We start from the raw sequence: 57671 nt of genomic DNA, 5'->3' as shown, positions 1-57671 counted from the left end.
GCTGCGTCGCGCCAGGCGTGGCAGGCGCGGCCGCAATTCCTGCGGATGGCATGGCAGGCCAGCGAGCCCGACGCCGGCTGGTCCTTCGACCATGAGCCAGCGCGGGCCGCAGACGATCCGCCGCACAGGCGCTTCCGTGACCCCGAGCACAAGGTCGCGATATAGCCGTTCCGGCCCCCACCAGGCCCAGAGCGAGGCGAGATCCGGCGAGATCATCGCCCCGTCCTGGCGCGCGTAGCTATGCCATCGCTGGATGCATTGCCAGGCAATCGAGGTCAGCAGCGGCATTCCGCAGGTGACATCGGATCCGAAGTTGACACCGACGCTTCCCGTTGCCTCCGCGCAGGCGGCGAAGTGGCTCATGACGAGAAGGTCCGCCTTCTCGTGCATCGCCTGGCGGAGATACGCGACCGCGCCGGGCCGGTCGACCTTGAGCGTCCTGCCGGTCCCGAGGTCCCGGTACTCGATCCGGGGCGCGCAGCCGAGGCTTTTGTGCAGTGAGCCGCGATTATTGTCCTGGACGCAGCCGACGACGTTGAAGCCGCGGCTGCGCAGGCCGAGGGCAAACTCGGCAAGGAGATCATCCACGAGCTCAGCCGGATCGTGTACCACGACACCCGGCCGGATCCACGGCAACCGCGCCGCTTCCAAGGCCGTTGTCGCGGGGTCTGCCACCCGCGCGGCACCAGGACCCGGACGCGCGTATCCGGCAATGACATTGGTCATCGCGCGGGTGCTGACACTGAGGTGACCGGTCGGCACGAACGGCCCGTGCCGGCGAACGGCCCGGTTGGCAACGGAAAGAGGGTGGGCAGGTTCATCGTTGCGCTCCCTGATGCTCGCCACCGCAGCAGATGATACCGGAAATGCAAGCGACGTACCATGCTTCAGCCTGGCCCGGACGTTGCAAGATGCTGCCTGCTTCGATGCATGAGCGCGCATAGGCGTGGACGATCAGCAAGGAGAGCAGCGAGATGTGCCCGTACTGCCAGGTCGCAGGCCCATGAGCGCGACAGAGACCGGCCCGCGAAGATGTGGCTGCCGGCGCATCCCCGGTCGGGGGCAGAGCGGCTGCGCTTTCCGCGGTGCCAAGATGGCGCTGCAGCCGATTGCCGATGTGGCGCATCTGGTGCATGGACCGGCTTCCTGCGAGGCAGGGTCCTGGCAGTTTCGTCCAACCTTTTCCTCTGGCCCGCGAATGCATCGCGTCAGCTTCACGACCGGGTTTACCGAGCGGGACACCATTGCCGGCGGCGAGCGGAAGCTGGCACGGGCGATCGATGCGCTCATTGCCCGGCACGATCCGCCGGCCGTCTTCGTCTATCAGACCTGCCTGCCGGCGATGATCGGCGATGACATCGTGCCGGTGTGCCGGGACGCGACGCGTCGGTGGGGCCGGCCGGTGATTCCGGTCGATGTTCCCGGCTTTGCCGGCAGCCGGCCCTATGGCGTGCATCGGGCCGCCGAAATCCTGATGGAGCATGTCATCGGCACGGCCGAGCCCGATCGCTGCATGGAGGCCGACATTGTCCTGATCGGAGAGTTCAATCTGGCGGATGAGCTGGCGCAGATTCGCCCCTTGCTCGCGCAGTTGGGAATTCGTGTGCTGGCGAGCCTGACCGGTGACGGCCGGCTGCATGACATCGCCATGGCGCATCGGGCGCGGGCGGCGGTGCTGCTGTGTTCGCAGGGGCTGGCGCATCTGGCGGAACGGATGCACGCCGATTTCGGCATTCCCTGCATCGACGGCAGCTTCCACGGCACCGGCAACATCGCTGCCACCTTGCGGCAGCTGTCGCACCTGCTGGTGGAACGCGGTGTCCCCCGTGACCTGCCGCATCGGGCGGAAGCACTGATCGCGCGGGAAGAACGTCGCATTGCCGAAGTGCTGGGCCGGTACCGCATCCGCCTGGCAGGCAGGCGGGCGATGCTACTGTGCGGCGGCGCGAAGACGTGGTCGGTGGCATGCATGCTCAAGGAGATCGGCATGGTGGTCAGTGGCACCGCGATCGGCAAAACCAGCGAGGATGACCGGAGAAAGGTCACCGAACTGGTCGGCACGGCGACACCCCGGTTCGACGGATGGCAGGCCGAGGACATGGATGCCTTGTTGCGGCGGGGGGAAGCCGACATCGTGCTCGGCGGCGCCAACAGCCAGTTCGTTGCCATGAAGGCCGGCATTCCATGGTTGGAGATCAATCATGAGCGCAGCCTGCCCCTGGCGGGCTATGGCGGCATGCTGGCCCTGCTTGCGGCCATCGACCGGTCGGTGAACAATCCCGTCTGGATCCAGGTTCGAAGCGCAGCTCCCTGGGACGCTGCCGGGTAATCCTGTCGCCCCGCTAGGCCCCCTGATCGATCCCCGCATCGCGATGGTTGTCGGGGCGGGAATCCCCCACTTGGAATGAAAGGGGGGGTATGCCATAGTGGCGCGATATCCGAATGGGAATAGCGACACCCCTTCTTTTCCATGACTGCCAGCCCCGGTCCGGTTCGCCGCCCTGCCTGGCTGCCGGCGAAAGCGGTTCCGGGCGGGGTGCCTGCGCTCCGCCGCAGCAGGATGGCAAGGAAGAGCGTCGTTTTCCGGTCGGTGGCTGTCAGCCGGGCAGGACGCGCACCGGCTCGCCCAGGGCCTGCACCAGCCGGCGGCGCAAGGCGCCGAGCGTGTGGCCGGCCATGGCGCAGCCGATGCAGGTACCTGTCAGTCGGACGCGGACCCGGTCGCCGGCGATCTCGACCAGTTCGATGTCGCCACCATCCCGCTGCACGTCCGGCCGGGCCGCGGCGATGACCTCGGCGACGATTTGCCGGCGCCGTTCCTCGACGGACGGTGTCGTGGAAAGGGGAGCCGGGGAAAGGGGGGGTGTCATCGGCTCAGGCCAGTTCATCGATCGAGGTGATCAGTTGGCGTCTCTCCCGCGGCAACGGCGGGTCGTCGTCGTTTGGCTGCCAGCCTTCCTCGGCCATGGCGTCGAACCGGTCAGGGGAGCGGGTGCGGGCCTTGGCGCGATCAACCCAGGCCAGGCCACCATGGACCAAAGCGAGGCTGACCTCGTTCAGCAGGTCCTCGATGTCGTGGCCGGTGTCGACGATCACCGGCTGAATCTGCGCGCTCATCAGGCGACGGATCGAGGAAGCCCCGATCGAGGCGGCATAGACGGCGGCACAGCCATCGAGGAAGGCGAGCTTGACCGCGACCTTGTCGGCGACGGTGCCTTCCAGCCCCGTGCGCCCCTCGGTGCCGACCTGTTCGGCCGGGACGAATTCACCGACGCCGACCAGGTCGGCATAGCCGGGGGCGACATCGTAGATCACCAGCCGCACCGCGGCGCCGAAATGCAGATCGACATGGCGGCGGTCGGTGGAAGCAAAAGCAATCCTGAGCATCTGAGTCCTTTCGGGTCAATGCGTCCCGGCGGCCGGGGCAACGACCTCCTGGTCCCGCGCTGTTCCCTGCCAATAGATGGAGCGATAGGGGGCGACCGCACGCTGGCGCATCGCAAGCAGGTTGGCGCTGTCGAACAGCGCCTGGCGGCTGCCCCGGTAGCCCACCAGGCACCGGGTGTGGCCGCCATAGACGTCGTTCAACGGAAAGCCGGCGCGCAGCAACTGCACGTTGAGATGGGCGGCGGTTTCCACGGCATGCGCATTGGCAACCAGGAGTTCCGCCTTTCCCGCACGTGCCTCCCGCTCCAGGTCCTCGAGATCACCCACCACCACCCGGCCGATGGGCAGGTCGGCGAGGCTGCGGCTGCGCGCGGCGGCGACGGCCGCCACCACCTCCGCGCCGGCGCCGCCGAAGAAGCGGAGGAAGACCTCCAGCAGGTCACCGTCGGCGGCAACGGCGATGCGGGCGCCGCCGAGCTGGAAGTGGCAATCCACCATGGCATCGAGCAACTGCGCGCGCTGGCGTCCGATCCGCTCCGGCACCGCCCGCCGGGAGAGCTGGCTGAGCGTCTGGGTGAAGGCGTCGCAGGCTTCGACGCCGGTGAGGCCGGGGAAGCGATGGTCGGGGACGCCGGTGCGTGCATGCAGCAGATCGGCCGCACGCGTCAGCGAACGGCCGATCACCAGGGTCGCCAGCGATTCCCCCATGGTGGCGATCGCGGCGCGCGGCGTGCCACCATAGGTAAGGGTGGCGAAGCCGGCATCGATCATGTGCCCGTCCAGGGAATCCCCGATGTCGGGCAACACGATCGGCTGCAGGCCGAACGCCTCGATCCATTCCTTGATCGCCTCGATATCGCCGGGGCTGAGCATGGAGGATGCCAGCACGTTGACCTGTCGCGGCCGGCGCACCGTCGGCGGGGATTGGGGCACCAGCGTCGCGATGATCGCCTCGACCGCTGCGGCGAAGCCGGTTTCCAGGCAACCCAGCGTGTCGCTGGCGCTGACCGGCACCACGGCAATGGGATCGTGCTGCGGGTGGGTGCTGCGGAAAAGCCGGACGGTACGCGGAATGTCGGCGCCTTGCGTTTCCGACAACGCCGTGGTGATGAGGCCGATCACCTCCGGTGCATTGCGCTCGGCGATGGTGTGCAGGGCCTCCACCACATTGCCATCGGCGCCGATCACCGTGGTGACCTGGTCCATGGCCGTGGTCTGCAGGGCGATCGGCTCCTGGAAGTGCCGCATGAAGAATAGCTTGTTGAAAGAGGTGCAGCCGCGCGCGCCATGTTCCAGCGGCATCGCGCGGGCAAGACCAAGAAACGCCAGCGAGGCCCCGACCGGCTGGCTGACCTTCAGCGGGCTCACGGCCAGGGGCTTGCCGGAGAGAACGACGTCCGCCATGGCTGCCTCCTTATGCCGCCACCTGCGCCCAGGGCGCGGGTGTGCGGGCATGCTGCCAGACCGGGCTGTGCAGCGTCACCGCCAGGTTGCGCGCCAGCTCGACCGCCCCGGTGTAGCCGGCATAGCCGATGCTGCGCACGTGATCGACATCGAGGAAGGGAAGGCGCGCCTTCAGCGTCGGGTAGATGTAGCGGTCGCCGGCGATCAGGATATCCGCTCGCTGCTCGTGGAAGCAGCGCAGCAGGGCGGTCTGGTCGTTGTCGTCGATCATGCGGGCATCCTCACCCATCAGCGCGCGGATGCGGGCCTTGTCCTCTTCGGTCGATTTCTCGGTGCCGGTGGCGACCACCTTCATGCCGAGATCCTGCATCGCCGAAACCAGCGACCAGGATTTGTAGCCGCCGGCGAAGATCAGGACACGGCGTCCCTGCAGCTTCGGCCGCAGGAATCCGAGTGCCGCTTCCGCCACGGCTTCCTCGCGTGCGATAACCGCCTCGGTCCGCCGGATCAGGTCCGGATCGCCGAGCAGCTCTGCCATCCCGCGCAAGGCCTGCGACGTGGCGGCGGTGCCGTAGAAGCTGCCTTCGAGGAACGGCGTGCCGTAACGTTCCTGCAGGGTCCGGGCAACCTTGATCATGGCCTTCGAGCAGACCACCATGCTGGCTTCCGCCCGGTGCATGGTCTGCACCTCGCGGAAGCGGGCGTCACCCGTGAAGCTGCACAGGATCCGCAGACCGAGTTCGTCGAACAGCGGCGCCACGTTCCAGAATTCGCCGCCGATGTTCCATTCGCCGATCAGGTTGATGTCGTGGGTCGCGATGCCGTCACGCCGGGCCTGCGGGGGCACTGGATCGGGTTCCCGCGTGCCGATCACCTGCTGCAGCATGGCGTCGCCGGCGATGCGGTTGCCCAGGTTCTTGTTGCCGTAGAAACCGGCACAGTCCACCGCGACGACCGGCACGCCCCAGCGCGCCTGCGCTGCCTTCGTCACCGCGGCGACATCGTCGCCGTGCAGGGAGGGAACGCAGGTGGCGTAGACGAAGACCGCGGCCGGCCGGTACGTATCGATGGCTTGCTTGATGGCGTGGAACAGGCGCTTCTCTCCGCGCCCCATGATCACATCCATCTCGGAGAGATCGGTGGTCATGCCGATGCGGTACAGCGTCGCGCCGCTCGAACGCGATCCACGTCCGTCCCACGAGCTTCCGGCACAGCCGATCGGCCCGTGGACGATATGCGCAACATCGGCGATCGGCAGCAATGCGTTGCGGGCGCCATCGAAGCAGCACCCGCCCTGGGTTGCGCCCGGCTTGGGCCGCGCACAGCCGGATTTGGGCCCCTTATTGTGCGTGCAACTGGCATCCTGACGCAGCGCGGCGATCTCATCCGGCCTCATGCCACTCTCCTGGGCTTCACCGGGGGCCAACGCAAGGGATGTGCCAGACCAGTCGAGACGATCAGGGCAGGGATCACCGTGGCGATCCTGCAAGACGTGCCCTGGCAAAACGTACATCCCGGTGCATTGTCGCAGACAATGTTCCTCGGCGAACAGCATCTCAGGCCGCAGTCGGCCCATAGGGCAGGTCATGCCCGCGGTGGCGCATGCGACAGTGAATGGCACGCCGCATGCTTGCCGAGCCTTCTCGAACTCAACGCTCTCGAACTCACCAGAGGATGGGCTGCTGTCGCCATCGACGGCGGCAGCCGCGGAACATCCCGTCAGAATCGGAGTATCCACCATTGCCACTCGACGCTCATGAGATTGCGCGTGCACGGTCGACAGCGGACGGGCACGTGCGGCCGCGCAAATCCACGGGAGCGGTAAGCGGGATGACAGACGACAGCATCGCCATCGAGATCGATGACTTCAAAGACGAATTCACCGGCTGCTCGACAGGCGAATGCCGGGTCAGTGTGCTGCCGATCCTGTTCCAGATCAGCCAGATCATCACCGAGACCGAGGATCTCGAACGTGCGCTCACGTTGATTCTCGGCGTGATGGAAGACCGCATGAAGATCGTCCGCGGCATGGTCAGCCTGTATGACCGCGAGGCCGAGACGATCTTCATCCATGCCAGCTTCGGGCTGACCGAGGAGCAGAAGCAGCGCGGCATCTATTCTCTCGGCGAAGGCATTACCGGCCGGGTCGTGGAATCGGGAAAAGCGGTCGTCGTGCCGCATATCGGCAAGGAGCCGGGATTCCTCGATCGCACCCGCAGCCGGATGGAAACCGCAGCGCTGGACCGGACCTTCTTCTGCGTGCCGATCCTGCATGCCAAGAAGGTGCTGGGCACCATCAGCGCCGAGCGCGTCTACGCCAGCCGGCGCCTGCTGCGCCAGGACGTGGAACTTCTGGCCACCATCGCCTCGATGATCGCGCCGGCGGTCGAGTTGTATTTGCTTGAGAACAACGACAAGGTTCGCCTCGAAAGCGAGAACCGCCGGCTGCGCACCGCCCTGAAGGAGCGCTTCCATCCTTCCAACATCATCGGCAATTCAAAGCCGATGATGGGTGTCTATGAACTGATCGAGAAGGTCGCCACCACCAAGGCAACGGTGCTGATCCTGGGTGAGAGCGGTGTGGGAAAGGAGCTCGTCGCCAACGCCATCCATTACAAAGGCGATTCGGCGGATGGCCCGTTCGTGAAGTTCAACTGCGCGGCCCTGCCAGAGAGCATCGTCGAAAGCGAGCTGTTCGGGCATGAGAAGGGATCCTTCACCGGAGCGGCCGGGCAGCGCAAGGGACGGTTCGAACTGGCCGATGGCGGTTCCATCTTCCTCGACGAGGTGGGCGAGCTCAGCCTGCCGATCCAGGCGAAGCTGCTGCGCGTGCTGCAGGAAAAGACGTTTGAACGGGTTGGTGGCAACCAGCCGATCAAGGTGAATCTGCGCGTGATCGCCGCCACCAATCGCAACCTGCCGGAAATGGTACAGCAGGGCCGGTTCCGCGAGGATCTCTATTACCGGCTGAATGTCTTTCCGATCACCATTCCGCCGCTGCGCGAGCGCGGCAGTGACGTGATCACGCTGGCCGACCATTTCGTTGCCCGGATCGCCCGGCAGAGCGGCAAGGACGTCAAGCGTATCTCCACGCCCGCGCTCAACATGCTGATGAGCTATCACTGGCCCGGGAATGTGCGGGAACTGGAAAACGTGATCGAGCGCTCGGTCATCCTGGCCAGCGGCGGTGTCATCCATGGCTACGATCTGCCGCCTTCGCTGCAGACGTCACAGGAAACCGGCACATCGTTTGGCTGCGGCCTGGACGCCAAGATCCAGGCGGTCGAGTACGAGATGATCGTGGAGGCACTGAAGGCGCACAAGGGCAACATGAGCAAGGCAGCGGAGGAACTCGGCCTCACCCGGCGCATGCTGGGCCTGCGCATGGAGAAGTACAAGCTCAGCTATAAGTCATTCCGCAAGGGATGACGCCGGGGGCTTCGTAACGGCCCCGCCGGAACGGACTATGTCTCCAACGCATAATGGCCAGGAAAGCGCCTTTCCTGGCCAGGTGCGTCGAAACTGGAAAAGTGATGGCCGCAGGCTACCCTGATGGCGCTCAGAGTGCCTGATCGTCGAGCGGGACTGCCCGTCCGTTGGCATCGCGAAGCGCCCGGCGCAGCCACAGGGGCGGACGTCCTGCCAGTAACGTCTGCAGGCGATCGAGCACGCTGTCGATGTCATGGAGGCGTTCAGTCTTCACCGGAAAGATGTCGGCATCCTGGCAGCGGACGGCGGCAAGGTCGCTGATGCCACGGGTGACCAGGATCGAGCAGCCGCTCAGCGCCTTGATGCGTGCCGTCAGAAGGTCGCCACTGGCGGAATCGGCGGCAAGATCCGCTGCCATCTGGCAGGCGCCGCCATTGCGCCCGAAGCCCGGCTTCGGGGTGACAACCGGTGGCGTATCGTTCGCGCTTTCACCGGGAGCCGGATCCTTGCGCAGCAGCGTGGCGACGTTCACCGCATCAACGAAGGCTGACCCGTCCCGGGTCACCTCATAAAAAACGATCTGCCGTGCATCGGCAAACCCGGCATCGATGTTGATCAGGCTGTTGGTCGTCACGGCAACCTTGAGGTGGGTGGCGGCTTGGGTCATCGGCGTCTCCTTGGGGGTCACCACTTGAGATCGGGGGGCGTCGGTTCATGCACGAAGCGACTGCGGAAGGACACCGGCAGCGTGCCATCCTCGCCGAGGCGCGCGCGCCAGCGCGGCAACTCGGCGACCGCAATGGTGGCGTCGGTCAGCGCCTCGGCCGGGATGATGTACAGCACGTCGCGGATGACGACGAACACGTCGATCGGGAAACGGGCCGTATTGCGGTAGGGAGGGGCTATGTCGAGATGGCAGACCTCGCCGTCAAGGCGGGCCCGCACGGTGTCGCAGTCGAGACGGAGATGGCGGTTGAGCTGAAGCGGATCGCGGAACTGGTAAGGCGAAATGCCTTCATCACTGAACCTCTTGATTTCATTGATGATATCGCCGTAATAGCTCAGCAGCATCGCCTCGACATAGGCGGGGCTGTAGGGGCCGCGTGCCGCACCGAACCAGTAGGCCACTGCCGATTCCAGGAGTCGCACGCCGGTGAAGGTGATGTTCAGCGCCAGCAAGGTGTCGGCGACGGGACCGATCAGCCGCAGCAGGCCGCCATCCGCCACCACCTCACCCCGGGGGTTCAGCGCGACCTGGCGGATGATGCGCAGGATGCGGAAAATCTCGCTGACGATACGTTCATCGCCCCTGCTGCGCGGCAATGCCTTGTAGATGTCCCAGGTGGTGCGGCCCTCGTGGGCCGGCTCATGAGCCGTCACGGCCGCCTGCAGCAGAAGAAATGTCGTGCAGGCGCTGGCGACCTGACCAAGCTCGCGTGGGCGTGGTGTGTCCTCGGCGGTCGGCAGGGCGCGTTTGCGCGTGAAGAATTCGATCTGCCGGTGTTCGGGCAGGCTCAGGGGCGTGGCCGACCGGATGGCAAGGTCGGCGAACAGCTCCGGCAATAAGTCCATCGTCGGACCCCGCAGATCGGAAGGACAAGGCTGGCAGGCGAAGGCGGCCGGGCACCGGATCCCTACGGTCCCGGCCATTCCGCTAGAGGATCACCATGTGTTCAGCAGCCACTCCTTGTTCTTGTTGTACTCCATGTGGGCGAAGAGAGCGTTGGCGATCGTTTCGCCAAGCAGCATGGCACCGCGATAGCCGACCGTCGGATGACGATACAGGCCGGCCCGGTCGAAGGTGGGGAAGCCGACACGGACCATCGGAATGTTGTTGTCGATGGCGACGTAGCGGCCCTTCGAATGGCCCATGATCAGGTCGGGCTTGATCTCGCCGCTGGTGACCCGGCGCTCCAGTTCCCAGAGGTCGGCGTTGCACACCACCTCCATGTCCCAGTCCACCCGCTTCTTGAGGTCAAGCAGCCGCGGGTCCTTCTTGTAGGCGGAATTGTCGTCGCCGAGCAGCAGCAGCACCGGCTTCAGCTCGACCTCGAGGCAGAACTCGGCCAGCCCCATCACCAGGTCGGGATGACCGTAGATTGCCACCTTCTTGTCGGCGAAGAACATGTGCGCCAGGTCCTGCAGCGCATCGATCGCGATACCGCGCTCGTGCACCAGCGATTCCGGAATCTCCTTGCCCGTCAGGCGGGAGATGTTGCGCAGCAGCTCGTCGGTGTTGCGGATGCCGTACGGCGTCGGCGTCAGGACGCTGGGGACGCCGAACTCCTTGGACAGGTACTCGGCCGCACCGGCGCCTTCGTAGCGCGCCAGCGCGATCGAACCGGCCGCATTCGGCAGCCCCTGCAGATCCTCGACCGTGGTGCGGCCATGGGTGTGGATCGACTTGTCCGGCAGCATCGGCGAGTCGAAATCCTCGATGTCGAGCAGCACCGTGGCATCGACACCCATCTCGTGCAGATAATGCTTCAGCAGTACCGTGTCGCCCGGGTTTACCCAGCCGGTGAACACGTTCAGCTTCCCATTGGGCTCGGTCTTCCTGGTCGCCAGCGTCTTGACGAGCGACTGGACGCACTCGTTGTAGCCGCCGACCTGGCTGGCCTTGAAGCTGGGGGTGTGCACGGCCACGAGATGGATCTCGCGGCCAGGGAATTCGGTCGCGAGGTCCTGCCGGCACAGATTGAGGGTGCCTTCGATGTCGTCGCCGATCACCTCGGTCGAGCAGGTGGTGATGACCGGGATCACCCGCAGATGCGGATAGCGCTTCGCCAGCACCATCACGCCTTCACGGATGCGACCATTGCCGCCGAACACCGCCGAGTCCTCGTGCAGCGAGGTCGATGCGATGTCGAAGTTCTCCTTGAAATGCTGGGCGAACAGCAGGCGGACGAACATGCTGCAGCCCTGGCCGCCATGCACCAGCGGGATGGCATCCTTCACGCCAATGCCCGCGAACTGGGCGCCGGCCGGCTGGCAATCGTACATGGGGTTGATGACCCCGGCACGCTTCTTGTTGGTAATCTCGCAACCCATCGGGAATGCCCCTCAGCTATGGCGCCGGATCAGTAGAGGTTGTGGTTCAACTCGCGATTCTTCGAGCCGGTGATGGCGATTTCCTCAAGCTTTGCCTTGAGGCCGGCGATCAGCTCGCGGACTTCATCCGGCGGCGTCTCGTTGAACCACGGGAAGCGCGTGCGGAAATCGGCGACCATGATCTTGGCGTCGGCGTAGAACAACCGGTCCATCGGGGTTTCCAGCCGGGGCGGTTGACCGGCCAGCAGGTCGGTGGCAGTCGCCAGGATGCCATCGATATTCTCCTGCCGGTCCCAGGTGCGGGAGAAGAATTGCCAGAGGCAACGCTCCTGGACGTAGCCGAACAGTTCGTCGAGCTTGCTGCTCATTCCGCAGCCTCCTTCAGGGCAACACGACCGCCGCCGCGGATGTCTTCGGCGGCCAGCGACAGCAGAGGGTTGTGGACAGCGTTGTACATGTCGCGGGCGAGGTTTACGAAGCCCTCGAAGCCCATGTACGGACCGTTGTGGTAGGCGTGGCCGTTGACGTAGGGGATATGCAGCTTCTTCACCAGTTCGCCGACGCGCGGGCCGGTGAAGATGACGTCCGGCTTGATCAGGTCGATGATCTCGAAGAACTCGAGCTCGTTGCCGTCGTCGATGTAGTAGGTGCCATCCTGGCCGCGGGCGATCACCTTCTCGAAGTCCTCTTCGTGGCCAAACTTCGAGGACATCGCGACGACGCGCACGCCGAGGTCGTCCTCGACCGACTTGGTCCAGTGCCACAGCCGCGGGCCACCGGTCCAGATCGCCATCTTGGTGCCCTTCAGGCGCTCCTTGTACCAGTCAAGCTGCGGCTTCCACTTGGCGTATTCCTCGGCGATCAGCTCCTCGCCCTTTTCCTCGATGCCGAAGAAGGCGCATACCTTGCGGATGCCTTCGGCCATGTAGTTGAAGCCCCAGCTGTCGATGTCCAGCCGCGGGATGCCGTAGCGCTTCTTCAGCTCGTTGGCGATGTATCCGGCTGAGCGGGCGCAGTTCACGACGTTGAGCTGGGCGCGATGCATGCCGCGCAGGTCGTCGTAATTGGCGTTGCCGGTGAAGTGCGCGATCACCTGGATGCCAAGCCGGTCCCAGTACTGCTGCAGCAACTGGGTGTCGCCCTGGATATTGTAGTCGCCGATGAAGTTGATGGTGTAGGGGCTTTTGATCTCCGGCTCCACCGTGCCGACCTTGTGGTCGATCCAGCCGATGTTGAGCACGTGGTGGCCCTTCGACTGGCTGACCCCGGCGAAGCCCGGGCACTCGACGATGAAGATGTCAACGTCGGGGCGCTTGTCGGTGACACGCTTGACGGTGGCGGGGATGTCGTCACCGATCAGCGCGGTCGGGCAGGTGGTGTAGACGATCATGCGCTTGATGTGCGGCATCTCGTCGAAAGCCTCGTGCATGGCTTTTTCGAGGCGCTTCTCGCCGCCGAAGACGATGTGGCTTTCCTTCATATCGGTCGACCACACGTATTTCAGCTGGAAGTGCTTGCCGTCGTCGGATGGGTACCGCTTGGTGTGCCAGGTATCATAGGCGCAGCCGATCGGGCCGTGGATCATCTGGATGGTGTCCTTGAGGACACCGCCGATGACCAGCTTGGCGCCGCAGAAGGCGCAGCCGCGTTCGGACAGCGTGCCGGGGATGGTCGCCGCGTTGGCAAGTGGCAGGAACTCGCGGGTGCTCTCGCCGGGCGCCTTGAGATAGATGTGCTTCTCGCGCTCGGGGATGTCCTGGTCGCACTTGAGCAGTACCATAGGCATGAGGTGGTCTCCTTGCTCAGGTCGGGTTGCTGGCGTCGCCACGCCGGCCTGAAAGGCGGCGCGATCGCATCCACGAGGGCAACAGCAGGAAGCGTGCCAGAGCCGCGGAGAGGGCGGAGAAACGGAAAACCAGCGCTTCGGACCGAAGAGATGTACCTTCCGGTGCAAAGTACACGTCATATGTTCCTGGAGGGCCCGAAGGCGCCGCCCCGGCGAGTGTTCGCCCTTGAACAGCGTACGCAGCGAAAGTTCGGAAAAGTGCGGTTGCAGGGGGAAGGGGGGGAATGGCATGAGCGTTGCGTCGTCGCGCTCATCTGTATCGAGAAAGAGAGTTCCAGATGACCGTCAGTGACACCGTTCCCGATCATCCCGTTATCGTGGATGCGCCGCGGCCGGGAAGCGTGCGCGTCGCCGTCGCCACCAAGGATGGCATCTCCGTCAATCTGCATTTTGGCCATGTCCGTGCATTCGAGGTCTACGAGGTGGACGCCGACGGCGTGCGGCACCTTGGCCAGCGCAGCATCGAGCCGTACTGCAAGGAGGATGACGACCGTGCCACCCGCATGAAGGGGGTGTTGCAGGTCATCGGCGACTGCCAGGGCGTGCTGGTGGCCCGGATCGGCCCAGTACCGAAGGAGATGCTGGCAGCGGCCGGCCTGGATGCACCGGACGACTATGCCTTCCAGGCCGTGGAGGAAGCGGTCACGGCCTTCGCCGCACAGTGGCGCAGCCGCGGCAGCGCTCCGGCCGTGGCGGCGGAGAGCGATGGCCCCGGCTCGCCCTTACGCCTGCTGCACGCGATGCTGCGCGTCAGCGACCTGGAGCGCTCGCTCGATTTCTATACGCGCCTGCTCGGCATGCAGGTGATCGAGCAGCGGGACCATAAGCGCAATCAGTTCACCCAGGTCTATCTCGGCTATGGTCCGGGCGAGGCCGATATCGGTCTGGAACTGGTGTTCAACTGGACCCGGGAAGAGCCCTACCAGCAGGGTGATGCCTTCGGCCATCTTGCCATCGCGGTTTCCGGCATCACCGCGCTGTGTGACCGCCTGGCTGCCGAAGGGGTCCAGATGCCCAGGCCGCCGCGGCGCCAGCGCCATGGCGAGCGCATCGTCGCCTTCATCGTGGATCCAGATGGGTACCAGATCGAACTCGTGCAGCAGGCGGTGCCGATGACTGAATCGCCATAGACGTACATTGTCGGGAGCATTTGTTCATGGTCGTGCATTTCGGCGGGCAGGGGGGAACCAAAATCGTACGGCGCCCGAATACCTGCAGGCCGGCCGCGAGTGGCACGGGCTTTGCTGACACTGCCCCAGGCGAGTGGACCTCCGGTTAGACGCGCCCACTGTCGAACAATCCCCTCAGGAAAGAAGCAGGAGATCAGAGCATGCCACGTCAGATTGCTTTCTACGGCAAGGGCGGCATCGGAAAGTCGACCACGTCCCAGAACACGCTTGCTGCCCTTGTGGAGCTCGACCAGAAGATCCTCATCGTCGGCTGCGACCCGAAGGCGGACAGCACGCGCCTCATCCTGAACACCAAGATGCAGGACACCGTGCTGAGCCTGGCCGCCGAGGCGGGGTCGGTCGAGGACCTCGAACTCGAGGACGTGCTGAAGATCGGTTATAAGGGCATCAAGTGCGCCGAATCCGGCGGTCCCGAGCCGGGCGTCGGCTGCGCCGGCCGCGGCGTCATCACCGCCATCAACTTCCTCGAGGAAAACGGCGCCTACGACGACGTTGACTACGTTTCCTATGACGTGCTCGGCGACGTGGTCTGCGGCGGCTTCGCCATGCCGATCCGCGAGAATAAGGCGCAGGAAATCTACATCGTCATGTCCGGCGAGATGATGGCGCTGTTCGCCGCCAACAACATCGCCAAGGGCATCCTGAAATACGCGCATTCCGGTGGCGTGCGCCTCGGCGGCCTGATCTGCAACGAGCGCAAGACCGACCGCGAATACGACCTGGCCGACGCGCTGGCGAAGAAGATCAACACCAAGCTGATCCACTTCGTGCCGCGCTCCAACACGGTGCAGCACGCCGAGCTGCGCAAGCAGACCGTGATCCAGTACTCGCCGGATTCGGCCCAGGCGCAGGAATATCGCGCGCTTGCCCGCAAGATCCATGAGAACTCCGGGAAGGGTACCGTCCCGACCCCGATCACCATGGAAGAGCTCGAGGACATGCTGCTCGAGTTCGGCATCATGAAGACCGAGGAGCAGGAACTCGCTGAACTGCAGGCGAAGGAAGCGGCAGCGGCCCTGGCGACTGCGTGAGTAGGGCAACCCGGTGACGTCCTGGCACCGGGCCAATCCGTGATGACGGAATGACGGCATGGGTTGCCGACGGATGTGAGCCGCGGCAACCCATGAACAAGGCGCGGTGAAGGCCGGTACTGCTCCCTTCGAGAAGGGAGCAGTACCGGCCTTCGCTTGTCTGGGATGACGCGACGCGGCTCCGCTCGGTCAATAATGACGATTTGCCATGGTGGAATTCCTCTGTCGGTTTCCTGGCGGGCTGCATCGCAAAATGCAACCAGGAGCCACAATCATGGATTGAAGTTTCTGTTTTATCACTGCCGGGGGTGGCGCTTGGCCGCCAGGGTGAGTACGGGTCTGCCCATGCCAGGGATGTGTTTGCCGGCTTCATTCCGACACCGCCGATGACTAGGCTGTCATCGGCGATGGCCGGCGTGGCGCCATTGTCATGGCATGTGCCGATACTCGATGGAGCTTACTCCCATGGGACCAGCAACCGATCCGGTCATTTCCGATTCCGCCTTACCGTCCAGTGCGGACGTCGTGGTGATCGGCGGCGGGATTATCGGCACCTCGGCTGCCTTCGATCTGGCCCGGCGCGGCGTGCGCGTCGTGCTTTGCGAAAAGGGGCAGATCGCCGGCGAGCAGTCGAGCCGTAACTGGGGGTGGGTCCGCAAGCAGGGCCGCGATTCACGCGAACTGCCGTTGATCGTGGAGAGCCTGCGGCTGTGGCAAGGCATGAACGAAGCGGTAGGCGCCGATACCGGGTTTCGTACGACCGGCATCCTCTATGCCTTGTCGAGTGATGCCGACATCGCGCGATGGGAAGCCTGGCTCGAACGCGTGCGGCCTTATCAGCTCGATTCCCGGCTGGTCAGCGGCGACGAACTGACCCGGTTGATGCCGGGCGCGACGCGGGGGTTCAAGGCAGGGCTGTTCACGGCCAGTGACGGCCGCGCCGAGCCGCAGCAGGCGGCGCCGGCCATCGCACGAGCGGCGCAACGCGCCGGTGCCACTGTCCTGACCGGCTGCGCCGTGCGTGGACTGGAGACCACCGGCGGGCGGGTCAGCGGCGTGGTCACGGAACGAGGCCATATCGCCTGCAACGGCGTGGTGCTGGCGACCGGCGCATGGTCGCGGTTGTTCTGCAAGGATCACGACATTCGCCTGCCGCAACTGCGCGTGCGGTCATCGGTGTTGCGTACCGGACCGGTGGAGGGCGGGCCGGAGGCCGCCGCCTGGTTGCCGGACGTGGCATACCGCAAGCGGCTCGATGGTGGCTACACGGTGGCGGGCGCAGTCGCCAGCGTGGCCGACATCCTGCCCGACAGCTTCGTCTTCTTCCGCGAGTTCCTGCCGGCGTTGCGCCAGAACTGGCGGAAGATGCCGTTGCGGTTCGGGCGACGCTTCTTCGAGGAACTGTCATGGGCCGGGCCCACCCCGCTTGACCAGGCCTCGCGCTACGAGCGGGTCCGTGTGCTCGATCCCGCGCCGCAGCAGCAGGTCAATGCCGGCGCGCTGGCGGCGCTGGCGACGGTGTATCCGGTCTTCGCCAAGGCGAAGGTGGCGCAGCAATGGGCCGGGCTGATCGACGTGACGCCGGATGTGGTGCCCGTCATTTCGCCGGTCGAGCGTCTGCCCGGTCTCGTGGTGGCGACCGGATTCTCCGGGCATGGCTTCGGCATTGGACCGGGGGCGGGCAGGCTCGCGGCTGACCTCGTCACCGGGGCGCCCCCGGTGGTGGATCCGCATCCGTTCCGCCTGACGCGGTTCAGCGATGGATCGGAGATTCGGATCGAGGCTGGTATCTGACATGGTCTGGCTGCGACGGGATGTCCCGTCGCAGCCACTGCATCACCATGCCGGCAAGGTTGCCCCCTTCCAGGTTTCCAGGATGGTGCGGCGAACCGACTCGGTCTGGTAGGCGACGACCAGCGTGCGCACGCGGGGATCGTTCTCACGGCCCTGGCGAACGGCGATTACGTTCCGATAGGGATTGCCCTCCACCGCCTCCGAGGCGATGCGGTCACGTGCCAGGTCGAGGCCGGACTTGATCGCCCAGTCGGTGTTGACCACCCCGGCGTCGAGATCGTCGATGGAACGGCCGATGATGCCGGCGTCCAGTTCAATGATCTTCAGCTTCTTCGGATTTTCGACGATGTCGGTGACCTTGGGCAGGATGCCGACGCCATCGCGCAACCGGATGACTCCCTGGGCCTGCAGCAGCAGCAGGGCGCGCCCCCCGTTGCTGGGGTCGTTCGGCACGCCGATGCGCCCGCCAGCCGGCAGATCGGCGGCGGCGCGCACCTTGTGCGAATAGAGGCCGATCGGGGCCACCACGGTGTATCCAACCGGCACCAGATGATAGCCGCGGGTGCGGCTCTGGTTCTCCAGATACGGCACATGCTGGAAGGCGTTGGCATCGAGGTCGCCGCGCTCCAGGGCTTCGTTCGGCAGAGTGTAATCCGAGAACGGCACGACCTTGATGTCGAGGCCGCGCTTCTTCGCTTCGGCGGCGACGGCGGCGAAGATGACTTCGCCGTCACCTGCCATGACGCCGACGCGAAGCGGGTCGGCGGCGATGGCGGGGCGATTGGCCAGCGCCAACGCGGCGATGGACAGGGCCAGCAGCGTGCGGCGGGAGGTGCGCGGGAAGGAGGAGTTCATGGAGCCAGCAATCTCGTATGTGTGGTGCATTGCCGGAACAAGGCAGGCGGGAAGGCCGGAAGCCGTCCCGTCCACTTCGTGCCGATCAACGAAAAAGCGATCATCATTCGTATAAATATGCTATCCACGATACGCGGCGCGTGTCAATGCGCCGGGCAGGTCCGCCGCTCCTCCCTGGCTGGTCGGCGGGGCAGTCTATATAACACCATAAAATAGTAAATTTCGATAATCACAGTTGACTGATGGCAAAACTGGTCCGTAACGTCGGCGGCGCAGGCACCGGCGATGGCCGCCGTCGCCGGCTGCGTCCGGCCGCTCCTTGCCCGGCTCTCTTGCCTTGCCCCACGTCTTTTGGATTGCCGCGTCATGAGCTCCACGGCCAGCGTTTCCGATACCTTGACCCCTTTGCCGCCTGCCGGCACCGCACCGACCCGCTATCGTGTCGTGCGCAAGCGCCATCCCTGGCGCGTGGTCGGTACCATCCTGGCCGGCCTGCTGATTGCCATCATGGCGGAGTCGGTGCTGACCAATCCCCGCTGGGGATGGGACACCTTCGCGCATTGGTTCCTTTCGCCTCCGGTGCTGGCCGGGCTTGGTCGCACCCTGGCGCTGACCGTGGTGGCCTCGGCGCTCGGCTTCGTGCTTGGCACCGCGCTGGCGCTCGCGCGCGTGTCGGGATCCCCGCTGCTGGCCGGACTTGCCTGGTTCTACACGTGGCTGCTGCGCTCGATACCCCTGATCGTGCTGCTGCTGGTGCTGTACAACTTCGCGTACCTCTATCAGTCGATCCGCATCGGCGTCCCCTTCACCGACGTCGTGTTCTTCGAATATCCGACCATGCAACTGCTCAACCAGACGGCGGTGGCGGTGCTTGGCCTGAGCCTCAACCAGGCGGCGTTCTCATCAGAGATCATCCGGGGGGGCATTCTCGCCGTCGACCAGGGGCAACTGGAAGCGGCCGCGGCCCTGGGCATGCCGCGCCGGCGGCAGGTCTGGCGCATCGTGCTGCCGCAGGCGATGCGCGCCATCCTGCCCGCAGGCTTCAACGAGATCATCGGCCTCGCCAAAGGCACATCCATGGTCTACGTGCTGGCCTTGCCGGAACTTTTTTACACCGTGCAGGTGGTCTACCAGCGGAACATGGAGGTGATCCCGCTGCTGATGGTCGCCACCGTCTGGTACATCATCATCCTGACCGTCCTGTCGGTCCTGCAGTTCCATATCGAACGGCACTTTGCCCGCGGCGCCGTGCGGACGTTGTCGCCGACCTGGTACCAGCGCCTCTACCGGCGCGTGCGGCCGCCCTCTGTGGCCGTTCCGCCCGTCCCGGCCCCCGTTCCGCCGGCCGCTGCGGTCCCTTTCCCTGCCAGGGGCTCGTGGCAGCGTGGGCCCGGCGCCGAAGTGCGCATCGAGGGGGTCTGCAAGCAGTACTCTGGTCATCCCGTACTGCAGGACATCGACCTGCATGTGCGTCCAGGGGAGGTGCTGGCGATCCTGGGGCCTTCCGGGTCGGGGAAGTCGACCCTGCTGCGCACGATCAATGCCCTGGAGAAAGTGGACCGTGGCCTGGTGTCGGTGGACGGGGAGTTCATCGGCTATCGGCGGTGTGGCGATACACTCTATGAACTGAAGGAGAAGGACATCCTCCGCCGCCGCATCGAAGTCGGCATGGTGTTCCAGAACTTCAACCTCTTCCCCCACCTGACCGCACTCGACAACGTTGCCGAGGCACCGGTGGCGGTGCGTGGCCTGACGCGCGCGCAGGCGCGGGCACAGGCGCGCGAATTGCTGGCCCGGGTCGGCCTGGGCGATCGCGAAGCGGCCTATCCGCGCCAGCTTTCAGGCGGCCAGCAGCAACGCGTCGCCATCGCGCGGGCGCTCGCGCTCAATCCGAAAGTGCTGCTGTTCGACGAGCCGACCTCCGCGCTCGATCCCGAACTGGTGGGCGAAGTGCTCGACGTCATCAAGGAACTCGCACGGTCGGGCAGCACGCTGGTGATCGTCACGCATGAGATCGGCTTCGCGCGCGAGGTCGCCGACCGGGTCGTGTTCATGGATGCGGGGCGGATCGTCGAATCCGGCCCGCCCGCGCAGGTGCTCAACGCACCGACACAGGCACGCACGCGCGAATTTCTGGCAAAGGTCCTGTGAAGCAAGGGATTCTTGCCGCTTTTCTCCTCACCACACTCATCAGGATAGCTCAGCATGAGATTTCTGCGTCTTGCCGCAGTGGCGGCGCTTGCCATCGGCATCGGTGCCGCCGCGCAGGCCGCGCCGGTCGACCTCAGCCCCGAGCAACCCGGCCGTCCACATACCGGTCCCAACCGGCAGGCGATCGCCCTGCTGCCGAAGAATTTTTCCTTCGCGACCCCCGGTGCCCTCACCATCGCCACGGCCCCGAGCAGCCCGCCCTTGTCCACCTATTCGACCGATACCCGCACGGTGGTTGGCTCCGAGCCGGATTTCGCCTCGCTGCTGGCCGAGGCGCTCGGACTCAAACTGGTGCTGCTGCCGGTGTCCTGGGCCGAATGGCCTCTCGGGTTGCAGTCCGGAAAGTTCGATGCGGTGATCTCCAACATCACCGTCACCGAGGAACGCAAGCTGAAGTTCGACTTCTCCACCTACCGCAAGGATGATCTCGGCTTTCACGTCGCCACGTCGAGCAAGATCACCTCGATCCGTGAGCCAAAGGATGTGGCCGGGCTGCGCATCATCGTCAGCTCGGGCACCAACCAGGAAAAGATCCTGCTGGAATGGGACCGGCAGAATGTCGCGAAGGGACTGAAGCCGGTCGAGATCCAGTACTACAACGATCAGGCGCTGCGTGACCTGGCGCTGCAGTCGGGACGTGCCGACGCCCTGCTTGGACCCAATGCCCATGGCGCCTATCGGGCTGCGCTCGACGGCCGCATCCGCCCGGTCGGGATCGTCAATGGCGGATGGCCGTTGACGGCGGAGATCGCGGTGGCCACACGCAAGGACAGCGGACTGGCTGATGCCTTCACCGCAGCCATCAACGGCCTGATCGCCGATGGAAGCTACGCCAAGGTGCTGCAGCGCTGGAACCTCGAAGCCGAAGGAGTCGAGCGCTCCCGCACCAATCCTCCCGGCTTGCCGCGCAGTTGAGGCAGTTGAGAATGCGCCGACGGAGGGCTGCCCGGCTCTCTGTCCGGCCTGACAGGCAGCCACGCCCGGCTCACCGGCGCAGTGATGCAGTTTCCCGGTGTGATGACGAAGTCTGTGGTGATTGTCGATCGGTGCTTTGCAGTGGCTGCGTGAATATCGTAATGTAACAATGTAGTCTCGTTGTTTTGGTTTCCGTCACATCAGGAGCGCAGGCAGTCCTGCCGTCGCGGCAGTGAGGCAGGTGATGTGACTGCGGCTCCGTATCTGCGATCCCTGAAAGGCTTCCCCATGACAGCATCGGCATCACGCCACGCGGACCATCCCATCGATCCCCTGTTTCTCGAGCGTTGGTCAACGCGCGCCTTCACCGGTGAGGAAATCTCCGAAACGGAGCTGCTGACATTGTTCGAAGCGGCACGCTGGGCGCCGTCGGCCTACAACGCACAACCCTGGCGCTTTCTCTATGCGCGCCGGAATACCCAGGCCTGGGACCGTTTCTTCGGCCTGCTGAACCCGTTCAACCAGAGCTGGGCGGACCGTGCCGCGGCACTGGTGGTGCTGGTCTCCGATCCGCAGTTCCAGCCGCCGGGTGCGGATCAGCCGGTGCTGCTGCGCAGCCATTCGCTTGATGCCGGCGCGGCCTGGGGAAATCTCGCCTTGCAGGCCGCACGCGGCGGTTGGCAGGCCCACGGGCTGGGGGGGTTCGATATCGAACGGGCCATCACCGAGCTGAACGTGCCCACGGGCTACCACGTCGAGCTTGCCATCGCCATCGGGCGGCCTGGCCCCCGGCCGGATCTGCCCGAGGCGTTGTTGGCGCGCGAGCTGCCGAGCGGTCGGCGCCCGATCGAGACTTTTGCCTTCGAAGGTGGTTTCGTGTCGGCCTGATTGGTGTTGCCCCGGCGCCGCGAGGAATGCAGCGGCGCCGGGGCCGATATCAGCGGCGAGTGTGGCCGTCGTCTCTGCGCGGTTGGAAATCCGCGATGATCTGGTGCGTCGGGATCAGTCCAGGCTACCGGACCAGGAAAGTCGGCAGTGACGGCATCGCGGGAGGGAATCATCGACCGCCACGAAGGTCCCGCTGCTGTCTGTGGTTCGACGTGGAAAGAAGGCTCTCTCGCGCTTTCGGTGCAACCTGGGGAGATGTGTCTGGGTAGATTCCATATTTGGGAAGCATCTTTGGCGTTCTAGCTTCACACGTTGCCCTTTTCCCTCTCGTTGAACCCGCCGGACTTTCGATCCGCTTGGTGCTGCTCACCTGTGCCGAGCAGCACCAGTACGAGGGATTTCTATGTCGCGTCGTCACTGATCGGGCCATTCGTGGCCTCGCCGAAAGCGACGTGTCGATCGGGGAAAGGCTCATCCGCGAAGATCACCCGCAAAATTTGCAACAGATCCAACGGACAGTCAGTCCGCCGCAGCCGGTACAGACGTTGCCTGGTACACGCGGCCGCGGCCCTTCAGGCGCAGGAAGGGATTTTCGACCAGCACCCAGCTTGCTGTCCCCAGCAGCGCCGCGAGTGCACTGGAAATGGCGAACAATACCCAGGGCGAGATGTCGTGCGTTTGCGCGATGAGCAAGTTCTGCACAGGCCAAGCATAAAGATAGAGCCCATAAGACAGGTCGATCCGGTTGTCGATGCCGCTCAGCAGATTGGGGCGGGCATGAAAGCTAACCCAGAACAATACATAGCCGCCGAACACGGCGAGCCCCGGCTCAGCGAGGCGAGAGCTGAACAGCAGGCAGCACGTCGTGACCGCGGCAAGCCCCGCCAAACGTCCATCATACAAGATCTTATCACGGAACAGATAGAACAGGCCGCCGCAGCAAAATAACGCAAAAAGGCGGATCGAGTGATGAACCTCTCCTGCTACCATCTCAACCGCGCCCGGCAAGCCGATGCGCAGGTGCGGTACCGCCACCCAAATCACCATTAGCAGCAGCGTCATACCGAGATAGACGTGGCGATGGCGAATGATACCCAGAATGCCGAGTGCCATGGTGGCGAGATAAAAACGGAATTCGTAGATGACCGTCCACATCGAGCCGTTCAGCGCCGGATAGGGCAGGTCGACAAATGCACCCTGCAACTGCGGCTCCCCCAGCAGTAACATGCGGGCGAACTGCCTGAGACCAGGCCGACCAAGCAGCGAGGCGAGATCGCCACCGGCGAGCGGTCCGACTACAAGCAGCGAGATCAGGAATGCCACGATAAAGCCTGGATAGATCCGCAGCACGCGCTTGAGAAGATACTGCCCGGTGGTGCGTGACGTCTCCCAACTGGCTGTGATCAGATAGCCGCTGATGAGAAAGAACCCGTCAACGGCGAGCTCACCGATCGAGATTGTCCCGAAGAGGCGTGTCAGGATCTCCCTTGAGCGATTACCGTCGAGAAGTTCGGGAGAGTGCGAGAGGATCACGAGGATCGCGAACAGAACCCGAAGAAATCCAAATTTGTTCTGAGATCGGCCGGAGACCGCGGACCTGTTCATCGGATGCCTCATCCATGATTAAAGAGGTGGCCGGCTTTGTCGAGACACCGTTCGGACAAGTGACGTCGCGAATGTGGTGGCAGTTTGCGAGAGAGCCATGTGGAAATCCGAGTGGCGACGGTCTGGATCAAGTGGCGTATCGAATTTGATGACGAGCCAGGCGGAACCTCCCGAAAAGCCGATACGTCAGGACAAGCAATACCAGGGGGGCTCCAATCAGCCCGAGTGGCCTACGGTCGCCAGACGGACGTGAGCGGCTGAAGCATGACGGGGATGGTCGAAACGCCCGATACGGACAGCCTTGGGTTGGTCCCGGTGCGGCAGGTGAAGCCGCGCGAGCGCGGCGTCCCATCGGAAGCGAAGCGGATCAGTCTCATCTCGGCGTGTCTGGCGCGCGGGGTGCGGCAGACACGCAGCCTGCACGCATTGCCGGAGATCCTTTGCCTGCAAAGGATCTCGACAGGCAATTTCCAGGCGGTCACGACGGCACTGCGTTTACGACCGGTCTGTGCGGACCCAGGTCTGAATGGAACCAAAACCCGTGCGGTAGATTGCCACCTTGTCGAGCGCAAAAGAAAGCAGTCCTCCCAGGTCTCTCAGACGCAGCGTGCCACGGCCAAAGCGAAAGTAGGCCAGGACGAGTATGGCCGCGAGCAGGGCCATTCCAGCGGCCGGCACAATGGCGGACCACCACCTGGCCCAGAACAAGCCAAGGACCAGCCCCGCGCAGGCCAGCGCAGCAGTGGCGGAGACCAGGAGAACGAGTGGCGGGATCATAAGGTCAAGCGATAGCACGAAGAGACCCAGATCACGCCGACGCGCCGCCCGCCACAGACGGATCGGTCCTTCCTGCATCGCTGTGCGCAGTGCTCCCAGCTCCCAGCGCTGCCGCTGGGTGCGCATGCCCTGCACCGAACTCGGAAACGCGCTCTCGACCACCGCCGAGCGACAGAACAGCGGCGGATAGCCAAGCTCGGTCAGGTCCAGGCTGAGGGACAGATCCTCGACCACGTTCCCGGTCGCGAGATCAATCTCTTTCAGCGCTGTCCAGGGGATGGCCATGCCGGTTCCCATGAGGCGCACAGGCCAGCCACAGCGCGCAAGACCGAGCGACCTCACGTAGGTATTCAGGTGCCAGGCAAACTCTGCCACCCGCTGTGATGCCGAAGTCGGATCCTCTCCGATCATACTGTCGACTGACTGGACAGGGCGGTTGGTTCCCGCGCAGATCGTTGCAAGCATCGCTACCGTTCCCGGCCTGACGCGGCAATCTGCGTCGATGATCACGACGATGTCGGGCGGGGTGAGCGCGAGATGGGCAACGCCAAAAGCCAGCGCAAATCCCTTACCCCGTTGTCCGGGGTCGTGGCGTTCGATGACCTCTGCCCCCTCGGCGCGCGCGATCGCGGCGGTATCGTCCGTGCAGTTGTCGGCGACCACGAGCACCCGGGCGGAGGCCGGGCAACTGACCCGCAGGTCCGACAAAAGCGGGACGATCCTCCGTCCCTCGTCATGCGCTGGGACAAGGACAGCAATCCGAGGAGCGTGAGGGGAAATCTCGGCTGGCGCCAGTGGCTCTTCTCCCGCCATAGAGGCGGCAATAACCTCAAGCGCAAGCAATAGAATCATTGTAAGAAGCAAAAAACCGGCGACCAGCAAGACTGTTGAAAGCGCTGTCGTCATGCATGCCTCTCCAGCAAAAGAGCCTCGAGCTTCGCTGCCTCGCGCTCCATGGTGTGACGCTCGAACACCCGGCGGTGTGCGGCTTCGCCCATCTCGGCGAGGCGAGCCGGATCGGAGTTCAGAAGCTCCCGCATGGCGTCGACCAGCGCGTCCACGTCGCCCGCGGGAACAAGCCAACCGGTCACCCCCGGGATAACGAGCTCTGGGATTCCGGCGATAAAGGTAGAGATGACCGGACGGCGTAGCGCCATGGCCTCCATGATGGCGACCGGAAGCCCCTCCGCCACACTCGGGAGCACCATGGCGCAGGCACGCGCGAGCTCGGCGATTACCTGCTTGCCTGAGATCCAGCCGGTGATGGTCAGATGCGGCATAAGGCCCAGCTCGGCTGCATGGCGTTCGATATGCGGCCTGAGCGGCCCGTCCCCGGCCAGAATGAGACGAAATCGGAACCCTTCCTCCAGGAGCTTGTGTGCTGCAGCAAGGAGAATGAGATGCCCCTTCTGTGGAGCGAGGCGCCCGATACAGACGATACTCGGCACATCGGTTTCACGCCGCACTGGTGGGGCACGGAACTCCGCGGTGAGTCCGCAGTGGACCAATTTCAGCTTTGGCCAATCAGAAATCTCTGCCCAGCGCATGAGCTGGCTGCGGCCAAAGCTGCTGACCGCGACCACGAAGGCAGCATGGCGGATCTTCACCCCCAGCGCTATTGCTTCCGGTTTGTCGAACTCGTCGGGTCCGTGCACAGTGAAGCTGTAGCTCAGACCAGCGATCGTGTGCGCGAGCAAGGCCACGGCTGCCGGATTGGTACCGAAATGAGAGTGAAGATGCTCAATCCGCTCGCGCCGGCACCAGTGCACAACGATGGCGGCCTCTGCCAGGTAGGCAAAGTGACGCAGTAGACCTCGGTCCGAGCCAGGGCCGATCCGTAGAACCAGCCGGAGCGCACGGCAAAGCCCGAACGGGTAGCTGATTACGGTATTGAGAAGGCCCGCAAGCAGCCGCCCCAGAGGCTCACTGAGCATTTGGCGGGTCTTCTGTGCTTCCGTGCGGTCTTCGGGATCGACCACTGCTTCAGTGGGCGAGGTGAGAGCGTAGCGGGAAAGGTGATGCCCCCGCGCTTCCAGTGCCATTATCTCACGGCGGATGAAGCTGTGGCTGGCGGCAGGGTACTGGCTGACGAAATAAGCGATTCTCATAAGCGCGATATTCCGGCTTCGGTCGGAACACGCGCCGACCGGATGGGGGCTTTGGCAAACCACCAGGTTCCCGCGTCAGGAACACTTACCGCGTTGGCCTGAGGCCGCATCGCGTTTGCAGGAGAGTTATGATCAGCGCAAAGCTGGACGGCAGTCCGGTGTATTCCGGCCTTGGCTGTTTCTGCCTCACGGCTGCCTTGAAGCGGACGATGGCATTGGCCGCCAGTGTCAGCATGAATATGGTAAGTAACCCAGGTAAGCCAAGGTGCTTGCGGAAGTAGAGGATTTCGCTCTCAAGCTGAAGCGCGGGGACTTGGCGTATCGTGGCCGCAAGCGGTCCGAGTCTCTCGGCGCTTACGCCACCCAGGTGAATGACGCGCGTGCCGGGAAAATAGACCACCTTCCACCCGGCCGCCTTCGCTCGCCGACAATAGTCAACTTCTTCGTAGTACATAAAGAATCTGGAATCGAGGACACCTATCTGTTCCACCACGCTCCGGCGAATGAGGAAGTAGCAACCGGGAACCCAATCGCATTCCTGTGTGACGTCACGTTTGCACAAGGGATCGTCGACCGGCTTCACCCAGGGCATGACGCGGCCAAGGCCGGTAGCGTTCAGAAAAATGTTTGCTGGTGTGGGGAAGTGGCGGCATGAAGGTTGGTCGGATCCGTCAGGCCCCACCAGGCGAACGCCGAGGATGCCCCAATCCGGATGTTCCTCCATCGCGCGCACGGTGGCGAGAAGTGTCTCGGGCGCGACGAAAGCATCGGTGTTCAGGAGCAGGAGAAAACGCCCGTGCGCGACCGCAAGTGCCTGGTTGTTGGCTCGCCCAAAGCCGACATTTCTTTCATTCTCAATAATTCGGGCAGACGGGACCCGCTCCCGCAGCCTCGCCACGGAACCATCGCAGGACGCATTGTCAACAATGATCGTTTCTACAGAAAGATGGCTTGTGCTTGCATCAAGCGCGGCCATCAATGGTTCGATGAGATGAGAAGTCTTATAAAATACGATGATGATACTGAGGTCTGGTTCAGAGCTTTGCATGGGTAGATCATTGGTATTATAAAATAACATGATACCGGCCATATCGCCCTGTGTTGCGTTTGGCCGCATCCGGGGCGGGCGAGGATGCTTCTCCTTGAAAGGCACTGGAAACGACGCAGCGCATCAAGCTGCTATACCGCCTTGCGGTCCAACACAACTGAGGTGAAGGCACAATCTGTATTGTCGCTGATGCACTCGGCGATAGCTGCAACTCCCGATGAGATGCCAACGTTCGAAGCAAGCAAATTCAACTATTTGGCAGCATCGCTTCCCCAATTCACGACTAACTTCCGGGAGAACACCACTCCAGGACATTCTCTGAATAAACGTCCTCTTCTCACACGCTGGTGCAACGATGCAATGATCGCATAAGGCGTAACCCTAATGAGGTATCCTCATCCCTCGGTGCGTCTGGACGGCAGCGGCACCGGCGTGACTATATATTTCGCGGTCATGAAGCGCTTTTTCCAGATATTCGGAACTCAGTTGGCTGTTTTTGCCTCAGCGCCAGACGATGTGTGGGCTGCGCCGAACGCGCGAAGCGGCCAGCTTGGGGCTGCCCACCGGTTTCGGCGGAAGCGGCGGGCAGGTTGGGGCCAATTCGGGATGAACCCCTGGTGCCCACCCGGAGAACCCCTGGGCGGAGAAAAGTCAAACATGCTGTGCGCCGGTCCTGGCCATGCTTTTCATTCTTGTTATTGGAAATCGGAATGATGCAGCGGCCGCCTCCTGTTTTGCCCGACTCAGGTGCCTGGTCCGCCGATATCACGAGACATCCGGCCACGCTTTCATCGGATCCACGGGCAGCCTCCGCGGCGGGCCTGCTGGTGACCGTGGGGATCCTGGCCCATAACGAAGAGCGCAGGCTTGGCGCGACAATCGCTTCCCTGTTTGCCCAATCGATCCTGACCGGCAACACCGTCGAATCTTCGCTTAGACTGGAAATCGTGGTCGTGCCGAACGGTTGTACCGATGCGACGGCCGCGATCGCCGAGCGAGCACTCGCCGAGGCGAAGACAGCTTCGTCCCGGATCGAGGTCGGATACAAGGTCGTTTCGCTTTCCCGACCCGGAAAGAGCGCTGCCTGGAATGAGCTGATCCACGAAATTGCGGATCCGGCGACTGATATTTTTGTAATGATGGACGCCGATATCGAATTCGTGACGACACATACCATCGAGAATTCCATCGCTCAACTGCTGGTCAGCCGCCAGGGGGATGTCGTCGTTGACCTGCCGGTGAACGACCTGGTGCGTAAGGCGCATCCCAATCTGCTGGAGCGGGCGCTGGTCCAACTGTCGGCGCAGAGATTGGAAAGACCGCCGGGCTTGGCCGGCAGCTTTTACTGCGCACGCGGCGATACGCTGCGGGCGATCTGGATGCCTCGCGGGTTGCCGGGTGAAGATGGATTCCTGGCGGCGGCCATCACGACGGATGGCTTCCGGGTGGCCCCTGATTCCAGCCGCATCAGGCGAGCGGCGGATGCGGCTCATTACTACGAAGGTCTGAATAGCGTGCGGGCGATCATCCGCCATGAGGTGCGGCTCGTGATCGGAACCGCTGTCAATGTGTATCTCTGCTGGGATGTTTTGCACTTCCTGACTGACCCGAGGGGACTTGGTGCGGGCGACCTCATCAGAAGGTTAAACCAGGAACGTCCAACCTGGTTCGAGGGGTTGGTCGCCAACGCCATCGCCAATCGTGGCCTGTGGGCGCTTCCACGTGGGATGTTCCGCGAGCGGGTGTGGAGCCGATTCGGCATCCTCTCGCGCCGTCCAGTCTGGCGTGTACTGCACCTTGTCCCGTTTCTGCTCGGCGCGTTCGTCATTGAACTCATCGTGCTCCATGCGGCAAACCGGCAGCTTCGGCGCGGCAAGGCCATTCATTATTGGTAAGGCAACGCCAAAACACGTGGTGTCCTCGGTAGAATCGAATCATGCCAGCTTCGACGCACAGACATCTGATTTCACGGGCGACTGCCATGCTCGCGACGGCGATGCCAGCAGGAACAACGTGCCTTGGACTGATCACTCCGCCCTTGAACCGGCCTTGCTGCGACATGTCCTGCTTGTCGATCGGCATGAATTCCGCGGACATTGTCGATTGCGACTGCGGCTTTCGTTGTTGGGGCATGACGTGGGGGGCACGGGGCTGGCCTGCCTCGAACCGGGAGTGTCGCGGCCTCCCTCATTTTTGCAGCCTGTTCAATTGCTTCCGCTTCATGGACCGGGCGGTGACGAACGGAGCTCTGGAGGGCGAAAGGGCCCTTCCTCTGGTGTCGTTGGGTTTCACGTCTGCCACTGGACGGCCGGCTGATGAAAGCGAAGAAAGCCCGCGCGTGGGAGAGTCAGGCAAGGTTCGTCGGTACAGTCTGTCCGGAAATGAAGCAAGCCAAGCTGATGGCCGGTGAAGTGCGGCTCCTTTCCGCAAAACATGCGGCGCCATCGGGATGGCGGATGCCACCTGGCCTGCGCCGATTGGAGCACCAGCCCTCTGGGAACCCGCTTCGGCAGCCGCGGCGCCAAAGCAAGTTATCTGCAACGGTTGCGGCATGCGTTCAAGATACGAGCGTTGCTCGGCGGCAATCTCAATTGCGTCTCCCACCGTGGCTGACGCACTGAGTGATGAACCGGAGCTTCGTTCAGACCACGCCATGTCCATTCCTGGAACCACCATGATGACCGACCTTCATCCGGCCTGCTTTCTGGCACTGGTTCTGCTTACTGCCTGCAGTCCTGGTGTCGCCTCGCGCGACCGGACGACCGTGACAAGCCCGGTTGAGAAGAGTGCCACAACTGCGGCGCTCTCCGACGAGAAGGAGAGCTACATCATCGGCGCCGGTGACCAGTTGCAGGTGTTCGTCTACGACGCGCCGCAGCTCAGCAGCGAGGTGCCCGTTCGTCCAGACGGCCGCATCTCCACGCCCCTTGCTCCCGAGATGGTGGCGGCAGGCAAGACACCGGGGACGCTCGCGCAGGACATCTCCGAACGGCTCAAGGAGTACGTTAAAGATCCGAATGTGACGGTGATCGTGCGCACTTTTGTTGGCCCGTTTAACCGCCAGGTTCGCGTCATCGGCGAGGCGACGCAGCCGCAGGCGATTCCTTATCGCGATCACATGACCGTTCTCGACACGATGATCATGGTTAAGGGACTGACACGATTCGCCGCCGGCAACCGCGCCTTCATCCTGCGCAACACCACCCAAGGCCAGGAGCACATCCCGGTCCGTCTGGCCGACTTGCTCAAGGACGGCGATATCGGCCAGAACGTCGAGGTGCAGCCCGGCGATACGCTCGTCATCCCGCAGACCTGGTTCTGAGAGACCTGGATGCTGAACATTCGTGCGCTCTACTATCCCTACCTCACGATGGCATGGCGCCACCGCTGGTGGTCCGTCGCGGTGGCCTGCCTGGTCTGCCTGATCGGCTGGAGCGCTGTCATGCTCATCCCGAACAAGTATGAGGTCAGTGCCAGGCTTTACGTCGATGCGGACGCGGTACTTACCCCACTCTTGAAGGGCATCGCTCTCGAGAGTGCTCCTGGGAGCCAGATCGACCTGCTGCACCGCACGCTCCTGAGTCGACCTAACATCGAGGCTCTGATCGCGCGCACGAACCTCAAATCCAGGGGCACCAGCCCCGCCGCACTGGAGAGTTTGTCCCAAAGGCTGGCCGCCGAGGTGAAGGTCGTCACACCCACAAAGAATCTTTTCTCCGTGACCTACAGCGACGGTAGTCCGACCCAGGCCTACGAGGTGGTGAACACGTTACTCACGATCTTCATGGAGAGCAGGACGGCGGCGACACGCAACGATCTCGACACTGCTCGGCAGTTCCTGGCGGAGCAGATCGCCATCTACGAAGAAACGCTCAGGAAGGCGGAGGCGCGGAAGACCGAATTCCAAAACCGCTACGGGGACCTGCTTCCGGATCCGACGGGCGGGCCTTCCAGGCTTAGCAACGCGATCGCGCAGGTTTCGGCGGCGAAAACGCAACTCGCTGAGCTAAAAGTGAAAATTACAGTTCTGCAGCGGGAGCTTGCTACCATACCTTCCGCGGTGAAGCTCGTTCCGGACGGGACGAAATCTGCCGCCGCCTCTGCTGGCGTCACGGCCAGCCCCGAGTTAACGCGGGCGGAACTCGAACTGACCGCACTGCGGCTGCGCTACACCGATACACATCCCGACGTTGTCCGTGCCCGAGAGCTCGTCGGCCGCCTGCGTGCAACTGGCCTGGGGGCTGGTGCCGCAACCACGGATCGTGTTGTGCCAAACCCTGTCTACGAGCGGGTTAAACGAGACCTCGTTGATACCCAGCTTGCCGTCGCCTCCCTGGAACAACGCCTGGCGGCTGCCACGGTGGAACGCGACCGACTGCAGGTCATGAGCCGTGATGCACCAACAGTGCAGAGCGACTTCGTCAACATCAAGCGCGAATACGAAGAGGCCTATAACGGCTACACTGAATTGCTACGGCGCCGGGAGGCCATGCGCCTGACCGAGGCTGCAGACACGGGCGTCGACAAGATCAGGGCACAGATCGTGGATCCGCCGGTCGTGCCGCTGAATCCGGTCTCTCCGAAGCGGAAAACGCTCGTTTCCGCCGTGTTCGCTGTTGCCTGTCTAGGCGCAATCGGCCTTCCGCTTCTGCTTAAGCAGTTCGACCGTTCATTTCACTCGTTGATGGAACTTGAAGTGCTCGATCTTCCGATTGCAGGCGGTATTTCCGCAATAGATGGGTCCCGTTCGTTGATCTCGCAATGCCTGAGCGTCGTATCGCTTTCCTTCATGATTCTCCTGCTTGGAGGCATTTACGCTGTCCTATTGCTGTGGATCTGCGAGGTATGATGTGAACGGACGTTTCAGTGCTCTCGACAAATAGATCATCGTGGTCGTCGGGACCGAGAGGAGGCGGCGGAGTAGGATCGACATGGCGGCGAAGGTGATTTTTCGAAATTGCACTAATATTATGACAAAAATAAAATTCATTACGAGAAGCGCATTTGGTGTGTGCTGATGGTGATGCTCAGTGCGATGGCGGCATGGCCATTTATAGCCCACTTGCAGACTGTTCTGATCCGAAATAGCACGCCTTCGGCGGTGCGGCCCCGCCTGGGACTGCAGCAAACGATGCCGACGCTGACGGCTTCTCAGACTGCGATACTGCCAGACGACGGAGGCGACTTCGACATACAAGGGAGGCACCGTCATTGTCAGGATCGGTCAGCGCGAACACCTCAACCATGCCGGTTCCCATGACGGAGAGCCAGCAAATAGAACCCGAATCTGGCAACGGCGGAGGGAAGGGCGAGGTAAGGATTGAGATGATTCCCGATGTGGCGGTCGTGGTCATCGGCCGCAATGAGGGGGAGCGCCTGCGAAAGTGCCTCACCTCGATTCCTGCTCTCTCCTGCCGAATCTATGTCGATTCTGCCTCCACAGACGGCAGCGCGCAGCTTGCGCGCGAGCTTGGCTTTGATGTCGTCGAACTCGCGACACCTCCAGCGTTTTCGGCCGCGCGCGCGCGCAACGTTGGCTTGCGGCGCGCGCTCGAGCTTCATCCTGGCATCGCCTATGTGCAGATGATCGATGGCGACTGTGAGTTGAGCGAAGGATGGCTCGCGCATGCAAGAGGCGTACTAGAAGCGAATTCTCGATTCGCGGCGGTCTTTGGACGTCGGCGCGAGCGGTTTCCGACCGCTACGATCTACAACCGAATCTGCGACGCTGAGTGGGACGTGCCTGTCGGCATCGTGTCGTCCTGTGGTGGTGACGTCATGCTACGTGCCGGCGCAGTTATGGACGCGAAGGCCTACTGCGAGTGGCTCATTGCCGGAGAGGAGCCAGATCTGTGCCTTCGCTTGCGCGGTGCCGGTTGGTTGATTTGCCGGACACCGGCGGAGATGACGGTACACGATATCGCAATTTCGCGCTTCAGGCAGTGGTGGAAGCGTTCAGCCCGGGGTGGACACGCTTTCGCCGCACTTATCTTTCGTCATCGCATCAATGCCGATCCAGGCTGGCTTCGTGATCTTGCCAGCTTTCTCTTCTGGGATGCAGTGGCGCTCGGCAGTGTCATCGCCCTTCTGGTCGGAATCGTTTGCGCAAGTACGATGGTGGCGCTGCTCGCTGCGCTGCTCGCCCTGCTTTGGGGAGGACAACTGCTGCGCATGGTCCATCAGCGCTTGGTCCAGGGAGAGCCCTTGCTCGTTGCGACACGCTGGGGGGGGCTGATCATGCTCGATAAGTTTGCTCAGCTTCAGGGGGCGGCCGCATTTGCTCGCAGTGTCTTTCTGGGCAAGCTTCAGGGAGTGTCGAGTTACGCATATAAGGAGTAGCGTCGTGCGTGTCGGGGAACTGCTCTCGGTAATCGGCGAGGATTACAGGGCCAATGGCCGTGACTGGACGCGGCCAGGCTTCCGCGCGCTCGCAGCCTATCGGTTCGGTGTGTGGCGCATGGGGATCCGCAGCAAGCTGCTGAGGGCGCCGTTTTCCATACTCTATCGCGCTCTTTACCGATTCTGCCGCAACGTCTACGGCATAGAGCTGCCGTACTCTGCAAGGGTTGGGCGCAAGGTGATCATTGAACATCAGGGTGGCATCGTCGTCCATGGGGCGGCGATCATCGGTGATCGGTGCATCCTGCGACAGAACTGCACATTGGGCCTGAGAACCCTGGACGCTCCAAACGAGGCACCTGTCCTGATGGAGGGCGTAAGCCTCGGCGCCGGGGCAGTGGTCCTGGGTAAGGTCACCGTCGGCGCAAATGCGATGGTTGGCGCCAATGCCGTGGTACTCGCCGATGTTCCGGCGGGCGCCGTCGTGGTTGGCGTGCCGGCGCGGGTTCTACGTGCCTCCCCAGGGAGTGCAGCATTCCTGCACGCGCCTGATGCCTACGCGGAGGCGGATCCACGAGGACGGTGATGCCCAGCCATATGGAGCTTCCTGTACCAAATTCCCTTTCCGGTGATTTTCTTATGTCAGTAACTTGCTAATGGAAAAAATGCGGCAGGAGCAAGCCATCATCGACGTGGTGAAACCTCTTATGCAGATCGTACTCCCATGCGAGGTATCGGCTTTTCGCTTTCCCCCCAGGTCGCTCTTTCGCTAATGCACCGCGTCGTAAGAATCTATCACGATATCGACGACCCGGAGGCGGAGCGCATCAAAGAGTTCCCTTTTAGCTCGATCGTTATGATGCTGGTTATCATCTCCATGGTTGGCAGCATTGCCGCTATCGGCAAAGCGTATCTCCTTACCGCCAGCTTGTGCGTCCGCTATGCCCAGCGACACAGGGCTTCTGCCAAGGAGGTGCCTGCTCGAAGCTGCCTGCTGGTCGGAAGCAGCGGGTGAGCGGGCAAACAACCGTTGCAGTCGCCGGCCGACGGCAACTGCTGGGCCGTCGTGTCCTGGGGGCGGGCATCTGCGTCGTTATCCAGCAGGTGGTTGGTAGCGCGATCCGACTGGGCGGGAATTTGCTGCTCACCCGTTTGCTGCCCCCAGAGGCTTTCGGTGTCATCGCGATCGTCTACGCCGTCTCGACCGGGTTGGCGCTCCTGTCGGATCTGGGCATTAACCAGAATGTCCTCGTCAGTCGGCGGGGAGATGACCCCGTGTTCCTCCAGACAGCCTGGACGATGCAGGTCGTCCGCAGCCTGTGCATCGGGCTGGCCTGTGCGACCTGTGGCGCGGCGGTGTACGCGTCCACGTGGTTGGGGCTGTTTGAACCCGGGACGGTCTATAGTGACGCACGTTTGCCCTTTATCCTCTGTGCGTTTGCGTTGACCACTTTTGCGGCGGGGTTCGAATCGATCAAGATACGGCAGGCGCAGCGCCAGCTCCATCTCGTGCGCTTGACCCTCCTGGAGCTGGGAAGCCAGGCCGTGGGCCTTATCGGTACAATCGTGCTGGCTTACAGCTTCAGGTCTGTATGGGCTCTGGTTGCCGGGGCGGCGATCTCCGGCCTGGTCAAGATCGTGGGAAGCCATGTATTGCTGCCCGGGGTGAAGGCGCGTTTCCGTTGGGATCGCGAGTGCGTGCGCAACCTGATCCAGTTCGGCCGGTGGATCATGGCGAGTTCCGCGCTGTGGTTCTTCATCCAGAGCGGCGATAAGTTGCTTTTGGGCGGCATCGTGGACGCCAGAACGGTCGGCTACTACGCCATTGCCACGATCCTGCTCGGTGTCGTCCAGACCCTGTTCCTGGCCCTGGTCTCATCGGTGATGCTGCCCAGCCTGAGCCAGGTGAGCCGTGAGGACCAACAGAGGTTGCGGCGTGCCTTTCTGCGCTTCCAGTTGCAGTCCGACCTGTTTCTCTTCAGCACCGCTGGATTTCTGTTTGTGGCCGGACCATCAATCGCGGGGCTGCTCTACAATCAGCATTATGCCAGTGTTGGCAGCATACTTTCCGCGCTTTCGTTCGGATTGATCGGATTGCGTTACATGGTGGTCGAGCAGTATTGCATAATGCAGAGTCAGGCGCGGGTGCTCGCGGGGTGGAACGCGCTGCGCGCCGCTACGATGGTGCTTGCGTTGCCGACAGGATATGCGTTGTTCGGCTTCAACGGTGCGCTCGGCGCCGTCATCCTGACCCAGTTCATTACATGGCCTCTCGCCATCCGTTTCAAGATACGCCATGGGCTTCAGGATTACCGGTCCGAGCTTGTCGGCATACCCATGCTGGTGCTGGGATGTGCGCTGGGCCAGGCCTATAACTGGTTTTTTGGACTTATCTTCGGCATCCCGCACTGATCCGATGGTTGTCAGAGACTGTGAGGTGATGTGGGGGACGGCCTTTTGTGGTTCGGCTTCAAAAGGGTTCTTCCGCGTCTTCCGTGCAGATGGGTTGGATGCTCTGGTGCAGTTGCCATATATGGGCTGCATCTTTGCCGTTTTGAACCTACAAGTCGCCCTTTTCTTTTCCCGGCTTTTCTGCCGAGGCTTTCCGTCCGTCCGGTTCTGCTCATTCCCGACGACATCACCCTTCATGCCGACGTGAAGTTGGCATCCGCGCCGTGTCCTGACTGTGGCAGGCGGTCGAGACGGCAGCACAGCCGCTATCTCCGTACCCTGGCCGATTTGCCGCTTCAGGACCATGTTGCTGGCCTTCAGGTGCGGGGCCGGCCCTTCCGCTGTGACACCCCAAGCTGTTCCGTTGGATCTTTGCCGAACGGCTGCCTGAACTCGCCGCGGTCAGGGCGCGGCGAACCATGCGGCTTGCAAACAGCCAACGGCAGATCGCACTGTCGCTGGGCGGCGAGCCGGGAGCGCGGTTGGCGGCGCGACTTGCCATGCCGATCGGCGATGACACCCTGCTGCGCCTGGTTCGTACGGCCCCGCTCGCATCTCACCCAGCGCCCCGAGTGATCCGCCTTGAGGACCGGCCTGGCGCCGTGGGCACTGCCACGGGTTCATCATTTGTGATATGAAACGACACCGCATCATTGATCTTCTTTCCGATCGCACGGTTGAGACCGTGCGGGCATGGTTTGGCCGGTGCGCCGGAATCACCATGATCACACGCGGCTACGTGTGTGCCTACGCCCAGGCGGCTACCATGGCATTGCCCCAATGCGATGCAGGTGGCCGTCCGGTGGTATCTGATGGAAAACGCCAGTGCCACCTTGCTCGACGCCGTGCAGCGCTTCCATTGCCCACCTATCCGCTCGTTCCTTGTCTGGTTGGGCCAACCTTATCCAACTGTCCGGGATCCGGAGACCTGCTCATTCATTGGTGGTGCCTGCTACACAATCCCGAATTTTCGGATTCTCGCGTGAACAGGGGTATAACTAACGGACAGGATGATGTCCTGGGAACCCAAAATGCAGGATGCAAAATGGCAACGATGCGGATCAGGCTGCCCGTGCGTGACGTGCTGATGGTTGCCGAGCAGTCCGGTATCGCTTTGAAAGTGCTTCATTGTTGTATTGGTGCCGGGCTGCGCGTTCATATCCTTGGCGGGCCGCAGGCAGCGCACCTGCGCCATTCCCGTTACACTGCCAGCTTCACCTTGACTGACATACCTTCGAATGGACCATTTGAATCGTTCGCCGCCGCAGTCGAGGACGCAGTTCAATGCACGGGGGCATCCGTTGTTCTTCCGGGTGATTACTGGTCCACACGGGCCCTGATACGGGTGGCGCCTGGCCTGAGGGTGCCAGTGTTTCCGTTGCCTGACGCACGAAGCTTCGACATGCTTGCGGAAAAATGGAATTTTTATTGTTTTTGTAAAAGTATTGATGTGCCGGTTCCTCAGACCATTTGGGTCGGTGACAAAACCTGTTTAGCGGCGGCGGCTTTAGGGACCCGGTTTGGCTACCCATTGGTGGTCAAGCCGACGGACCAGGGCAATATGGACGGCGTGGTGATCGCACACTCTGCCGCGGATCTTGAACAGCGGGTAATCGGGAATCCAGGCTATCGTTACGGTAACCTTATCGCACAGTCCTTCATTCCTGGCGACGATATCGATTGCAGTGTCCTGGCTGTCGATGGGCGAGTGCTGGCAGCAGCAGTGCAGCGACGCATCGAAGATGCAATCGTGTTCTGCGACCATTCCATGCTGACCAACTTAGTCGGGCGTATCGTGGAAGCTTCGCGCTTCACTGGAGTGGCTCATTTCGACGCTCGTACGGATCTCCGTGACGGCGGCATCCGACTGATTGAATGCAACCCACGCTTCTGGGCGTCCGTGGATGCGGCGCACTGGTGTGGTCTGAACTTCGTTGCGATTGGACTGGATGCCGCGATCGAACCAACGGCTGTCGCTGCGGTTCCCGATCTGGTGGACGGCATCTTTTATCCGCTCGGCGTGGCGCTGCGTCGGTTCCTACGGTTTGACGCACGCCCGCTGCGTTCGGCTGCTACGCGCGGCAGTTTGTGGCAGGCGCTTGGCGATCCCCTGCCGCTTGTTATCGATAAAATCGGCGAGCGAAAAGGCAAGCGGGAATCTGCAGAGTCTGTTATTGCATAGTTTCTGACATCCTTTGGACCTACGTGTCCGAGTTAAAGCTGCACGCCGTCATGCCATGGCCGAACAAACAATCGAGCAGTTTAAAAAGTCCATTTGCTTGTCAGGATGAAATCATCGCCGAGAAGGGCATGCCTCATGAACGAATGGAGGTTCGGTTTACTGAGGTGATGTGGTGGACGGCCCTTCCTTCCTGTCTGAGTTGTGGGAAGCTGCGGCAGTCGAAGGGACCACCATGGGAGCGACCGGTGAGCGAGGTGACAACGATCGGGTTGGATCTGGCAAAGAATGTCTTCCAGGTCCACGGGATTGATGCTGCTGGGAAGGCGCTGGTGCGGCGGCAGCTACAGCCTATCATTGCGGTATCATGTAGCACAAGCCACCGCTGGCCGGTTCGCGTTCTGAGATCGGCTATCTACTCTCGTCCCACTGGTATGCGGAAGGAGAGTGGCGGTGGCCGAGCAGCATGTCATCCGTGTATTGCGTGACAAGCGCTCCGAGTTGGCGGGGCTGGTGAAAGGCCTGGAGCGGGAGCTGGGCGAGCACCGCGCTGCCCTGATGCATCTCGATGTCACCATGCGGCTGTTCGATCCGGAAACCCGGCCCGAGGAGATCGGCCCTCGACAGCGGCGGCGATGCAATGCCTGGTTCCGCCCTGGTGAATGCCTTCGGCTGATCTACGACGTGCTGCGCGATGCGCCGCAGCCGATGACGACGCGCGAGGTGGTCGAGCGGATGACGGAGCTGAAGAGCATTTCGCTCAGCGACGATTGCCAGCACGCCTTGATCCAGAAGATCGTTCTGGCATCGCTCAACCGCGCCAAGGACACGATCGAGCGGGTCGAGACCGCCGGCGTGGTCAGATGGCGGGTACGTCAGGCCGCCCGGGAACGCTGCCAATAGCCGCAGAAGTCGATCGATGGCCGGCCCCGCAAAGCCAGGCGGACCACCCCATGCACCTGCTCGCCGTTGCTGACGCGCCGCGCCCCCTGTGTCACTGAAGTTGCCGCCTGGATAGGATGAGGCGATGGGGGCGCGGGACGAGGGCATTGGCTCGATACGGAGAGGCGTACAAGCGACGGGTGGTGGCACGACTGCTGCCGCCGGAGAGCGCGGCGGCGGAGGCGGTGTCGCGTGAGGTGGGCGTGAGCGTGGCGACGCTGGAGCGGTGGCGGGCGACGGCGTTGGCCGAATCTGGCGCGGGGCCGGGTGGTGCGGAACGATGGACGTCGGCGGCGCGGCTGGAAGCGGTGATCGCCACGGCGTCGCTGGACGAGGCGAGCCGCAGCGCCTGGTGCCGGGAGCACGGGCTCTACGGGGCGGACCTGGAGCGCTGGAAGCGCGACGCCATGGCCGGGCTGGGCGAGCCGCGCGGCGGCAGTGTCGCCGACACCCGGCAGGACCGGCGGCGGATCAAGGAGTTGGAGCGGGAGTTGCATCGGAAGGACAAGGCGCTGGCGGAGACCACGGCCTTGCTGGTGATGCGGGGAAAACTGGCGGCGGTCTTCGGGGACGGCGAGGACGCATGACCTCGCGGGAAGACTGCCAAACCCTGCTGGAGGAGGTTGCCCGGGCGCATGCGGCCGGGGCGCGGCTGCGCGTGGCCTGTGCCGAGGCGGGCATCGATCCGCGGACACGGCAGCGGTGGCGCGCCGGCGCAGATACGGCGGCGGGCGGGGTGCACGTCGATCGCCGGCCGCAGGCTGAACGCCCGGTGCCCGCGCAGGCGCTGAGCGCCGAGGAGCGGGCGCGGATCGTGGCAGTGGCCAACGAGAAGCGGTTCGCTGACCTGCCGCCGGCGCGGATCGTCCCGATGCTGGCCGACGAGGGGGTCTACATCGCCAGCGAATCGAGCTTTCATCGGGTGCTGCGCGCCCATGACCAGATGAAGCGTCGCGGCCGGGCCAACCTGCCGAGGGCCTCGCGCCCGCCGACCACGCACGTCGCCAGCCGCCCCGGCGAGGTGTGGTGCTGGGACGTGACGTTCCTGCCGGCCACGGTGCAGGGCCGCTGGTTCTATCTGTACCTGATCCTCGACCTCTACAGCCGCAAGATCGTCGGCTTCGAGGTGCATGACAGCGACACCGCCGAGCACGCCGCCCATCTGGTCCGGCGCACGGCATTGGCGGAAGGGGTGCATGCGATGCCGACCCGGCCGGTGCTGCACGGCGACAACGGCGCCACGCTGAAGGCGACCACGGTGCTGGCGATGCTGCACTGGCTGGGCATCTGCCCTTCCTACTCGCGCCCGCGGGTGAGCGACGACAACGCCTTCGCCGAGGCGCTGTTTCGCACCGCCAAATACCGCCCCGAGTTCCCGGTGGCGGGATTCGTCGACCTCGCGGCGGCGCGGGAATGGGCGGTGTGGTTCGTGCAGTGGTACAACCACGAGCATCGGCACAGCGGCATCCGCTACATCACCCCCGCCCAGCGCCATGCCGGTGAGGATCGCCGCCTGCTTGGCACCCGTCATGCCGTCTATCAGGCGTATTCCGACGCAAAGCAGCCAGTGATTCTGGGCTCTCCCGCACTTTGTGTGGTTCGTTTCCGGTCATGCGGCCATCAGAACGCGCTGTCGCAACAGGTGGAAACCAGCGCGGCCGTACATGGCGCGCTTGATCGCCTTCAGCCGTGTAATCTGTCCTTCTGCAGGGCTGGTGCTCCAGGGCGTGGAGATGGCGGCAACCACGGCCTCCCTGTCGCGCTCAAGGCCACGGACAAAGCCGCCCAGCAGGCTTCCACGCGCCATCTCCATCCATTTCTCCAGCGCGGCATCGGCACTGCTGCCATCAGGGCTCCGTTCGCGCAGCAGGTCGGCGAACGCGATGGCCAGTTCACCAGCGCGGATCAGGTCGGGTGCGATGCCGGCGAGATGAGCGAGAAAGGCCCTCTCCGTGTCGTCGAGCCGGTCGGGTGGGGTGCCGAGGATACGCGCGCAACGGCGGGACGACGGTGCGGGCCACGCCGAGATGCGACGGACCGTCTCCGCTTCTCCCGTGCCCTCCTGGCGGCGCTGTTGCGTGGTCCACCGCACGACGCTGCGCATACCGCCACGGTAACCCTGGGCGCGGAGTTCACGCCAGAGCTGTGCGCCGTTGCGGCATCCCTCCGCCCAGCGGCGGGCGAGATAGGCTTCGTGCGGCCCGATGTTTCGCGGCTGCTCCGGCTTGTTGTGTGTGGGGGGCCCTCCAGTCTTCAGCCAGCGATAGACCGTAGGTAGGCTGGCGCCGACAGCACGGCCGATGGCGCGACCGGGCAGGCCCAGCTGATGCAGCCGGACCATCTCCTCGTAGCGAAGACGACGGTGGTCGCGTCGGTCCGCCCGCAGGCGCTCCTCGCGCGTCGCCTGTCTCGGTTCAGCCTCCGTTGGAATGGCGACTTTTTCGGAGACAGCGTTTGCGGCCCGACGGACAGCACCACGACGCCGATCAACTCCACCCTGCAGGGCTTCGCCGAGATTACGGAGGAGGTGCCACCGATCCGCGACTTGCAATGCATCCGGTGCGCCTTGCCGTACGCCGTCGGCATAGGCGCCGGCGCGGTCACGCGCGACAATCTCGATTCCATTGTGGCGCCGTAGCCAGGCCGAGAGCGTGCCGGTTTCGCGGTCGGGCAGCAGGTCCACAACCTTGTTGCGCTCCAGGTCGACCAGGATGGTTCCGTAGTTCTGACCACGCCGAAACGCCCAGTCATCCACCGCCAGGACGCGGGGCGGTGGAGGTTGGGGAACCGCGGCGCGATGAACCAGGCGCAGCAGCGTATCGGGGCTGACCGGCATGGCCAGCCGCCCAGCTATCCGTGCCCCGGCCTCGCCACCGAGACCGAGGCTGAGTTGGCACTGAACCTCGCCCAGGCGCGCGGTGCGGCGTGCCGAGCGGACGGCGACGGCTCCCAGCGGCTCGGCAAAGGTCTGGCGCGTGCAGATCGGATTGGCGCAGCGGAAGCGGCGAACCCGAACCAGAAGCACGGCCGGATGGCCTTGCCATGGCAGGTCCTGCAGACGCCGCTGGTAGCGGGCGTGGACACGGGCAGAGGTCTGTCCACAGGTCGGACAGGCCGCGGTCGGGGCGCGCGGCGTAGTGACGATGGTGATCCGGTCGGGGGACGGCACGACCCGCTCAACCATGAGGCCGGGCGGGATCAGCGGCAAAATGCGTTTGGACAAGGAACTCCGGGGGTTACAGCCAGCCTCATAAATGGGGATCCGGCCCCACCTTCACCACCACTCCACACAAAGTGCGGGAGAGCCCGGAACAGGTGGCTGGCTTCGATCGGAATCGCCGGCTGTTTTCGTCGGAATACGCAGTCCCTATCAGGCGGCGCGCGAACGCAACCCCCGGCGCTGGAGCCGGCACACCCGCAACTGGACCCCGATCGGCGCAGTCACGCTGAACCCGGAGCGCGACACGGCCATCCAGCTCGCCGTCTCAAAAATCCCGCTTTCCGGTTCGATCGGTGCACCTGCTTTCCCGTCCCGACCTGGCAGTGCCCCGGCCACGGCGCGCAGCGAAGGGGAAGAGAGGAGCAGAGCCGCTCGGAGCCACGCGCAGCACTGCGAGCATGGCGAGAACGGCGAGCACCGGACCTTCCCCGCAGCGAGCCCCGTGGCCAGGCTCAGCCCTGGTTGGAGGTGAGCCACATCCGAACCACGCACCGTCAGCACAGTCGGGATAGGGGAATATTCGTTACGAGAGACAAGCGGCAACTACGTTGACACGCACCGCCGCGCGTCTTCCCGCCAGGCGGCTTCCTGGGCATAGCGGAGGAGATACGGCCCGGCGATGTGGTGGTGGTGCCCCAGCTCGCTGCGGCGCAGACGGGAAAAATAGGACTCCGCGCCGTTGGTGCAGGCGCCCCCGATGCTATAGCCCTCCTGGTGGTTGACACGCCGCATCGGAAAGTGGGCATGCAGCCTGTTCCAGGCCGGGCTCTCGTCGGCATGCAGCTCGGTGGCTTGGGCGATCCGCTGGGAAATGATCGGCAGCACAGCTTCCTCGGCCGGCACCACCTGCACCAGCGTGGGGCCGCGGCGTTCGCGCATCACCACGACGACCTGGCGCTTGCCCGACTGGTTCTCGGCGAGTCGCCGGTCGACCCGGTTCGCCGCTAGATTGGCTGGCCGGACATGGCCGCCGAAATAGGCGCCGTCGAGCTCGACCTCACGTCCTGCACCGCCGATGCGCAACGCCTTCGTGCTGGACGCCATTGCCTCGCGCATTTTGTGCGCCAGGACGAATGCCGTCTTATGCTGGACATCGAGCTCACGGGAGAGCGCGAGCATGCTGTGGCCCTTGACCTCGTTGCAGAACGCGACGACGGCCAGCAGATAGGTGCGCAACGGCAGCTTGTGGTGCGCAAACAGCGTCCCCGAAGTAATGGAGAAATCGCCGCGGCACGCTTTGCAACGCCAGCGCGGCCGGTCCGGTGATCTCGGGCAGGCGTAGCAGATCATGCAGCCGCAGCCAGGGCAGACCGGCTTGCCGTCGGTTTCAGGCCAGCGGAGGCGCACGAACACGTTCACCACGCCGCTATCCGACATGCGCATGACCTTCGCCGTACTGAGCGAGCGTGCCGCCGCGGAAAGCAGGAAATGTTGCGCCATGGCCAGCCACCTGCAATGATCCCAACCCTTTCCTGCCAGAAGCCCGGCAGGAGTACAAGGCTGATTTCGCTCGTGGCGGCAGCTCCATAATGCCGGAGATATGAATCAAAATCTGGATGCCGACCCCTCCTCGCATCCGGCTGACTGAGGCTGAAAAGGACGCGCTGCTGTTGGAGCAGGCGGCGCTGATTGAGCGCATGGCGGCACGGATCGCCGAGTTGGAAGCGCTGGTCGGCAAACCGCGGAAGACGTCGTCGAATTCCAGCCTTCCGCCGTCCCAGGATGGCCCGGGGCACAAGAACCGGGAGCGGAAGCGGTCGCGCAAACCCCGCCCCTCGCGACCTGGGGCGGCGCGGCCGCTGGCGGACACGCCCGATCAGACGGAACGCTGCCTGGTCGAGGCCTGCCCGCATTGCGGGGCGGCCGTGGCCGAGACGGCGCAGCAGTGCCGCGAGCGCTACGACCACGTCGACCTTCCCGCCGTGCGCCCGGAGGTGACGCGGGTCGAGGTGTTCGGCGGACGGTGTCGCGGTTGCGGCCGGCGCTATCGCGCCCCGACGCCGGCGGGCATGCCACCGGGCACGCCGTTCGGACCGGGGATCCACGCCCTGCTGGCCTACCTGCACCACAGCCATCACGTCGGCTTCGAGCGCCTGTCGCGGATGTGCCAGGAGCTGTTCGGGCTTTCCATCTCGGAAGGGGCGATCGCCAATGCCTTCCGCCGGATGGCAGGCAAGCTCGACACGGCTTGCGCGGCCATCAAGGCGAAGCTGCTGCAGGCCCGCGTCATCGCCTCGGACGAGACCACCACCCGCATCGACGGCGTCACCCATTGGCAGTGGGTGTTCGTCTCCGAGCAGGCGATCCTGCACGAGATCGCGCCAGGGCGGGGACGCGCCGTGGCCGAGGCGGTGCTCGATGGCCACCGGCCCGAGGTATGGGTTTCAGATCGCTACGCCGGGCAGCAGGAACTGGGCCAGACCCATCAGGTCTGCCTCGCCCACGTCCTGCGTGACGTGCAATACGCCATCGACTGCGGCGACACGGTGTGCGCTCCGAAGATCCGCGACCATCTGCGCTGGGCGATCCGGATCGGCAAGCGTCGACCATCCCTCAAGGACAGCACGCTCGCCGTCTACGCCGGCCAGGCCGAGCGGCGCCTGGATCGCCTGCTCGGCATACCGGCCGCTCATCCGGCCGGACGCGAATTGCAGCGGCAGATCAAAGCCTGGCGAAACAAGTTCTTCGTCTTCCTGCATGACCGGCGCGTTCCGCCGACCAACAACATTAGCGAGCAGGAAATCCGGCCCTCCGTGGTGTTCCGCAAGGTCACCAACGGGTTCCGCTCAGCCTGGGTAACCGGGGCAAAACCGCGGGTAGCAGGCTGATCAGGCAGGCTGACCGCGGCAGCGGATGAGGTCAGCGAGGGGGGGAATGACTGGCGCGTTGGGCACGCCGAGCCTGGCGCCGAGATAGTCCCAGAAGGAGACGCAGAGCTTCTTGCAGGTCTTTCCGAGCCCGAGGAAGGCGTCGCGGCAGTTGCGCCCGGTGTCGGTCTTGGTGCCGCCGCTGACCTGGCGCTTGGTCACCTGGCAGCGGATGTCGTTCTCCGACCCGTTGGTGTGGAGCGGGATCTCGGGGTGATCGAGCACCATCAGCAACTCGGCCTTGTTGGCGTGCAGCCGCTGCAGCAGGCGATCGAGCGTGGCAAAGCCGGTGGTGCGCAGGAAGATACGATCGAAGCGGGCTCGTAGCTCGCTGCGCCGGCGTGGGGTTGGATCGCGGCGGTAGGCCTTCAGATCGGCATAGTATCACCAGATCAGACTGCGGACGATCTGCTGGGCGGCGCGCTGTTGGTCGGTGAACGTCTCCAGCTTGTGCACCAGCCGCTCGGCATGGATCCAACACAGGGCGTGCTGGCCGACGTTGAACTGGCTAGGGCCTGTTATACCAATGCCCGTGGATGACAACTCGTTTGGGGGTTGCCCGACGCGGGTGAGATCGGATTCAAGATGGCGAACGAAGGAGGTTCGCCATGACACGCCCCCTGCTCTTGCGAGGTGATTTTGACGCGATGTCGGTCCGTGCGGCGGCCCGGGCCGCGAAGGACGGGGGACAAGCCCGACGTCTGTTGGCACTGGCGGCGATCTACGAGGGGTCGAGCCGAACGGAGGCGGCGAAGATCGGCGGGGTGACGCCGCAGATCGTTCGAGACTGGGTGGTGAAGTTCAACGCGGCTGGTCCGGCGGGGCTGATCGATCCCAAGCGGCCGGGGCCAGCGCCTCTGCTGACTGCCGAGCAGCGTGCGGCATTGGCGGCGGTCATCGATAGCGGGCCGATCCCGGCGGTGCACGGTGTGGTGCGCTGGCGGCAAATCGATCTGTGTCAGTGGGTGTGGGAAGAATTCCAGATATCGGTGTCGCGGCAAACGATAAGCCGGGAATTGCGGGCGATGGGCTTTCGCAAGCTGTCGGTTCGGCCGCGCCATCATGCCCAGGCCGAAGGAGCAATCGAACATTTTAAAAAAGTTTCCCGGCCCGTCTGGAGGAAATCGCCGCCGAGACGGGTATCGCCCCTGAGCGAATAGAGGTCTGGTTTGCTGACGAAGCCCGGGTTGGCCAGAAAAACAAGCTCACCCGCCGCTGGGCCCGACGGGGTACTCGACCCTCTGCACCCCAGGACCAGCGCACGGCGTCCACCTACATCTTCGGCGCCATCTGCCCTCGGGAGGGCAAGGGGGCAGCGCTGGTTCTGCCCCGATGCAATCTCGATGCGATGAATCTGCATCTGGTCGAGATCGCCGCCGCCGTGGCGCCTGGTGCACATGCCGTGCTGCTGCTCGATCAGGCGGGATGGCATACCTCAGCGCGCCTCGTGGTGCCGTCCAACATCACCTTGGTGCCGCTGCCGCCGAAATGCCCTGAGCTCAACCCCACCGAGAATATATGGCAATTCCTACGTGACAACTGGCTCTCGAACCTAGTGTTCCGCTCCTACGAGGCTATCGTCGAACACTGCTGCGACGCGTGGAACAGGCTCATGGATCAGCCTTGGCGGATCATGTCCATCGGACTACGCGACTGGGCACATCGGTTCTGACCCGTGGGCATTGGTATAAGGGGGGGGTGCGATGAGGAGTAGGCGCCGACGCTCGGATCGGGCACTACGTGCCGTATTGAAGCGGTCACCTGGCCGGCCGGGTGTGGCGCAGCGCGAGAACCGGAGGCGGTTCTGGGCGGCGATCGCATTGGGGCGGCCGAGTGAGGCAGCGGCGATAGAGGTCGGCGTGTCGCAGGCGGTGGGTGCCCGCTGGTTCCGAGAGGCGGGTGGCATGGCACCGAAAATACTTGCACCATCATCGAAGCCGCTGTCGGAGCGGTACCTGTCATTTGCGGAACGCGAGGAGATTGCGCTGTTGCGGACTCAGGGCTGTGGGGTGCGGGAGACTGCCCGGCGACTGGGGCGAAATGCATCGACGATCTCGCGTGAACTGCGCCGCAATGCCGCGACGCGCGGCGGTGGTCTGGAGTATCGGGCCACGACGGCGCAGTGGCATGCCGAGCGGGCTGCGCGCCGTCCGAAGCGTGCGAAGCTGGTGGCGAACCCGGTCCTGCGGAAATATGTTCAGGACCGATTGGCAGGCGAAGTTGCTGGCCCGGTCGGGGCCGCGTTTTGCGGGCCGGTCGTGCCCTGGAAGGGGCGTCGGCACGGGCCCAGGCAGCACCGCCGTTGGGCAAGAGCGTGGAGCCCCGAGCAGATTTCCCAACGGCTGCGGCTCGACTTTCCTGGTGACGAGACAATGCGCATCAGCCACGAGGCCATCTACCAGGCGCTCTACGTGCAAGGCCGCGGCGCGTTGCGGCGCGAGCTGACCGCTTGCCTGCGAACGGGGCGGGCGCTCCGCGTGCCACGGGCGCGCAGCCGCGGACGGGGCCAGTCGCACGTCACCCCCGAGATCATGATCAGCAAACGTCCGGCAGAGGTGGCCGACCGGGCGGTGCCGGGACACTGGGAGGGGGACCTATCCTGGGACTGGGCAGCTCGGCGATTGGTACGCTGGTCGAGCGCACGACACGGTTCACCATCTTGCTTCACCTGCCTCGCATGCCGGGCCACGGAGACGGCGATCGCGTGAAGAACGGGCCTGCGCTCGCCGGTCATGGAGCCGAGGCGGTACGCAGCGCCATTACACGCACGATCGCGAGCTTGCCTCAGCAATTGCGGCGATCCTTGACCTGGGATCAGGGGCACCGAGCTGAGCCAGCATGCGCAGCTGCGGATCGACACTGGCGTGCAGGTTTATTTCTGCGATCCGCACAGCCCCTGGCAGCGCGGAACGAACGAGAACACCAATGGGCTGCTGAGGCAGCATTTCCCGAAGGGCACGGACCTGAGCACTCACAGCGCGGCAGCTCTCGCCGCAGTGGCCGCGACGCTCAACAGCCGGCCGCGCAAGACACTTGGATGGAGAACGCCTGCCGAGGCATTTGACGAACTGCTGAGATCGGCGCACACGGGTGTTGCGACGACCACTTGAACCCAAGCTGGACGCCACGGTCGCTGTGGTGGATCAGGCCGCCGTTCGGGACCGGACGACGATCGTGCAGAGCCTGCTCGAGTGCATCGAGAACGAAATCCGCACGCGCGGTGCGGGAAACTCGCCAACCGACGATACGACGGGCAAACGCATCGATCACAAAGGCAACGTAGATGAAGCCTTGCCAAGTTGCCACATAGGTAAAGTCGGAGAGCCACAGGGCATTTGGTCGTGGTGCCCCGAACTGCCGGTTCACCCGATCGGCTGGGCATGGCGTCGCTGCATCACGTGTCGTGGTCTTGATCGTTTTTCCTCGCACCGCGCCCTGCAGGCCCATCTCACGCATCAGGCGCGCCACCGCACAGCGGGCGACATCGATCCCTTCTCGTTGCAGCTGCCGCCAGACCTTGCGCACCCCGTAGATTTTGAAGTTCTCGTCAAACACACGGCGGATCTGCACACGCAGAAACACGTCCTGGCGAACACGAACTGGTGCGCGGCCGGGATCGGCGCGTCGCGCAGCATGCTCATGATACGTCGATGGGGCGATCGGCAGAACCCTGCAGATCGGCTCGACCCCATAGGCGTCACGGTGATCGTCGATAAACGCGATCATGTCCTGGACCGGCGGTCGAGCTCCGCCAGGGCAAAATATGCAGATGCTTTACGCAGAATCTCGTTCGCCTGCCGCAGTTCACGAACTTCGCGCTCCAGAGCCTTGATCCGCTCGCGCTCCTCCGTGGTTGCACCTGGCTTCAGCCCTTGGTCCCGCTCCGCCTGCCGTACCCAGCCTCGCAGCGTTTCCCCCGTACAGCCGATCTTGGCCGCAATCGAGGCTATCGCCTTCCACTGTGGGCCGTGCTCGTCGGTATGCTCCAGCACCATCCGCACCGCGCGGGCACGAACCTCCGCCGAATACCGCGTCGATGTCTTGCGCTTCTCCATCGCTCCATCCTCTCAAGGATTGGAGCCTCCGGCAATCCCGGGGCGGTTCAGACCGTGACGCACTGCTGACCTTCTACGACTTCCCAGCCGAGCACTGGGATCATCTGCGCACATCGAACCCGATTGAAAGCGTGTTCGCCACCGTTCGCCTACGCACGGTGCGGACCAAGGGCGCGCTCTCGCAGGACACTGCCCGCCTCATGGTTTTCAAACTGGTGATGATGGCTGCCAAGACATGGCGCCGCCTGAAGGGTGAGAACCAGTTGCCGAAGGTCGTCCGAGGTGTCAGATTCCGCAACGGCCTTGAGGTCATCGAGGCCCCAGTGCAGACCGCCGCCTGATCGGGCCGTCACCCAATTTCCAGCATAGCTCCCTCGTAAGCCGGACGAAGCACATCACGCTCCGCGAAAGCCTCCCGCACGTAGGCGATCAATCCATTGCAAGGCAATATTATACAGAAGCACATCAGGCAAGCATGCGCATAGGGACGGACAATGAGCGCATACGGTGTACCCCCGATGAACCAGATCTGTCCCCTTGGCGCATATGGACGCCGACCGCCTGGGTATGACCATGATGAGCGGGAAGGCGACGGATAGCTCAATCCATGCGAATTACTGTCTCGATCTGGTGGCTCTGCTCGGGTCATTTGTTTCTGATGCTTTGCTGCCCGTCACCGGAGCGGTTCCCGCACGAGGCACACCAGGCATGGTAAGTGTGTTCAGCGACTTGCTGCCAGATTGCGGTTCCATAATGTTGCGCGAGGCTCGGCATTTGCCCGAGCCGTGGCTGTAATCGCTGCACGCTCTGACGATGCACATCTCCTCATACTTTTCGTTTGCGCTGGCCTCGGGCCTCAGCAAGGTTGCTGCCGGATCAGGGACGTCGCCATCCGTCTCAATGGCAGGGGAGGGGGCCTGCTGGTGACGGTTGGTATCCTTGCCCATAACGACGGACACCTGCTCATTGATACGATCGCCTTGGTGCTCGCGAAGTCGTCCCTGTCCGAATTAGCGGCAACAGGGTGGGGTGAATTCAAGATGATCGCCGTGCCAGACGGTCGCGTGCTCGCCATGGCAACAGGTGCTGGGCGCGTGTTCGACGTTGTGGTACCGTGCGCCGCACTGAGCCGGTTCGGCGTACTCTCCAGGGTCCAGGCGGTGATATTCTCTTGGCCTTGCACATTGCTATTGCGCTCGATCTTATCGCGCCTGTTGCACCGACCCGGCAGCTGCGGCAGCGCAGGGTCATCCACCATGGGTGAAAGAGCGATGATCAACCTGAAGATCGTCCGGTAGGCAGGGATGGTGGCACCGACGCGACGGCACGTGATCACCACGACAGGCATCCTGGCGACCGCTGGCGTTGCAGGCGGCCTTGGGCGCGCCAAGGGCGCAACCGCGAATGAGCAGCGAAAGCCGCTACCTCGCTTGCCGATCGGCATGAACCTCTCAGGCATCGCCGATTATGATCCCGGCTTTCCATTTCGTAATCTGATGTGGGGGGCGCGGCCCTGGCTCACCACGAACCTTGAATGCTGCGGTCCTTGGGATACCGAGCAGATTGCACATTTCGAGCTGGACGCAAACGGCTATCCCCTTGAAGCACCTATCCGCGTGCCGGCATCCTCCGAATGGCAGGTTCCGTTCACGGTGCTGCCGAACGTGCGACGTCCGGGACGCTACGTGCTTCTGCATGAAGGCACGGGCAGCTTCGCCGGTGTCATGAACACAACGGTGCTGAGCGCGCAGCCCGGGCGTGTGTTGCTTGACATGAAGCACAATCCCACCCTTCTGGAAGGCATCGTGATCACCCGCTCCAAGCGGGGTGATCATGTGCGCAACATCCGCATCGTGGCGATCGAGGACGAGAAAGCCGATCTCGCTGCCAATCCGTTCCTGCCGGAGTTCCTCGACTTCTGCCGTTCCTTCCACTGTTTGCGCTTCATGGACTGGGCGGTGACCAACGGCTCCCTGGAGGAGGAGTGGGGCCGCCGCAAACGCCCGGACTTCTACACCATGGTGGGCATAAGCGGCGATCCCGACGGGACGTGGGGGCCGCCGCCGAGCGCATTCGACTATCGCTTCTCGGGGGGGGTTGCCATCGAAGTGATGCTCGAGTTGGCCAACATGCTGGGAGTGGCGCCGTGGTTGTGCATCCCCCACCGGGCAAGCGACGAGTATATCGCCGAATACGCGCGCCTCACCCGAGCCAAACTCGACCCGCGCCTGCCGATCTACCTCGAATATTCCAATGAGCTTTGGAACTGGGGATTCATCCAGAGCCATTGGATGCTACGCTCGACGCTTGCTGGCGACATGGTCAAGGCGAAGGGCGTACAGCCCTGGGAAGACGAGGGCACCCGCGCCGGCACGGCGCATCCGGAGCGTATCGGCGCACTGTTCCGGCGGGCCTTCGCAATCTGGGAGCGCGAGTGGACCGGACGCGATCGGGCAAGGCTGGTGCGAGCCTGCACCGTGCAGCACGCTTACATCGACGCGGCGCGACGCACTGCTGAATGGTGCGCCCGGAACGGGGGAGCCGACGTGCTTGCCCCGGGCGGCTATTTCGGGCCAGGCGAGGTCGAGTATGCCGCCTGGGCCGCCAAGGGTGCGAAGCTGAGTGCCGATGACGTGATAGCCGATATGCGCCGCGTCTTGAAGCGCGACACGATGCCATGGACGCGCGCTCAGGCTGGCATCGCGCAGGTATACGGCCTCGGCTACGCTGTCTACGAAGGTGGTCAGCATCTGCAGCCAGCCAATCAGGAAGAGCTGCCCTACAACCCTGCGCTTGCTGCCGCTCAGGTCAATCCCGGCATGTATGACCTTTACGTGGAGGATCTGCGCCTGCACCAGGAGATCGGCTGCCGGCTGTTTTGCGCCTATTCGAGCGTCAGCCAGCAGGGCACCCGCTATGGCAGTTGGGGTGCCAAGGCAAGTTACCTGCAACCCCTGGCACAGGCGCCCAAGATGCGAGCCCTGCTCGAGTGTAATACGCAGCGCGTCGCCACCTCCAGGCCTGGCGGTCGCGCGGCGTATGAATAGCAGTCAACCGAAACGATTTAGATAAAATAATAGCAATACTATTCATTCGAGAACGCGGTATCACGATTCTTGCAAACAATGATGACTTTTTTTCCAAATATATCTGTTGTGATCTTGATAGTGTTTGCCAGTTGTGGCGAAAATCCTGCTTTGGATGATGCTTCGTGCTGACTGCTCACGGAGATAAGGGCATTGCCGTCGCGAAGGCAGCGGTTCAGCCCGATGCATACGCGATCGATGTCTGGCGCCAGCGACAGATCGTCGTCCGCGACACGCCGCAGCTCAGCACCGAGGTGCCGGTGCGTCCGGAAGGCTGTATCGCCCTCCGCTCGTTTCCGGGATGTCTGCGGTTGGTAAAGCGCCGGGCGCGCCAGCGGCCGACATGGCCGGGCGGCCGGCGGCATATGCCAAGGAGCCGAAGGTCCCTGTCATTGGCGGGACGTTCGAGAGGCCATTCAACAGGCGGGTGTTCGTCATCAATGAGGTCACACAGCCACCGGCGATCGCCTGTCGTGACCACATTGCCGCCCTTGACGTCATGATCATGGTCAGGCGCATGACCGACTGCGCCACGGACAATGGTGCCTTCCTGGTGCGGGGCGCTGACCTGCTGAAGCACGGTGACGTCAGTCAGAACATGGAGGTGGAGCCCAACGGCATCCTGGTTATTCCACAGGGTCGGTTCTAAGGAAGACATGTCCAACATCCGCGCGCTCTGTTACCCCTACCTGACGATGGCATGGCGCCACCGCTGGTGGTCGGTCGTGCTGGCATGGTTGATCTGTGTGCTCTGCTGGGGCGCGATCATGCTGATCCCCAGCAAATATGAGGTGAGCGCGCGTCTCTACATCGATTCAGACGTGGTGCTGACCCCGCTGCTGAAAGGCATCGGGCTGGAAAGCGCGCCTGCGAACCAGATCGACATGCTGCACCGTACGTTGCTGAGTCGCCCGAACATCGAGACACTGATCGCGCGCACGAGCCTTAAGTCGAGTGTCGCCAGTCCGGCGGCGATGCAGATGTTGGCCTATCGGTTGGCCAACGAGGTGAAGGTGGTAACACCTGCCAAGAACCTCTTCTCGGTGACTTACAGCGACAGTGATCCGGTGCGGACCTACGAGGTGGTCAACAGCCTGCTTGCCATCTTCATTGAGAGCAGGTCGGCGTCGAGCCGCAACGATATCGATGGCGCCCGGCGCTTTCTCTCCGAGCAAATCGATATTTACGCAGAGAAGTTGAAGAAGGCGGAAGTACGTAAGAAAGAGTTCTACGACAGCTATGCGGATCTGCTGCCGGATCCGGCAGGCGGTCTGTCGCATCTTGACACTGCCATCGCGCAGGTGGCGTCGCTGAAGACGCAGCTCGCCGATAATCGGTTGAAGCTTGTCGTTTTGAAAAAGGAACTTATGAACACGCCCTCCGCCCTCAGCGTGGCGCCGGATGGGGCGCGCGCGCGTCCTGGTCCCACGGTTGCCGCCAGTCCGGACCTGACGCGGGCCGAACTGAATCTTGAAGCGCTGCGGCTACGCTACACCGAGCAGAATCCTGATGTTGTGCGCGCGCGCGAGTTGGTTGCTCGCCTGCGAGCCAGCGGTCTTGGCGTAAACGCTGTCGATACGGCCGCACGCGTGATCCCCAATCCTACCTATGAGCGTGTGAAGAACGACATCGTTGAAGCGGAACTCGCCGCTGCCTTGTTGACACAACGCCTGGCCGCAATGACGCAGGAGCGCGATCGCCTCCAGGCCATGAGCCGCGAAAAGCCGAACGTGCTGAACGACTACGTCACCATCAAGCGCGAGTACGAGGAGGCCTATAACGGCCATGCCGAGCTGTTGCGGCGGTATGAAGCGATGCGTCTGACCGAGGCCGCGGATTCCGGCGGTGACAAGTCCAAGGTCAAGATCGTTGATCCTCCCGTCGTGCCGTTGAATCCGATTTTCCCCAGGCGCCAGATGCTGGCCACCGCCGCATTGGCACTGGGGCTCTGCGTTGGGATCGGTCTGCCGCTGGTGCTCAAGCAGTTCGATCGTTCCTTCCACTCGTTGATGGAGCTTGAGGATCTCGGCCTTCCGATCGCCGGCGGCATATCGGCTATCAACAAGCCGAGGCCGCTGCTCTGGCGGGCAGTGGATGTCTCTGCCCTTTCCTTCGCTCTGCTGGCCCTGGTGGCGACGAATTTTGTGCTGATCTTACGGGTTTTCGAGGTGTGACGTGAACAAACAGCCTCCGAATTTGAGACTGTCTGTGTTGCCACGTCTTGACGAGGACGTGGCTGCCTCCCGCGATCCCGACGGGGTGCCGCAGGACGAGGTGCTGGCACGGGAGAAGGGCGCCACGCACCGGCAACTGCCGATGACTGCGGTCCCGTTCCCACCAAGCAGTCGCCGGATCGATTTGCCGGCCATGCTAAAAGGCGGTCTCGCGACGGCCGGTAAGGCGCGCTCGCGCATTGCCGAGGAATTTCGTGTCACTGTCGTGCGCGCTCTGCACTACCTCCGGGAAGGACGTGCGCCGGAGGCGCTGCCCAACGTGATATTGGTCACCTCTGCCATTCCGGGCGAAGGCAAGACGTTTACCGCCTTCAATCTGGCGGCCAGCATCGCGGGCAACTGGCTGGGCGATGTGTTGCTGGTGGATACCGACACGAAGCTGGGCTCATTGAGCAGCCTGCTCGACGTCGGCACAGCGGCCGGACTGCTGAACTATGCGGCGGACGACAATCTGTCGCTCGGCGATCTCGTGTTTCAAACCGGCGTGGCGGGCCTGCATTTTCTGCCGATCGGAGCCTCCAATGCGACGGCCGAGGACGGCAGCGTCGTCCGGCCGATAGGAACGGCGATCGAGCGGATCTCGCGCGAACTGCCAGGCCACATCATCGTTCTCGACTGTGCCCCCTGCCTGTCGAGCAGCGACGCTGTCGCCTTCGCTCCGCTTGCTGCTGAAGTGATCATGGTCATTGAGGCCGGGAGAACCCAGCGCAGCGAGATCGACATATCGCTGGAACTGATCCGGTCGTGCCGGAACATCAGCCTGGTGCTGAACAAGGTTCGCTTTACCACGACCGCGACATTCGGCGCCTATTATCACGGCAGTGAGTCATAGCGCCGGATGCCGCAGGTCATTTGGTGTCCCCTGCGAGGCGTGCTGCTGGCAGCGCTCAGTTGGCCGGCGGTGGGGCTTGCGCAGCCTATGGGATTACAACAGGACATGATGCAGCCAGGGGTGCTGCAGCCCATGGGGTCGGCGCAAACGGGCATCGGCGCGGGGCGCGCAGGGCTGCGGCAGCAGGTGGAGGGGCTGTTCAAGGCACCGGCGGACGAGAGCGCCCTCACTGAGGGGAATGCCCCTGACGAAGAGGGCGAGGCAGAGAAGAAGATAGCGCCGGCCTGGCAGATCTCGCCGTCCATAGGCCTTGCCGGCGCCTGGACCGACGCGGCGCCGGCGGGAGGCGGCAAGGCTCGCGACAGTTGGATTGGCGTCTTCGAGCCCACACTCCTTGTGAACGCTAACGCGGACCGCATCCGGGGCACCATCAACCTGGCCCCGACGCTGCAGTACTACACGAATGTCTCAGGCCAGAACGGGTTCGATAACAACTTTGATGCGAACGCTCACCTCATCCTGTGGCCGGAGCATGCCTTCATTGATCTGCAAGGTTTTGGTGTGGTGCAGTCCACGCTGGGCGGGGTTGGTCCGAGCGGCACGACGATACTGAACCGCCAGTCGGCCAACCAAACATACAGCTTTGCAGCAACGCCATACCTGCGCGAACAGTTTGGCGACATACTGACGGCCGAAATCGGCACGAGGCTCAGCTACACTTCTCAGGATCCCCTCAGCAAAACCCTGTCGACGACCGCGGCGAGCAGCAATTCCTATGAGTACATGAACTCTCTGCGTGAGTTCATGGTCTTGGCACTGGGGCCTGCTTTCGGGCGCACATCGGCGGCGCTCACCGCCTCGGCAACGCAGATGGACGGCACCGGTGTGTCACAAAACGCTCACCGCAATACCATCCTGCTTGATCTTGGCTACGGCATAACACGCAGCTTTACCGTGCTTGCCACGACGGGCTACGAGGACATTGCCTACCACACCGTGCCTCCTTACCGAGTGAACGAGGGCGTCTGGCGGGGGGGATTCCGCTGGGCGCCCAAGCCCGACAGTTCAGTGATCGTAACCTACGGCCGGCAGTACGGCGTCACCGCGCTGCGCCTGGACTCAAGCTACGCTGTGACAGAGCGTCTCCGCTTCTATGCGCGATATAGCGAGGACGTGACTTCCGCGCTGCAGGACCTGCAGGATGCAGTCAATTCCTCGATTCTTGATCCGTTTGGTAACCCCGTTGATCCGGTGACCGGCGCGCCGCTGCTGTTAAGTAATAACTTCTTTGGCTCGCAATTGAACAACGTGCTCTACCGGACGACGAATGGTTCGGTCAGTGCGGCGCTGCTGTTCGATCGCGATACCATCGCGCTGACGGGCACCTACCGGCGACAAAAGCCGATCGGCTTTGCTCCGAATTCGGGCCCACGCTTCAATTTCGCGCCCGGGAGGGATTTGCTCGGCTCGATCCGCTGGGAGCACGACGTAAATTCCAACCTGCGCCTCAACACCTTTTTGGAGTACGGCACGCGCAGTGGCACCAATTCCACCAAGGCCGGGGATACCAATCTGTTCGTCGGCTCGGTCTCAGTGACCTACGCGCTGAGCGACGCGACACGCCTGCGGCTGCAGTACAGCTACTCCAACGAGCCAACGGGACTCTCGAAGGGCGTAACGAACATTGTCACCGTCGGTATTCGCAATGATCTCTGAGTGACCGGAGATCGGGGGCCACCTCAGCCTGTCGAGGTCAGCCGCGTTGCTGGCTGGCCTCGAGCGCCTGCAGGATGTCCTCGATGATGTCCTCCGGGGTCTCGAGGCCGATCGAGAGCCGGATCAGCCCGTCCGAGATGCCGTGCCGGTGCCGTTCCTCGGGCGGATAGGCGGCATGGGTCATGCTGGCCGGATGCTGCACCAGGGTTTC

44 protein-coding genes, 6 pseudogenes and 1 other annotated feature (2 of these 51 cut by a window edge) are annotated in these 57671 nt (G+C 63.4%); of the genes and pseudogenes, 30 read left to right on the top strand and 20 right to left on the bottom strand.

The window, feature by feature from the left end; all coding sequences use genetic code 11:
* A protein-coding gene (locus NBY65_RS01430; protein WP_150038963.1) for a Rossmann-like domain-containing protein crosses the window boundary here: on the bottom strand, window positions 1-726 show its 5' portion. Its footprint begins 528 nt before the window's first position; only the first 726 of its 1254 coding nucleotides appear in the window; the start codon lies at window positions 724-726; its stop codon lies off the left edge, out of view.
* 277 nt (window positions 727-1003) lie between these two features.
* Between NBY65_RS01430 and NBY65_RS01425 the strand changes: the two genes are divergently transcribed.
* Window positions 1004-2329, top strand: a complete 1326-nt coding sequence (locus tag NBY65_RS01425) for a nitrogenase component 1 (RefSeq protein ID WP_150038961.1) — start codon at window positions 1004-1006, stop codon at window positions 2327-2329.
* A gap of 268 nt (window positions 2330-2597) precedes the next feature.
* Here the strand turns inward: NBY65_RS01425 and NBY65_RS01420 are convergent, their stop codons facing one another.
* From NBY65_RS01420 to nifE, 4 genes are read right to left on the bottom strand one after another with little or no spacing between them, the layout of a single operon-like run.
* Entirely contained in the window at window positions 2598-2870 is a 273-nt protein-coding gene (locus tag NBY65_RS01420) for a NifU family protein (protein WP_150038959.1), read from the bottom strand.
* Window positions 2871-2874: 4 nt separating this feature from the next.
* Window positions 2875-3387 (bottom strand): NifB/NifX family molybdenum-iron cluster-binding protein, encoded by a 513-nt coding sequence (locus tag NBY65_RS01415; protein WP_150038957.1) that lies wholly within the window; start codon window positions 3385-3387, stop codon window positions 2875-2877.
* 15 nt (window positions 3388-3402) lie between these two features.
* On the bottom strand, window positions 3403-4791 hold the full coding sequence (gene nifN / locus NBY65_RS01410; protein ID WP_150038955.1) for a nitrogenase iron-molybdenum cofactor biosynthesis protein NifN: 1389 nt from the start codon (window positions 4789-4791) through the stop codon (window positions 3403-3405).
* Window positions 4792-4801: 10 nt separating this feature from the next.
* The gene (gene nifE / locus NBY65_RS01405) at window positions 4802-6187 is read right to left on the bottom strand and encodes a nitrogenase iron-molybdenum cofactor biosynthesis protein NifE (protein WP_150038954.1); all 1386 of its coding nucleotides are present in this window, start codon (window positions 6185-6187) and stop codon (window positions 4802-4804) included.
* 218 nt (window positions 6188-6405) lie between these two features.
* Between nifE and NBY65_RS01400 the strand changes: the two genes are divergently transcribed.
* Window positions 6406-8220: a sigma-54 interaction domain-containing protein gene (locus NBY65_RS01400; RefSeq protein WP_239002643.1), complete on the top strand. Its 1815-nt coding sequence runs from the start codon at window positions 6406-6408 to the stop codon at window positions 8218-8220.
* Between the two features lie 130 nt (window positions 8221-8350).
* On the opposite strand, the gene NBY65_RS01395 is transcribed toward NBY65_RS01400, so the two are convergent.
* The 5 genes from NBY65_RS01395 to vnfD form a co-directional block, all read right to left on the bottom strand.
* Window positions 8351-8887, bottom strand: a complete 537-nt coding sequence (locus NBY65_RS01395) for a nitrogen fixation protein (RefSeq protein ID WP_150038952.1) — start codon at window positions 8885-8887, stop codon at window positions 8351-8353.
* 17 nt (window positions 8888-8904) lie between these two features.
* Window positions 8905-9792, bottom strand: a complete 888-nt coding sequence (locus NBY65_RS01390) for a hypothetical protein (protein WP_150038950.1) — start codon at window positions 9790-9792, stop codon at window positions 8905-8907.
* 90 nt (window positions 9793-9882) lie between these two features.
* Window positions 9883-11271, bottom strand: coding sequence for a nitrogenase component 1 (locus NBY65_RS01385; RefSeq protein ID WP_150038948.1), 1389 nt, complete (start codon window positions 11269-11271; stop codon window positions 9883-9885).
* A gap of 29 nt (window positions 11272-11300) precedes the next feature.
* Complete coding sequence (gene vnfG / locus NBY65_RS01380; protein WP_150038946.1) at window positions 11301-11639, bottom strand: V-containing nitrogenase subunit delta; 339 nt, start codon at window positions 11637-11639, stop codon at window positions 11301-11303.
* Window positions 11636-13057 carry a nitrogenase vanadium-iron protein, alpha chain gene (vnfD, locus tag NBY65_RS01375; RefSeq protein WP_150038944.1) on the bottom strand — a complete coding sequence of 474 codons (1422 nt, stop codon included), beginning with the start codon at window positions 13055-13057 and terminating at the stop codon, window positions 11636-11638. Before vnfD ends, vnfG begins: the two co-directional genes overlap by 4 nt.
* A gap of 338 nt (window positions 13058-13395) precedes the next feature.
* Between vnfD and gloA the strand changes: the two genes are divergently transcribed.
* The 3 genes from gloA (at window position 13396) to NBY65_RS01360 (ending at window position 17132) form a co-directional block, all read left to right on the top strand.
* Window positions 13396-14247, top strand: coding sequence for a lactoylglutathione lyase (gloA, locus tag NBY65_RS01370; RefSeq protein WP_150038943.1), 852 nt, complete (start codon window positions 13396-13398; stop codon window positions 14245-14247).
* Window positions 14248-14447: 200 nt separating this feature from the next.
* Window positions 14448-15338: a nitrogenase iron protein gene (gene nifH, locus NBY65_RS01365; protein WP_150038942.1), complete on the top strand. Its 891-nt coding sequence runs from the start codon at window positions 14448-14450 to the stop codon at window positions 15336-15338.
* Window positions 15339-15803: 465 nt separating this feature from the next.
* Entirely contained in the window at window positions 15804-17132 is a 1329-nt protein-coding gene (locus NBY65_RS01360; RefSeq protein WP_150038941.1) for an NAD(P)/FAD-dependent oxidoreductase, read from the top strand.
* Between the two features lie 42 nt (window positions 17133-17174).
* On the opposite strand, the gene NBY65_RS01355 is transcribed toward NBY65_RS01360, so the two are convergent.
* Entirely contained in the window at window positions 17175-17987 is an 813-nt protein-coding gene (locus NBY65_RS01355; protein WP_150038940.1) for a MetQ/NlpA family ABC transporter substrate-binding protein, read from the bottom strand.
* A 366-nt stretch (window positions 17988-18353) separates the two neighbouring features.
* Here NBY65_RS01355 and NBY65_RS34255 point away from each other — a divergent pair, with 366 nt between their 5' ends.
* The 3 genes from NBY65_RS34255 to NBY65_RS01335 all read left to right on the top strand — a co-directional run bounded on the left by NBY65_RS34255 (window position 18354) and on the right by NBY65_RS01335 (window position 22001).
* On the top strand, window positions 18354-20138 hold the full coding sequence (locus tag NBY65_RS34255; RefSeq protein ID WP_150038939.1) for an amino acid ABC transporter permease/ATP-binding protein: 1785 nt from the start codon (window positions 18354-18356) through the stop codon (window positions 20136-20138).
* Between the two features lie 54 nt (window positions 20139-20192).
* Complete coding sequence (locus NBY65_RS01340) at window positions 20193-21113, top strand: ABC transporter substrate-binding protein (RefSeq protein ID WP_150038938.1); 921 nt, start codon at window positions 20193-20195, stop codon at window positions 21111-21113.
* 288 nt (window positions 21114-21401) lie between these two features.
* Entirely contained in the window at window positions 21402-22001 is a 600-nt protein-coding gene (locus NBY65_RS01335) for a nitroreductase family protein (RefSeq protein ID WP_150038937.1), read from the top strand.
* A 519-nt stretch (window positions 22002-22520) separates the two neighbouring features.
* On the opposite strand, the gene NBY65_RS01330 is transcribed toward NBY65_RS01335, so the two are convergent.
* From NBY65_RS01330 to NBY65_RS01315, 4 genes are all read right to left on the bottom strand, one after another.
* Window positions 22521-23606: an acyltransferase family protein gene (locus NBY65_RS01330; protein ID WP_150038936.1), complete on the bottom strand. Its 1086-nt coding sequence runs from the start codon at window positions 23604-23606 to the stop codon at window positions 22521-22523.
* A gap of 495 nt (window positions 23607-24101) precedes the next feature.
* On the bottom strand, window positions 24102-25289 hold the full coding sequence (locus NBY65_RS01325) for a glycosyltransferase family 2 protein (RefSeq protein WP_150038935.1): 1188 nt from the start codon (window positions 25287-25289) through the stop codon (window positions 24102-24104).
* The gene (locus NBY65_RS01320; RefSeq protein WP_150038933.1) at window positions 25286-26491 is read right to left on the bottom strand and encodes a glycosyltransferase family 4 protein; all 1206 of its coding nucleotides are present in this window, start codon (window positions 26489-26491) and stop codon (window positions 25286-25288) included. Before NBY65_RS01320 ends, NBY65_RS01325 begins: the two co-directional genes overlap by 4 nt.
* Before the next feature lie 85 nt (window positions 26492-26576).
* Complete coding sequence (locus NBY65_RS01315) at window positions 26577-27539, bottom strand: glycosyltransferase family 2 protein (protein ID WP_162530374.1); 963 nt, start codon at window positions 27537-27539, stop codon at window positions 26577-26579.
* A gap of 710 nt (window positions 27540-28249) precedes the next feature.
* On the opposite strand from NBY65_RS01315, the gene NBY65_RS01310 reads away from it, so the two are divergent.
* The 12 genes and pseudogenes from NBY65_RS01310 to NBY65_RS01260 form a co-directional block, all read left to right on the top strand.
* Complete coding sequence (locus tag NBY65_RS01310; RefSeq protein WP_150038931.1) at window positions 28250-29434, top strand: glycosyltransferase family 2 protein; 1185 nt, start codon at window positions 28250-28252, stop codon at window positions 29432-29434.
* A 779-nt stretch (window positions 29435-30213) separates the two neighbouring features.
* Window positions 30214-30861, top strand: coding sequence for an XrtA/PEP-CTERM system exopolysaccharide export protein (locus NBY65_RS01305; RefSeq protein WP_239002642.1), 648 nt, complete (start codon window positions 30214-30216; stop codon window positions 30859-30861).
* A 9-nt stretch (window positions 30862-30870) separates the two neighbouring features.
* Window positions 30871-32388, top strand: a complete 1518-nt coding sequence (locus NBY65_RS01300) for an XrtA system polysaccharide chain length determinant (protein ID WP_150038930.1) — start codon at window positions 30871-30873, stop codon at window positions 32386-32388.
* A gap of 407 nt (window positions 32389-32795) precedes the next feature.
* Window positions 32796-33878 carry a glycosyltransferase family 2 protein gene (locus NBY65_RS01295; protein WP_162530373.1) on the top strand — a complete coding sequence of 361 codons (1083 nt, stop codon included), beginning with the start codon at window positions 32796-32798 and terminating at the stop codon, window positions 33876-33878.
* A 4-nt stretch (window positions 33879-33882) separates the two neighbouring features.
* Window positions 33883-34464: a serine O-acetyltransferase gene (locus NBY65_RS01290; protein ID WP_203330354.1), complete on the top strand. Its 582-nt coding sequence runs from the start codon at window positions 33883-33885 to the stop codon at window positions 34462-34464.
* Window positions 34465-34602: 138 nt separating this feature from the next.
* Complete coding sequence (locus tag NBY65_RS01285; RefSeq protein WP_162530372.1) at window positions 34603-34893, top strand: hypothetical protein; 291 nt, start codon at window positions 34603-34605, stop codon at window positions 34891-34893.
* Window positions 34890-36290 (top strand): oligosaccharide flippase family protein, encoded by a 1401-nt coding sequence (locus NBY65_RS01280; RefSeq protein ID WP_162530371.1) that lies wholly within the window; start codon window positions 34890-34892, stop codon window positions 36288-36290. The genes NBY65_RS01285 and NBY65_RS01280 overlap by 4 nt, the downstream gene beginning before the upstream one ends.
* A gap of 30 nt (window positions 36291-36320) precedes the next feature.
* Window positions 36321-36905 (top strand): transposase family protein, encoded by a 585-nt coding sequence (locus tag NBY65_RS34035; RefSeq protein WP_408894704.1) that lies wholly within the window; start codon window positions 36321-36323, stop codon window positions 36903-36905.
* A gap of 496 nt (window positions 36906-37401) precedes the next feature.
* Window positions 37402-38511: an ATP-grasp domain-containing protein gene (locus tag NBY65_RS01275; RefSeq protein WP_162530370.1), complete on the top strand. Its 1110-nt coding sequence runs from the start codon at window positions 37402-37404 to the stop codon at window positions 38509-38511.
* 245 nt (window positions 38512-38756) lie between these two features.
* Window positions 38757-38858, top strand: a pseudogene (locus NBY65_RS01270) (IS110 family transposase); the annotation flags it as partial.
* A gap of 103 nt (window positions 38859-38961) precedes the next feature.
* Entirely contained in the window at window positions 38962-39411 is a 450-nt protein-coding gene (locus NBY65_RS01265; protein WP_250265615.1) for a hypothetical protein, read from the top strand.
* Window positions 39412-39557: 146 nt separating this feature from the next.
* Window positions 39558-40990 (top strand): annotated as a pseudogene (locus NBY65_RS01260) (IS3 family transposase); the annotation flags it as partial.
* 69 nt (window positions 40991-41059) lie between these two features.
* Here NBY65_RS01260 and NBY65_RS34030 read toward each other — a convergent pair.
* Both NBY65_RS34030 and NBY65_RS01250 read right to left on the bottom strand, forming a co-directional pair.
* Entirely contained in the window at window positions 41060-42634 is a 1575-nt protein-coding gene (locus NBY65_RS34030; RefSeq protein ID WP_408904184.1) for an ISL3 family transposase, read from the bottom strand.
* A gap of 579 nt (window positions 42635-43213) precedes the next feature.
* A complete protein-coding gene (locus NBY65_RS01250) occupies window positions 43214-44110 on the bottom strand; it encodes an IS1595 family transposase (protein ID WP_250265613.1) in 897 nt (298 codons plus the stop codon).
* Between the two features lie 116 nt (window positions 44111-44226).
* Here NBY65_RS01250 and tnpC point away from each other — a divergent pair.
* Window positions 44227-45474: pseudogene (tnpC, locus tag NBY65_RS01245) on the top strand (IS66 family transposase); the annotation flags it as partial.
* 24 nt (window positions 45475-45498) lie between these two features.
* Here tnpC and NBY65_RS01240 read toward each other — a convergent pair.
* Window positions 45499-45909, bottom strand: coding sequence for an IS66 family transposase (locus NBY65_RS01240; protein ID WP_408904183.1), 411 nt, complete (start codon window positions 45907-45909; stop codon window positions 45499-45501).
* Between the two features lie 236 nt (window positions 45910-46145).
* Between NBY65_RS01240 and NBY65_RS01235 the strand changes: the two genes are divergently transcribed.
* Together NBY65_RS01235 and NBY65_RS01230 are read left to right on the top strand one after the other, a co-directional pair.
* A protein-coding gene (locus NBY65_RS01235; protein WP_150045868.1) for an IS630 family transposase occupies window positions 46146-47209 on the top strand; the annotation gives its coding sequence in 2 pieces (ribosomal slippage) (window positions 46146-46638 and window positions 46638-47209; 1065 coding nt in all).
* A 31-nt stretch (window positions 47210-47240) separates the two neighbouring features.
* A pseudogene (locus NBY65_RS01230) lies at window positions 47241-48647 on the top strand (IS30 family transposase).
* A 7-nt stretch (window positions 48648-48654) separates the two neighbouring features.
* On the opposite strand, the pseudogene NBY65_RS01225 reads toward NBY65_RS01230, so the two are convergent.
* Window positions 48655-49592, bottom strand: a pseudogene (locus NBY65_RS01225) (IS3 family transposase); the annotation flags it as partial.
* Window positions 49189-49305, bottom strand: a sequence feature (AL1L pseudoknot). (Overlaps the previous pseudogene by 117 nt.)
* A gap of 50 nt (window positions 49593-49642) precedes the next feature.
* Between NBY65_RS01225 and NBY65_RS01220 the strand changes: the two are divergent.
* The 7 genes and pseudogenes from NBY65_RS01220 to NBY65_RS01190 all read left to right on the top strand — a co-directional run.
* Window positions 49643-49933, top strand: a pseudogene (locus NBY65_RS01220) (transposase); the annotation flags it as partial.
* 582 nt (window positions 49934-50515) lie between these two features.
* A complete protein-coding gene (locus tag NBY65_RS01215) occupies window positions 50516-50890 on the top strand; it encodes a hypothetical protein (protein WP_150045190.1) in 375 nt (124 codons plus the stop codon).
* A gap of 30 nt (window positions 50891-50920) precedes the next feature.
* Complete coding sequence (locus tag NBY65_RS01210; RefSeq protein WP_203330721.1) at window positions 50921-52639, top strand: hypothetical protein; 1719 nt, start codon at window positions 50921-50923, stop codon at window positions 52637-52639.
* Between the two features lie 340 nt (window positions 52640-52979).
* Window positions 52980-53327, top strand: coding sequence for a hypothetical protein (locus NBY65_RS01205; RefSeq protein WP_150045189.1), 348 nt, complete (start codon window positions 52980-52982; stop codon window positions 53325-53327).
* A 7-nt stretch (window positions 53328-53334) separates the two neighbouring features.
* Window positions 53335-54852 (top strand): XrtA system polysaccharide chain length determinant, encoded by a 1518-nt coding sequence (locus NBY65_RS01200; protein WP_150045188.1) that lies wholly within the window; start codon window positions 53335-53337, stop codon window positions 54850-54852.
* A gap of 37 nt (window positions 54853-54889) precedes the next feature.
* The gene (locus NBY65_RS01195) at window positions 54890-55744 is read left to right on the top strand and encodes a P-loop NTPase family protein (protein WP_150045187.1); all 855 of its coding nucleotides are present in this window, start codon (window positions 54890-54892) and stop codon (window positions 55742-55744) included.
* A 6-nt stretch (window positions 55745-55750) separates the two neighbouring features.
* The gene (locus tag NBY65_RS01190) at window positions 55751-57460 is read left to right on the top strand and encodes a TIGR03016 family PEP-CTERM system-associated outer membrane protein (protein ID WP_150045186.1); all 1710 of its coding nucleotides are present in this window, start codon (window positions 55751-55753) and stop codon (window positions 57458-57460) included.
* A 37-nt stretch (window positions 57461-57497) separates the two neighbouring features.
* On the opposite strand, the gene NBY65_RS01185 is transcribed toward NBY65_RS01190, so the two are convergent.
* Window positions 57498-57671, bottom strand: partial view of a trans-sulfuration enzyme family protein gene (locus NBY65_RS01185; RefSeq protein WP_150045185.1) — the 3' end only. It continues 1041 nt past the right edge of the window; the window shows 174 of its 1215 coding nt (coding positions 1042-1215); its start codon lies beyond the right edge, outside the window; the stop codon is at window positions 57498-57500.

Origin of the sequence: Rhodovastum atsumiense, from assembly GCF_937425535.1 — a bacterium.
GTDB lineage: Bacteria > Pseudomonadota > Alphaproteobacteria > Acetobacterales > Acetobacteraceae > Rhodovastum > Rhodovastum atsumiense.
The sequence above is the reverse complement of the archived record's forward strand: the minus strand, read 5'-3'. Positions and strand labels throughout refer to the sequence as shown.

Coding starts and splice junctions, on each gene's coding strand:
- vnfD (WP_150038944.1), bottom strand. CDS start 13,057: ATGCCTATGGTACTGCTCAAGTGCGACCAGGACATCCCCGAGCGCGAG.
- vnfG (WP_150038946.1), bottom strand. CDS start 11,639: ATGAGCAGCAAGCTCGACGAACTGTTCGGCTACGTCCAGGAGCGTTGC.
- NBY65_RS01390 (WP_150038950.1), bottom strand. CDS start 9,792: ATGGACTTATTGCCGGAGCTGTTCGCCGACCTTGCCATCCGGTCGGCC.
- NBY65_RS01205 (WP_150045189.1), top strand. CDS start 52,980: ATGTCTGCGGTTGGTAAAGCGCCGGGCGCGCCAGCGGCCGACATGGCC.
- nifN (WP_150038955.1), bottom strand. CDS start 4,791: ATGGCGGACGTCGTTCTCTCCGGCAAGCCCCTGGCCGTGAGCCCGCTG.
- NBY65_RS01305 (WP_239002642.1), top strand. CDS start 30,214: ATGATGACCGACCTTCATCCGGCCTGCTTTCTGGCACTGGTTCTGCTT.
- NBY65_RS01285 (WP_162530372.1), top strand. CDS start 34,603: ATGCGAGGTATCGGCTTTTCGCTTTCCCCCCAGGTCGCTCTTTCGCTA.
- NBY65_RS01325 (WP_150038935.1), bottom strand. CDS start 25,289: ATGACGACAGCGCTTTCAACAGTCTTGCTGGTCGCCGGTTTTTTGCTT.
- nifE (WP_150038954.1), bottom strand. CDS start 6,187: ATGAGGCCGGATGAGATCGCCGCGCTGCGTCAGGATGCCAGTTGCACG.
- NBY65_RS01400 (WP_239002643.1), top strand. CDS start 6,406: ATGGCACGCCGCATGCTTGCCGAGCCTTCTCGAACTCAACGCTCTCGA.
- NBY65_RS34030 (WP_408904184.1), bottom strand. CDS start 42,634: ATGGTTGAGCGGGTCGTGCCGTCCCCCGACCGGATCACCATCGTCACT.
- NBY65_RS01415 (WP_150038957.1), bottom strand. CDS start 3,387: ATGCTCAGGATTGCTTTTGCTTCCACCGACCGCCGCCATGTCGATCTG.
- NBY65_RS01425 (WP_150038961.1), top strand. CDS start 1,004: ATGAGCGCGACAGAGACCGGCCCGCGAAGATGTGGCTGCCGGCGCATC.
- NBY65_RS34255 (WP_150038939.1), top strand. CDS start 18,354: ATGAGCTCCACGGCCAGCGTTTCCGATACCTTGACCCCTTTGCCGCCT.
- NBY65_RS01420 (WP_150038959.1), bottom strand. CDS start 2,870: ATGACACCCCCCCTTTCCCCGGCTCCCCTTTCCACGACACCGTCCGTC.
- NBY65_RS01310 (WP_150038931.1), top strand. CDS start 28,250: ATGATGCAGCGGCCGCCTCCTGTTTTGCCCGACTCAGGTGCCTGGTCC.
- NBY65_RS01320 (WP_150038933.1), bottom strand. CDS start 26,491: ATGAGAATCGCTTATTTCGTCAGCCAGTACCCTGCCGCCAGCCACAGC.
- NBY65_RS01355 (WP_150038940.1), bottom strand. CDS start 17,987: ATGAACTCCTCCTTCCCGCGCACCTCCCGCCGCACGCTGCTGGCCCTG.
- NBY65_RS01190 (WP_150045186.1), top strand. CDS start 55,751: ATGCCGCAGGTCATTTGGTGTCCCCTGCGAGGCGTGCTGCTGGCAGCG.
- NBY65_RS01395 (WP_150038952.1), bottom strand. CDS start 8,887: ATGACCCAAGCCGCCACCCACCTCAAGGTTGCCGTGACGACCAACAGC.
- NBY65_RS01335 (WP_150038937.1), top strand. CDS start 21,402: ATGACAGCATCGGCATCACGCCACGCGGACCATCCCATCGATCCCCTG.
- NBY65_RS01200 (WP_150045188.1), top strand. CDS start 53,335: ATGTCCAACATCCGCGCGCTCTGTTACCCCTACCTGACGATGGCATGG.
- NBY65_RS01315 (WP_162530374.1), bottom strand. CDS start 27,539: ATGCAAAGCTCTGAACCAGACCTCAGTATCATCATCGTATTTTATAAG.
- gloA (WP_150038943.1), top strand. CDS start 13,396: ATGACCGTCAGTGACACCGTTCCCGATCATCCCGTTATCGTGGATGCG.
- NBY65_RS01340 (WP_150038938.1), top strand. CDS start 20,193: ATGAGATTTCTGCGTCTTGCCGCAGTGGCGGCGCTTGCCATCGGCATC.
- NBY65_RS01385 (WP_150038948.1), bottom strand. CDS start 11,271: ATGGGTTGCGAGATTACCAACAAGAAGCGTGCCGGGGTCATCAACCCC.
- NBY65_RS01360 (WP_150038941.1), top strand. CDS start 15,804: ATGGGACCAGCAACCGATCCGGTCATTTCCGATTCCGCCTTACCGTCC.
- NBY65_RS01295 (WP_162530373.1), top strand. CDS start 32,796: ATGACGGAGAGCCAGCAAATAGAACCCGAATCTGGCAACGGCGGAGGG.
- NBY65_RS01250 (WP_250265613.1), bottom strand. CDS start 44,110: ATGGCGCAACATTTCCTGCTTTCCGCGGCGGCACGCTCGCTCAGTACG.
- NBY65_RS01300 (WP_150038930.1), top strand. CDS start 30,871: ATGCTGAACATTCGTGCGCTCTACTATCCCTACCTCACGATGGCATGG.
- NBY65_RS01330 (WP_150038936.1), bottom strand. CDS start 23,606: ATGAACAGGTCCGCGGTCTCCGGCCGATCTCAGAACAAATTTGGATTT.
- nifH (WP_150038942.1), top strand. CDS start 14,448: ATGCCACGTCAGATTGCTTTCTACGGCAAGGGCGGCATCGGAAAGTCG.